The organism is Cohnella fermenti (genome assembly GCF_004801405.1).
Taxonomy (GTDB): domain Bacteria; phylum Bacillota; class Bacilli; order Paenibacillales; family Paenibacillaceae; genus Cohnella; species Cohnella fermenti.
On the sequence record NZ_SSOB01000021.1, the window covers coordinates 1 to 57,671 of the forward strand.

At 58.1% G+C, this 57,671-nt stretch carries 45 protein-coding genes, 1 tRNA gene and 1 pseudogene (1 of these 47 running past the window's edge); 25 read left to right on the plus strand and 22 right to left on the minus strand.

What is annotated here, in order from left to right:
• Positions 1–982 precede the first annotated feature (982 nt).
• The 6 genes from E6C55_RS16970 (at position 983) to E6C55_RS16995 (ending at position 10,655) form a co-directional block, all read left to right on the plus strand.
• Positions 983–5,170 (plus strand): RCC1 domain-containing protein, encoded by a 4,188-nt coding sequence (locus tag E6C55_RS16970; RefSeq protein WP_136371008.1) that lies wholly within the window; start codon positions 983–985, stop codon positions 5,168–5,170.
• A 176-nt stretch (positions 5,171–5,346) separates the two neighbouring features.
• Positions 5,347–7,053, plus strand: coding sequence for a sensor histidine kinase (locus E6C55_RS16975; protein WP_168735701.1), 1,707 nt, complete (start codon positions 5,347–5,349; stop codon positions 7,051–7,053).
• Entirely contained in the window at positions 7,050–8,201 is a 1,152-nt protein-coding gene (locus E6C55_RS16980; RefSeq protein WP_136371010.1) for a response regulator, read from the plus strand. Before E6C55_RS16975 ends, E6C55_RS16980 begins: the two co-directional genes overlap by 4 nt.
• Positions 8,202–8,343: 142 nt before the next feature.
• Positions 8,344–8,916, plus strand: coding sequence for an ImmA/IrrE family metallo-endopeptidase (locus E6C55_RS16985; RefSeq protein WP_136371011.1), 573 nt, complete (start codon positions 8,344–8,346; stop codon positions 8,914–8,916).
• 8 nt (positions 8,917–8,924) lie between these two features.
• Complete coding sequence (locus tag E6C55_RS16990) at positions 8,925–10,250, plus strand: NUDIX hydrolase (RefSeq protein ID WP_136371012.1); 1,326 nt, start codon at positions 8,925–8,927, stop codon at positions 10,248–10,250.
• A 102-nt stretch (positions 10,251–10,352) separates the two neighbouring features.
• Entirely contained in the window at positions 10,353–10,655 is a 303-nt protein-coding gene (locus tag E6C55_RS16995; RefSeq protein ID WP_136371013.1) for a hypothetical protein, read from the plus strand.
• A 109-nt stretch (positions 10,656–10,764) separates the two neighbouring features.
• On the opposite strand, the gene E6C55_RS34705 is transcribed toward E6C55_RS16995, so the two are convergent.
• The 5 genes and pseudogenes from E6C55_RS34705 to E6C55_RS17015 all read right to left on the minus strand — a co-directional run bounded on the left by E6C55_RS34705 (position 10,765) and on the right by E6C55_RS17015 (position 15,802).
• Complete coding sequence (locus tag E6C55_RS34705) at positions 10,765–11,550, minus strand: ABC transporter substrate-binding protein (protein ID WP_230986721.1); 786 nt, start codon at positions 11,548–11,550, stop codon at positions 10,765–10,767.
• 336 nt (positions 11,551–11,886) lie between these two features.
• A pseudogene (locus E6C55_RS35410) lies at positions 11,887–12,645 on the minus strand (helix-turn-helix domain-containing protein); the annotation flags it as partial.
• A gap of 169 nt (positions 12,646–12,814) precedes the next feature.
• Positions 12,815–13,408: a hypothetical protein gene (locus E6C55_RS17005; protein ID WP_136371015.1), complete on the minus strand. Its 594-nt coding sequence runs from the start codon at positions 13,406–13,408 to the stop codon at positions 12,815–12,817.
• 143 nt (positions 13,409–13,551) lie between these two features.
• Positions 13,552–14,394, minus strand: coding sequence for a sulfurtransferase (locus tag E6C55_RS17010; RefSeq protein WP_136371016.1), 843 nt, complete (start codon positions 14,392–14,394; stop codon positions 13,552–13,554).
• A 31-nt stretch (positions 14,395–14,425) separates the two neighbouring features.
• Complete coding sequence (locus E6C55_RS17015) at positions 14,426–15,802, minus strand: MFS transporter (protein ID WP_230986725.1); 1,377 nt, start codon at positions 15,800–15,802, stop codon at positions 14,426–14,428.
• Positions 15,803–15,899: 97 nt separating this feature from the next.
• On the opposite strand from E6C55_RS17015, the gene E6C55_RS17020 reads away from it, so the two are divergent.
• The 3 genes from E6C55_RS17020 to E6C55_RS17030 all read left to right on the plus strand — a co-directional run bounded on the left by E6C55_RS17020 (position 15,900) and on the right by E6C55_RS17030 (position 18,507).
• A complete protein-coding gene (locus E6C55_RS17020; RefSeq protein ID WP_136371101.1) occupies positions 15,900–16,397 on the plus strand; it encodes a GNAT family N-acetyltransferase in 498 nt (165 codons plus the stop codon).
• 471 nt (positions 16,398–16,868) lie between these two features.
• Positions 16,869–17,678, plus strand: coding sequence for a flagellar motor stator protein MotA (gene motA, locus E6C55_RS17025; RefSeq protein ID WP_136371017.1), 810 nt, complete (start codon positions 16,869–16,871; stop codon positions 17,676–17,678).
• Positions 17,656–18,507, plus strand: a complete 852-nt coding sequence (locus E6C55_RS17030; RefSeq protein ID WP_136371018.1) for a flagellar motor protein MotB — start codon at positions 17,656–17,658, stop codon at positions 18,505–18,507. Before motA ends, E6C55_RS17030 begins: the two co-directional genes overlap by 23 nt.
• Before the next feature lie 123 nt (positions 18,508–18,630).
• On the opposite strand, the gene E6C55_RS17035 is transcribed toward E6C55_RS17030, so the two are convergent.
• Positions 18,631–19,257 carry a hypothetical protein gene (locus E6C55_RS17035; protein WP_136371019.1) on the minus strand — a complete coding sequence of 209 codons (627 nt, stop codon included), beginning with the start codon at positions 19,255–19,257 and terminating at the stop codon, positions 18,631–18,633.
• A gap of 360 nt (positions 19,258–19,617) precedes the next feature.
• Between E6C55_RS17035 and tadA the strand changes: the two genes are divergently transcribed.
• Positions 19,618–20,088 carry a tRNA adenosine(34) deaminase TadA gene (gene tadA / locus E6C55_RS17040; protein ID WP_136371020.1) on the plus strand — a complete coding sequence of 157 codons (471 nt, stop codon included), beginning with the start codon at positions 19,618–19,620 and terminating at the stop codon, positions 20,086–20,088.
• Here the strand turns inward: tadA and E6C55_RS17045 are convergent.
• Complete coding sequence (locus E6C55_RS17045; RefSeq protein ID WP_330999632.1) at positions 20,017–20,352, minus strand: aspartyl-phosphate phosphatase Spo0E family protein; 336 nt, start codon at positions 20,350–20,352, stop codon at positions 20,017–20,019. The genes tadA and E6C55_RS17045 overlap by 72 nt on opposite strands.
• 159 nt (positions 20,353–20,511) lie before the next feature.
• On the opposite strand from E6C55_RS17045, the gene E6C55_RS17050 reads away from it, so the two are divergent.
• From E6C55_RS17050 to E6C55_RS17065, 4 genes are all read left to right on the plus strand, one after another.
• Positions 20,512–21,204, plus strand: coding sequence for a response regulator transcription factor (locus E6C55_RS17050; RefSeq protein ID WP_136371022.1), 693 nt, complete (start codon positions 20,512–20,514; stop codon positions 21,202–21,204).
• A complete protein-coding gene (locus E6C55_RS17055; RefSeq protein WP_136371023.1) occupies positions 21,192–22,502 on the plus strand; it encodes a sensor histidine kinase in 1,311 nt (436 codons plus the stop codon). The genes E6C55_RS17050 and E6C55_RS17055 overlap by 13 nt, the downstream gene beginning before the upstream one ends.
• A gap of 76 nt (positions 22,503–22,578) precedes the next feature.
• Positions 22,579–23,271 (plus strand): ABC transporter ATP-binding protein, encoded by a 693-nt coding sequence (locus E6C55_RS17060; RefSeq protein WP_136371024.1) that lies wholly within the window; start codon positions 22,579–22,581, stop codon positions 23,269–23,271.
• On the plus strand, positions 23,268–25,808 hold the full coding sequence (locus E6C55_RS17065) for an ABC transporter permease (RefSeq protein ID WP_136371025.1): 2,541 nt from the start codon (positions 23,268–23,270) through the stop codon (positions 25,806–25,808). Before E6C55_RS17060 ends, E6C55_RS17065 begins: the two co-directional genes overlap by 4 nt.
• Positions 25,809–26,082: 274 nt before the next feature.
• On the opposite strand, the gene E6C55_RS17070 is transcribed toward E6C55_RS17065, so the two are convergent.
• The gene (locus tag E6C55_RS17070) at positions 26,083–27,111 is read right to left on the minus strand and encodes a LacI family DNA-binding transcriptional regulator (RefSeq protein WP_136371026.1); all 1,029 of its coding nucleotides are present in this window, start codon (positions 27,109–27,111) and stop codon (positions 26,083–26,085) included.
• 296 nt (positions 27,112–27,407) lie between these two features.
• Between E6C55_RS17070 and E6C55_RS17075 the strand changes: the two genes are divergently transcribed.
• The 8 genes from E6C55_RS17075 to E6C55_RS17115 all read left to right on the plus strand — a co-directional run bounded on the left by E6C55_RS17075 (position 27,408) and on the right by E6C55_RS17115 (position 36,153).
• Positions 27,408–28,622 carry a S1C family serine protease gene (locus E6C55_RS17075; protein WP_136371027.1) on the plus strand — a complete coding sequence of 405 codons (1,215 nt, stop codon included), beginning with the start codon at positions 27,408–27,410 and terminating at the stop codon, positions 28,620–28,622.
• A gap of 116 nt (positions 28,623–28,738) precedes the next feature.
• Positions 28,739–29,164 carry a PH domain-containing protein gene (locus E6C55_RS17080; protein WP_136371028.1) on the plus strand — a complete coding sequence of 142 codons (426 nt, stop codon included), beginning with the start codon at positions 28,739–28,741 and terminating at the stop codon, positions 29,162–29,164.
• Positions 29,165–29,518: 354 nt separating this feature from the next.
• Positions 29,519–30,562 carry a LacI family DNA-binding transcriptional regulator gene (locus tag E6C55_RS17085; protein WP_136371029.1) on the plus strand — a complete coding sequence of 348 codons (1,044 nt, stop codon included), beginning with the start codon at positions 29,519–29,521 and terminating at the stop codon, positions 30,560–30,562.
• Positions 30,559–31,533 carry an N-acetylglucosamine kinase gene (locus E6C55_RS17090; protein ID WP_136371030.1) on the plus strand — a complete coding sequence of 325 codons (975 nt, stop codon included), beginning with the start codon at positions 30,559–30,561 and terminating at the stop codon, positions 31,531–31,533. The genes E6C55_RS17085 and E6C55_RS17090 overlap by 4 nt, the downstream gene beginning before the upstream one ends.
• Before the next feature lie 43 nt (positions 31,534–31,576).
• Positions 31,577–32,881 (plus strand): 6-phospho-beta-glucosidase, encoded by a 1,305-nt coding sequence (locus E6C55_RS17095; protein ID WP_136371031.1) that lies wholly within the window; start codon positions 31,577–31,579, stop codon positions 32,879–32,881.
• Positions 32,882–33,065: 184 nt separating this feature from the next.
• Positions 33,066–33,263, plus strand: coding sequence for a type II toxin-antitoxin system HicA family toxin (locus E6C55_RS17100; RefSeq protein WP_230986727.1), 198 nt, complete (start codon positions 33,066–33,068; stop codon positions 33,261–33,263).
• An 844-nt stretch (positions 33,264–34,107) separates the two neighbouring features.
• Positions 34,108–34,938: a helix-turn-helix domain-containing protein gene (locus E6C55_RS17110; protein WP_168735703.1), complete on the plus strand. Its 831-nt coding sequence runs from the start codon at positions 34,108–34,110 to the stop codon at positions 34,936–34,938.
• 162 nt (positions 34,939–35,100) lie between these two features.
• Positions 35,101–36,153: an iron-siderophore ABC transporter substrate-binding protein gene (locus E6C55_RS17115; protein WP_136371034.1), complete on the plus strand. Its 1,053-nt coding sequence runs from the start codon at positions 35,101–35,103 to the stop codon at positions 36,151–36,153.
• Between the two features lie 169 nt (positions 36,154–36,322).
• On the opposite strand, the gene E6C55_RS17120 is transcribed toward E6C55_RS17115, so the two are convergent.
• From E6C55_RS17120 to E6C55_RS17150, 7 genes are all read right to left on the minus strand, one after another.
• Positions 36,323–37,159 carry a helix-turn-helix transcriptional regulator gene (locus E6C55_RS17120; protein ID WP_136371035.1) on the minus strand — a complete coding sequence of 279 codons (837 nt, stop codon included), beginning with the start codon at positions 37,157–37,159 and terminating at the stop codon, positions 36,323–36,325.
• A gap of 76 nt (positions 37,160–37,235) precedes the next feature.
• Positions 37,236–38,000, minus strand: a complete 765-nt coding sequence (locus E6C55_RS17125; RefSeq protein ID WP_168735704.1) for a phytanoyl-CoA dioxygenase family protein — start codon at positions 37,998–38,000, stop codon at positions 37,236–37,238.
• Positions 38,001–38,152: 152 nt separating this feature from the next.
• Positions 38,153–39,034, minus strand: a complete 882-nt coding sequence (locus E6C55_RS17130; protein ID WP_136371037.1) for a carbohydrate ABC transporter permease — start codon at positions 39,032–39,034, stop codon at positions 38,153–38,155.
• Between the two features lie 17 nt (positions 39,035–39,051).
• On the minus strand, positions 39,052–39,951 hold the full coding sequence (locus E6C55_RS17135; protein WP_136371038.1) for a carbohydrate ABC transporter permease: 900 nt from the start codon (positions 39,949–39,951) through the stop codon (positions 39,052–39,054).
• A 183-nt stretch (positions 39,952–40,134) separates the two neighbouring features.
• Positions 40,135–41,484 (minus strand): ABC transporter substrate-binding protein, encoded by a 1,350-nt coding sequence (locus tag E6C55_RS17140; RefSeq protein ID WP_136371039.1) that lies wholly within the window; start codon positions 41,482–41,484, stop codon positions 40,135–40,137.
• Between the two features lie 122 nt (positions 41,485–41,606).
• The gene (locus tag E6C55_RS17145) at positions 41,607–43,208 is read right to left on the minus strand and encodes a response regulator (protein ID WP_136371040.1); all 1,602 of its coding nucleotides are present in this window, start codon (positions 43,206–43,208) and stop codon (positions 41,607–41,609) included.
• Entirely contained in the window at positions 43,186–44,970 is a 1,785-nt protein-coding gene (locus E6C55_RS17150; RefSeq protein WP_136371041.1) for a cache domain-containing sensor histidine kinase, read from the minus strand. The genes E6C55_RS17145 and E6C55_RS17150 overlap by 23 nt, the downstream gene beginning before the upstream one ends.
• Before the next feature lie 291 nt (positions 44,971–45,261).
• Between E6C55_RS17150 and E6C55_RS17155 the strand changes: the two genes are divergently transcribed.
• The gene (locus E6C55_RS17155) at positions 45,262–47,511 is read left to right on the plus strand and encodes an FAD-dependent oxidoreductase (protein WP_136371042.1); all 2,250 of its coding nucleotides are present in this window, start codon (positions 45,262–45,264) and stop codon (positions 47,509–47,511) included.
• 164 nt (positions 47,512–47,675) lie between these two features.
• The gene (locus E6C55_RS17160; RefSeq protein ID WP_136371043.1) at positions 47,676–48,554 is read left to right on the plus strand and encodes an AraC family transcriptional regulator; all 879 of its coding nucleotides are present in this window, start codon (positions 47,676–47,678) and stop codon (positions 48,552–48,554) included.
• 54 nt (positions 48,555–48,608) lie between these two features.
• Here E6C55_RS17160 and E6C55_RS17165 read toward each other — a convergent pair whose 3' ends face one another.
• From E6C55_RS17165 to E6C55_RS17190, 6 genes are all read right to left on the minus strand, one after another.
• Positions 48,609–49,442, minus strand: coding sequence for an NAD-dependent epimerase/dehydratase family protein (locus E6C55_RS17165; protein ID WP_136371044.1), 834 nt, complete (start codon positions 49,440–49,442; stop codon positions 48,609–48,611).
• A 24-nt stretch (positions 49,443–49,466) separates the two neighbouring features.
• On the minus strand, positions 49,467–50,432 hold the full coding sequence (locus E6C55_RS17170; protein WP_136371045.1) for a zinc-dependent alcohol dehydrogenase: 966 nt from the start codon (positions 50,430–50,432) through the stop codon (positions 49,467–49,469).
• Positions 50,433–50,648: 216 nt separating this feature from the next.
• Positions 50,649–51,412 (minus strand): IS5 family transposase gene (locus E6C55_RS17175; protein ID WP_211093602.1). Its coding sequence is split into 2 segments (ribosomal slippage): positions 50,649–51,076 and positions 51,076–51,412, totalling 765 coding nucleotides; the frame shifts between segments, so codons are not numbered across the junction.
• Positions 51,413–51,856: 444 nt separating this feature from the next.
• On the minus strand, positions 51,857–52,069 hold the full coding sequence (locus E6C55_RS34710) for a hypothetical protein (protein ID WP_230986722.1): 213 nt from the start codon (positions 52,067–52,069) through the stop codon (positions 51,857–51,859).
• 277 nt (positions 52,070–52,346) lie between these two features.
• Positions 52,347–52,628 carry a hypothetical protein gene (locus E6C55_RS17185; RefSeq protein ID WP_136371046.1) on the minus strand — a complete coding sequence of 94 codons (282 nt, stop codon included), beginning with the start codon at positions 52,626–52,628 and terminating at the stop codon, positions 52,347–52,349.
• 383 nt (positions 52,629–53,011) lie between these two features.
• Positions 53,012–53,086 (minus strand) — tRNA-Arg (locus E6C55_RS17190).
• A gap of 279 nt (positions 53,087–53,365) precedes the next feature.
• Between E6C55_RS17190 and E6C55_RS17195 the strand changes: the two genes are divergently transcribed.
• Positions 53,366–54,283, plus strand: a complete 918-nt coding sequence (locus tag E6C55_RS17195; protein WP_136371047.1) for an aldo/keto reductase — start codon at positions 53,366–53,368, stop codon at positions 54,281–54,283.
• 58 nt (positions 54,284–54,341) lie between these two features.
• Here E6C55_RS17195 and E6C55_RS17200 read toward each other — a convergent pair whose 3' ends face one another.
• Positions 54,342–57,671: the 3' portion of a carboxypeptidase regulatory-like domain-containing protein gene (locus E6C55_RS17200; protein WP_136371048.1), read on the minus strand. 2,421 nt of this gene lie beyond the right edge of the window; 3,330 of the gene's 5,751 nt are visible here — the last part of the coding sequence; its start codon lies off the right edge, out of view; it ends in the stop codon at positions 54,342–54,344.

Consider the following 57,671-nt stretch of genomic DNA (forward strand, 5'->3'; position numbering starts at 1 on the left):
AAGAGACCTAATGCCGCCAGAGGGAATAGACGCATGGGGGGCGATACCGGGCGGGATGGCAAGTGGAACGAACAGTCGATAGGCGGGTTTTCCTCTCATCTCCCTCTCCAACCGCCTCTTCGGAGCTTCGTTGTACGGGTTTCTCTACTAACTCCGCTCCTCCTGCCTCTCCGCAGTTGGCTGTTCATCACTGCGGATGGCCGCATACGGCAAATTTTCATGGTAGGGGGTGACAACACTCATGTTGTCATAGTTGTTTTTAGCATACATACGGCAACTCGAGACGGAAATTCCTCCACGAATGTAATTTTTCGCATATAATTGGGCAAAGTGCCCATTACGGGGCCATACCAATGTGGTTTTTCACATAAATTCGGCAGCCATCGAGTTGGGCGGGTTCGGCGGAATGAGCAGATTCGGACGAGTTGGACGAGTTCAGCGAGTTCAATGAATTCGGTGGATTCAGTGAGTTCATTGGGTTCAGCGAGTTCAACGGGTTCATTGGGTTCGGTGGGTTCAACGAGTTCAGCGAATTCCGCGGGTTGGATTCCGCGAGTTGCCGGCATGATCGACAGCCTCCGTCCCCCTTGTCATCGCTCGAATGAGCCAACAGTGGCTGGAATCGCGCCTGCCATGACGTGCCGAGTTGCGCCGAGCCATTATAATCGAAATTTCACTCATAACACGTCCCTTTTGACCATTTCAGGCCTTTCCCCCTTTCCCCCGTTCCCCATCCGCCTCCATCCCCTTCTCCCCATAATCCCGCATCTCCATCCCATCCCATCCAAATCCCATCCCTCCCGCTCCCTCCCTATACGGGTTGCCATCGCTTCTTTCATTAGTCTTTCATTGCTGTTTGATAGAATCCATATCGAGGGAAGTCTATCAAACGATTGGAAGCCCAATTCAGGCAATCTTGGAGTGAAGGAGCGACTACTGCACCGTGTCAGCATTCAACTGGAGAACGAGAATAAGTGTTGTGATGAGCATCGTATTGGCGCTTGGCTGGATGGTTCCTTATGGAACGGATTCCGTCCACGCAGCGGAAAAAGGCACTCGAGGTGCGGAAGGAATTCGAATATCCGCAGGAGCCGACCATTCGCTGTTGATCAAGCCCGACGGCACCGTCGTCGCTTGGGGCAACAATGTTGCCGGACGAACAGAGGTGCCGTCGGGGCTGAAGGATGTTACGGCCGTCGCTGCCGGCTTTGGGCATTCGCTTGCCTTGACAGCGGACGGTGTCGTTGTCGCTTGGGGGAACGGCGGCAATGGCCGAACGGCGGTTCCCGCTGAAGCAACATCGGGCGAGGTGACAGCAATCGCCGCAGGAGGATCTCATTCGCTCGCACTCTTGTCGAACGGGACTGTTATCGGATGGGGCGGCGTTGAAGATTTCCCCGGCGATGGCATCGATCAAGGCCAAGCGAATGTCCCCGCAGGGTTGACGGATGTGATAGCCATCTCGGCCGGCTACGTTCATTCGCTTGCGCTCAAATCGGATGGCACCGTCGTCGCTTGGGGCAACATCTCCTCTACTGTGCCTGGCGGATTGGATAACGTGGTGGCCATCTCCGCAGGTACATGGCATTCGCTTGCTCTGAAGTCGGATGGCACTGTCATCGCCTGGGGCAACAACAACGATGGACAATCGACCATACCGGCGGAATTGGCATTGGGCGGCGTGGTCGCTATCTCGGCCGGCGACCATCACTCCCTTGCGCTTAAATCGGATGGCACCGTCGTTGCTTGGGGGGCCAATACTTATGGTCAGACTACCGTTCCCAGCGGCTTGACCGATGTGGTAGCGATCAGCGCGGGATGGGACTTCTCGCTCGCGCTCAAGTCGGACGGCACCCTCGTCGCTTGGGGAGACAATTCGTATCATCAAACAGATCTGCCGACGGGCCTGTCTGCTCCTATTAAAGGGGAACAGATAGCCTCCTATCAGCAAGGTTTCTCCCCATTGGCACTGAAGTCCAACGGCACCGTGATCGGCTGGGGGAATAATTCCGACGGTCAGATCAACATCCCCAATGGCTTAAGCGGAGTGGTGGGAGTTGCTTCCGGTTATCTCCATTCCCTTGCCCTGAAATCGGATGGAACTGTGGTTGGCTGGGGCAACAATAACAAAGGACAGGCTCAAGCTCCGGCAACTTTAGATGAAGTCGTAGCAATCTCCGGAGGCGGTCTCTTCTCTCTGGCCCTGAAGTCGGATGGCACCGTCGTTGCTTGGGGGGACAATAGCTTCGGTCAGACTGATGTACCGTCAGACTTGGATGGAGTAGCGGCGGTCTCAGCCGGGCATAACTATTCTCTGGCGCTAAAGGCAGACGGCACCGTCGTTGCTTGGGGTTACAATAATTATGGTCAGACTACCGTGCCGACAGGCTTGGACGGAGTGGCGGCGATCTCGGCCGGAGTGTTTCATTCCCTTGCACTTAAGTCCGATGGCACTGTAGTCGCATGGGGGATAGATGAAGGACCCGGAGGCAGGACCGATGTGCCGGCTTCCTTGAATGGGGTAGTTGCAATTGCTGCAGGTTATTATCATTCCCTTGCTTTGAAGTCGGATGGAACTGTAGTCGCATGGGGGAACAATGACAACGGCCAGACTGATGTGCCCGCAGGCTTGAATAAGGTAGTCGCGATTACCGCAGGCCCCACCTATTCGCTTGCCTTGAAGGCAGACGGCAGCGTGGTCGCATGGGGGAGTAATAATGAAGGGGAAAAGAATATACCCGGCAATGCCAATCTGGACGATCTTGAGCTGGAGGAAGGGCCCTTCACGAAATCCTTCGATCCTGACGCCGACCCTGCAACCGATCCTGACGCCAGGTCCTACAAGTATTACTACGACGGATACTCTCCGACTAGCGTACACGTAATGCCGACGCTGACAAACTCGTACCAGACAGACCTGTACGTGAACAACGAACTGCTGCCGGTCGATTCCGACCGCACCGGCACGAAGACGATTAACATCGCCGGAGCGACGTCGGATACAGTCATTCCGGTTCGCGTCGAACCTTATCTGCTGCCAAGCCAGACTTATACGATAACGTTGGAGATCGATTCGACATCCCCTGACGTCCAGTTCGGCACGGATGGAAGCTCTACGCCGGCGACATCCGCATCGAGTACGGTAACGGTAAGCGATACGCAGAGCGGTGTCGACAACGATTCCTTGCAGTATGCATGGACGCAAAGCACATCCGAACCGGAAGCAGGAGAATGGACGGACTTCGACAACGGGGACACGTTAAGCCAGACGAGCGGCGATGGCAACTGGTACTTGCATATTCGAGCGACGGATGCCGTCGGGAATACGACGGCCAATGCCGTATCGCATCGCTTCGTGCTGGATAATACCGCTCCGTCGGCAACCGTATCCAGCTCGGCGAGCGGCACCGTGAATGCCGCCTTCCCGGTTACGATAACCTTCAGCGAAGGGGTAAGCGGAGTCGCCCTGGAAGACTTGACGGTTGCCAATGGCGTTGCGTCCGATCTGGCGTCCGTGAGCTCGGCAACCTACGCAACTACTTACACGGCAACGATCACGCCGACAACAAGCCGCCAGAACGTAACGGTATCGATTGACGCGGATGCAGCCATGGATGCGTTGGGGCACGGCAATACGGCGTCCAACACGCTGACCTTGATGTACGATACGACGAAGCCGGTCGTGGCCTTCGGCGGCTTCACCGACCTTCAGACCTTCGCCGCTCCGCCGACCGAAGTGTCCGTATCCGTCAGCGAAGCCGTCTATTGGATCGCCGACGGGACCGAGCCGGATTCGGCCAATGCGCTGCCTCTGATCGGCATGACGAGGAATGGCGACGCATTCTCCGCCTACACGCCAAGCTATGACGAGACTTCCCATACCTTCACTATAAGCTTCGACGATGTGCTTGCGGACGGCGTTTACGAAGTCAGCGTTGCCGGCGGCGTGGTCGAGAATGACATTCACAATTCGCTGGATGCGGCGAGCGCGAGCTTCACCGTAGCCGTTCCCGTGATTGCGGATCTGACGATCAGCACAGCGCGCCTGCCAAGCGGCGGAGGCGATATCTCCATCACCCTGACGGGAGTTAATCTGACCGGACAGACTGTGCAGGTGTACGTGGATGGAGTTGAAGTCGACACGGCTGCAATCGACAGCGACACGAGTGCAACGGCCACCGTATCTCTTCCCGCCAACACGGCCTATAGCGATAAGGACTATGCGATAACCGTCTACCTTAACGGGGTTGAAGTTGCCGGCCAATCTGCGACGGCTGCTGTCAGTGCGAGGCCGATACCGGTCGCCAGCCTCTCCGGCAATGCGGATCTGACTGACATGACGGTAAGCGCGGCAGGCACGGGGCTGGTTCTGTCCCCTGCATTCGCACCCGAGACGACGCAATATACCGTAGAGTCGGATGCGGAACAGATCGAGCTGCGAGTGACTCCGGCTCACCCGAATGCCATTGTTGCCCTGCAAGGCGAACGTATCGGGGAGAAGACGACCATCCCTCTGACGATGGGAGCCAACGCGCTGACGATTACGGTGCGGGCCGAAGACGGAACCTTGAAGACGTACACCTTGACCGTTACCCGCACGGATGCCTCCGATGCGACAGTTCCGGAGTGCGCATTCACAGATATCAAGAACCACTGGGCGGAAAATCAAATCTGCGAAGCGGCCGAGCTGGGAATCGTGGAGGGAGTAGGTGCCTACACCTTTGTGCCGAACGGATACGTCACCCGGACGGAATTCGCCGTTATGCTGCTTAGGACCCTCGAGCTCCCGCTTGGCAACGAGTCGAACGAATTGGTCTTCAGCGACAAGGCAAGCATCCCCGAATGGGCACGGCTGGCGATGCAGTCTGCGAAAGCCGAAGGAGTGACCGATGGTTATCCCGATGGAACCCTCCGCCCGCTGCAGACGGTCAATCGCTCCGAGATGGCCGCTATGGTCGCCAAGACCATGGGATGGGAAGCGACATCCCAGGATAGCCCTTCCTTCTCCGATGCCGCCGCCATTCCGGGCTGGGCAAGAGGGTATATCGAAGCCGTCCGGGAGCACGGAATTGTAGAAGGACGAGACGGCAACGAGTTCATGCCGGCCGGCTTAACCACGCGAGCCGAGGCTGCGGTCGTTCTTCTGCGGCTCTGGCATACTCTCCACTAACTTTATAGATTCGAAGCAAGCCGCTCAGCCTGGCCCGCATGGTCATTCCCTATGACGATGCGGGTTGGGCTGTTTTGTCGTATACTGGATAGTGGAAAATTCCTTCTTGCCATTCGCCCTTTTACGTCAAACTTACAGGGATCAGCCTCATGAGCGCCACCATGGAACTTGTTTTTATGATTGCTTCTGTGATCATGACGGGCATCATTCTATATTTTGTTTACGGATTCAGAAGAGAGCGCGGAGTCAAGCATCTCATCGGCGTCATCGTGTGCCGGATGATTTACTCGAGCAGCATCATTCTGGAGAGAAACAGCGATCTGTTGGCGGACAAGCTGATCTTCCGCAATATCGAGAGCACGGCGCTTAATCTGATGGTGCCCTTCTTCCTCCTGTTCGTGTATCAGTTGATCGGTCGCGACAAACTAGTGAAGCTCGGGTGGCAGCTCGTACCGTTCGCGTTCGCCGCGCTCTGGTCGCTGATGTCGTGGTTCAATCCCCGGCTTCACTTGGTTTATCGTTCGGTTGAACTCGAGAACGGGCATTTGATGACAACAAGAACCGCCTATTCCATGGGGTTCTCGAGCATTTGCCTCGGTATTCTGGCCGTGTGTCTCTACTTCCTGTTCCAGTATGTGCGGAGCATCCGCAACGACTTCCGCAAGCCGGGAATGTGGGTTCTGTTCCTGAGTACGTTCCCGGTTGTCCTCGAAGCTGCCAAGCTTCTGAAGCCCGATTGGTCGTCCTGGCTGCAGCCGGCATCCGTCTACTGCGGCTTCACGGGAACCATCATGCTGGCGATCATGCTGCGAATCAAGTTTTTCTCCATCGTCCCGATTGCCCGAACTATCGTGCTCGATACGCTTCAGGAGAGCATCTTGATCGCGAATGCCTCCGGCAAGATCATCGACAGCAACAGGCGAGCCGCGGAGTGGTTCTCGGAGGTCGGCTGCGGATCGACTGACGGCCGGAATATCGCGGAGGTGCTGACGGCTTGGCCGGAATGGCTGCATCTGTGCACAACCATGCAACAAGGCCGTGTCGAGATCGACGCGTGGCTGGGCGGAGAGAGGAAGATATACAGCGTGGCCGTCTACCCGTTGCTTGTTCTGCGCAAGCAAGGACAGGGCAGCATCTCTCTTATCGTCGATATAACGGAGAAGCAGCGGCATCTCGAGCAGATTGCGCAGCTCAACCGGCTGAAGGATCAACTGTTCACCATCGTCTCGCACGATATTCGCAGCCCGTTAGCCATGCAGTATCAGCTAGTGGAGCTGCTGGAAGAGGACAGAGACCGCCTCGACCCCGACCATCGGGAGATCGTCGAGACGCTCGGCGGCCACATCCGGAGCACGCTCGGAATGACGAATAATTTGCTGGAGTGGTTCCGCAGCCAACGGGAGGATATGCTTCTTCGTCCGCAGTGGCTGGAGCTGGCGGAGGTGGTGGAGGATTGCCGCCGGATGCTGCTTATTCCAAGCGAGGCCAAGCGCATCGACCTGAACAATCGGATCGCACCGGGCATCCGCGTGTATGCCGACCGGGAAGCGCTCGGCCTGATTGTCCGCAACCTGTTGTCCAACGCCATCAAGTTTACCGAACCCGGAGGGGCTGTCGATGTGTCGGCCGAACGGTCCGGAGATACCGTAACCGTGTCCGTCCGAGACAACGGAATCGGGATGGAAGAGGAACGGCTTCGACAGTTGCTCGACGAGACGCCTCTTAGCCCATCGGCCGGCACCTCGGGAGAGAAGGGGGCCGGGCTTGGCCTGCTCGTCAGCCGGCAGTTCGTACAGCGGAGCGGCGGGAGCTTGTGGGCGGAGAGTCAAGCCGGACAGGGGAGCACCTTTTACTTCACCATGAGAGGCGGTGCAGAGGGATGAGAGTTCTCGTCGTTGACGATGAGCCCGCTATGCTGCTCGCGATGAAGCGGCTGCTGAAGAACGTGGAAGGCGTGGAGCTTGTCGGGAACTTCCGAAGCGCCCAAGAAGCGCTGGAGTTCGTTCGGAACGAAGAGGCCGATCTTGTCTTCCTGGACATTCAGATCGCCGAGGACAACGGGCTGGAGCTGGCCCGCAGCCTGCGAGCGGCTCGAGCGGACCTGGATATCGTCTTTACAACCTCCCATGCCGAATACGCGATCGATGCTTACGATGTGTATCCGTTGGACTTCATGGTGAAGCCGATCTCCCGAACGCGTCTGGTTCAGACGATAGCGCGGGCGGCTGCGGGCGGGCGAACCCTTCCCGGAGGCTCCGGCAGTTCCGTGAGTTTCGCGGGTTCAGGCAATGCTGGCGTTGCCGCCTCCCCTCCTCTGACGGTTCGGGGGCTGGGCTGCTTCGAGGTCGGCAGCAAGCAAGCGGGAACGGTCAAGTGGATCTCCCGGAAAAGCATGGAGCTGTTCGCCTATCTGCTCATGCATCGGGGCCGCAGCGTAAGCAGGCTTCGTATCCTAGAGGACATTTTCCCGGATATGCCGCTTAAGAACGCGGAGCTGTACCTCAATACGGCGGTCTACCAGCTCAGAAAGGCCCTGTCGCTGCATGGCGCCAAAGAGATCGTCGTCACGGCGCAGGAGCAATACCGAGTCGACCTGGATCATGCGGACGTCGACTTCATTCGGCTTGAGACGGACATGGCAGAATTGGCCGAGATCAACCAGGAGAATGCGGCGGCGGCCATCGAATTGGAGCGGCGGTTCGCAGGCGAGCTGTTCGAGGATAAACCGTTCGAATGGGCGGCGATGGAGCGCGAGCGGCTGTCGTTGCTGTACGACTCCGTGGCCAAGCGCCTTGCAGGCTGGCTCTTGGAGGAGAGGCGCTATAGCGAAGCCCTGGTCGTCGCGAGAAGATTGGTGTCCCGCAATGAGTTCGAGGAAGAGTCCAATCTCTTGCTTCTACGAACGCTCGGCGATATGGGAGACCGGCAGGCTCTATCCCACTATTATGAGCATTACACGCAACTGCTGCTCCGCGAGCTCGGCCTTGCTCCTTCTCCGGAATGCGCCCGGCTGTATGAGCAATACTTGTAAGAGGAGTAAGATCGGCTACAGAACTACTTCGCCATGAATCAAACAAGAACCTATGTTCTCTTTCTTCTTGCGCAATCAAACCCATTTGTTGTAAAATGGAAGCGGTCACTCGTAAAATTTCGACTTGGGGAGGTTAAGGAGCATGTACTACTCGAAGGAGACCATTGCGCAGATTGTCGACCGCGTCCATCTTTCATTACATGACTTTGACTCCAGCACTTTTGACTTAAATCCCCCCTTTAATGCCGAAGCTGCAATTATAGCCTTTGGTGGACAGATCACCGCCAAGCACACCGACTTTACCGCTTTGAATTACAGCATTGGCGAGGTCAGACCGCTTCAACCTTATTCCGAGAAGCGTTTTGAAGTCAGTATTCCCTTCGACGAATACCCCCCGAGAAAAAATTTCACTTTGGCGCATGAACTCGGGCATGTCATCCTGCACTATCAATGGGCCGATCAGAATCAATGGGAGAAGAATTGTCGGGAAATCGAAGTGCTCCAGCGGAATTTGAGCCCGAACCGCATCGAATATGAAGCCAATTATTTTTCCGCCTTCTTCTTAATGCCGGAGAACCACATTCGAAGCGATGTCAGTCGTATTCTTGCCGATGCCAGCATGTCGTCCAATCTTCTGATAGAACAATTGGCCGAGAAATATAACGTATCCCTCAAAGCGATGGAAATAAGACTCAGTCAACTGGGCATTTTGTGAGGCCGTCCATGTCCAAACATCCCACTCTCGATTTGCAGCAATATCCGCCCACGGCAGGCCCCAGCGCGCTGGATCGTCTGAAGTTGTTCCTGTCCTTCGACATCGTAGGCTCCACCGAGCACAAGCAGAAGAATCCGGAATCGTGGCAAAGCGACTTCAACTCGTTCTACGTGGAGATCGAGAACAGAATCAGGCTGCTTAATTCAAGAATCAATCGACATGGGAGAGAGATTTATAATATCCGGCCATGGAAGCGGCTCGGAGACGAGGTTATTTTTGAGACGGACATCATCTCCAGCAAGTATTTATTGAAGGCGCTTGACGGGGCATTCGAGGTCCTCCATACGACTGCCCAATTCCTCGAAAACAATGAAAGGGCGAAGCCTTATTTAAGTTTGAAAGCCGCCGCTTGGGTTTGTCCCGTGGACCATAAGAGCAATATTTCCCCGGAAGGCACTCAAGATTTTATTGGCAAACATATCGATGAAGGATTTCGGGTCGCAGGCAATTTCGCGAAGAGAAGACAGCTTGCCGTAAGCTGTGAACTCGCTTATTTGGTTGCTTCGTTTAACGAGCACTCCCCCTTGGAACCGTTTTATTTCCTCGGCTACAGACCGCTTAAGGGAGTGTGGCAAGGCAGCTACTACCCCGTAATCTGGTTCTCCAACAATCTTGAGCAATCCTTAACCCATCTCCCTTTCGACCAACAAGAGAAGTGCGAATTGACCAAGCTATTGGGCGAAGACAGGAAGATGAGCTGTCGCGTTATGAAGTCAACGCTGGAACGCGTAATACGGGAGAAACAACTCGATTCACATGCGGCATCCATGGTTGATTACTTGCAGGCTGAACCCCAAATTATTTACAAGAGAGAGGATTTCCCCGTCAAAGTTGAGGTCCATAACGCTATTATCTGCTACGACGAGGCAAACCAAAAGTTCTTGCTGCACAAGCGCCCCTCCCATCGGGGAGTTGGAGCCCATAAATGGGCGGCACCCGGCGGCCAAATTAACATAAATGAATCTTTGGAAGCCTCCTGCAGAAGAAAGGCGTACGAGGAGCTAAATATCTCGGATATCACCCCCAAGATGGATGTCGTGGTCCCATACTTTATACCATCGAACGAGATCGGCGTGGGGATCAACGGGTTCAGGGTTCTTTGTCTTATTTCTCCGGCAGAGTGCAAACGATTCGTCGAGAAAGACGATCCCGATGAGAAATTCAAGTGGTTCTCGCTCAAGGATCTGTCCACAGTTAACAAAGAGGAGACCGTCCCCAATTTGTACGAAGAGATACTTACATTATTGCAACATTTCAACGTCAGTTCTCAATAAGAATATTACAATAGCAACCCCATTCTTCCGATAAAATAGGAGAATGGAACTAGTCAACGATTCATTCTGTCAGGATTAATATTATAAAGGAGAGGTACAGAGATGCAATATCAGTTCGTCCAACAGGTCAAGATCGTAGATATGAATGAAGAGATCATAGCGGAAGTGCTGTTCGAGCATGGGGAATTCGAGACGGCTGCCTTGTCGATCGGCACCTCCGTCCTGATTCAACAATTGGGCCTGAGAGAATTCACCGTCGTCTATGACAAGAGAGAGGGCAAGATCGCCCGTTACAAAATCGCCGATATCGAGATCGATCTCATCGCACAGCCGACCGTCACCCGGGTTTATCTGGAGCCGGTGACGCTTATTGTCGGCCAGCACGATATCGGAGCCATGGCCTGACAGCCGCACCCGATCCTTCATCGCATAGGGCAACGGGACAAGCCGGCATCCTCCCCCCTCGAAGGGGAATGCCGGCTTGTTGCGGTTCGCTGTGTCTGGTAATTCAATCTCACTTCCCGGTAAGACTGTCGACGACAAACTTTAATTGGGCCTCCAACGACACGGGGTCGCTGTAAACGAATCCTCTGCCGTCGTTCCGGAATACGCGATTATTTTGGACGGCAGGCAAGCCTTCCCATATGGGTCCTTCGAAGACAACCTCCGGATTCTCATTCCCCGTCCATCCGCTGATGAAGATATAATCGCCTGCATATTCGGGCAACAGCTCCAACGACAGTTGTGCCCATCCCTTGCCGCTGTCGATCGCTTCCTTCTGGATAATCGGCGGCGCCTTCAGATGGAATTCCCCATAGATGATATCTCCGCCTCTTCCGAATGCCCCGTACGCATAAAATTCCTTGGCGCTCGACTCGTCGAAGATGGATACCGTTCTATCGCCAACCGCAGCCTCGACCGACGGCTTGTTCTCTGCGATTTGCTTATCCCATGCAGCGATCCAGGCTTCCGCCTGGGCTTCCCTGCCTGTCATCTTCCCGAATTCCAGCAACTGCTCTCTCATCGGCGTACCGTAGTCGATCGCTACTGTCGGCGCAATCTTGGACAGGCTCGAGATCGCTTCTTGATCGTTCCAGATAATAATCAGGTCCGGATTCAGCTCCACAATCTTCTCAAGCGGAACGTCCTCGCCGATATTTTCCACCCCATCCAGCTTGCCTTGCAAGTAGTCATTATCGAACGCCTCTCCCCCGGCGCCCACGGGCTCAATGCCGAGCGCAAGCAAATGGCCGACATAGGCCCCGGCCACCGCAACGATCCGGCGAGGGTTTCTCGGCACTTGAATATCTCCGTTTATTGCGTTATAAGTCATGGTTCCGGAGCCGCTTACTGTCTCTGTTTGTGCGGTTGCCGCGCTTGCTCCGTTACTCGCGGAATGGTTCGCCGAATTTGTATTCGACGCGTTGGAGCACGCACTCAGCAATAAGGCAAGGCATAACAATAGAGTGACTCCCACGGACGCCCCGTTTCTGTACATCGGTAAATTCCCCTCTTTTTCATAATGATAATAGTTCTCATTATAATTTTGAGGTTTATGCGGCACAATGGACGATCCGAGCCAAGCGATTGGACGATTGAACCCCCTCTTCTCTTCCTTCGACCGGTCTTTGAATTGCTTCGGGTTGAGTCCGGCAACCTTCTTGAAGATTCTCGTAAAATAAGACACATCCCCATACCCGACGCTGACTGCCGCCTCCTGTATCGTAATATCCGTTCTGCGCAATAATTCCTTGGCTCTGTCGACTCTTATTCTAATCAAATAATCAATAATGCTGTTCCCCGTATCTCTTCTGAACTGCTTGGACACATAAGGCACACTGTAGTGGAAAATCCGCGCAAGCGATTCTCGAGTAATGGGTTCGCTGTAGTGATCATGCATATATCGAACGACCTGCGCCGTAAGGTTGGGACGGGCTAAGCCAACCTCCTCGTGTTCCAACTGTTGCATCACTGCGTGAACAAATTGGAGAAACAATGTCTTCACGTGGAATTTCTCCAGCCTGCCCGATCTTCGCCATTCCTGCAGCATCCTGTCGGCCAGCGTAAATAAAGAAGCCGGATAGAGTGGAATAAAGCCGTATTGCAGCCGGAACGGGTCCTGCCGGTCCAGAAGACGCAGGATCTCCCGGTCGCAGGGCAATGAGGCCGTTGCTTTATAGAGAATTAAGTAATATTCAAACGTGTCTTCCACCGAAGAGATATCGAGACAAGCGCCTTTGCCGCCATGCAGGACATAGAACCGACTCACCCTATGCTCGGTTCCATCCATTCTCACCTGCGCGCCGCCCCCTGTTGCATATAGAAAGCCGCTTGCGGGTAACCGGTAAGACCGCAATTCCTCCCCCAGGGTCATTGATGTGTGCCGTACATCCATTATCTTCACGGCTGCGGCATTCCATAGGAGAACGTGGTCTTGTATATTCAGGTTGGCACGCAATCGGTGAGCCTCCCAAGTTGAGAATAGTTATCATCATGGAGATTATAATCGATCCGCCCGGCAAGCTCAAACTATGGGTAGTTTAAAGGCAAGGATTGCGTACCGCTTACTCGATAGCTTCGAGCTCTTCACGAATCGACTTCAGCTCTTGCATTCCTTTATTAAGTATTTCTTTGGGCGGCTGGAATCGAATAGATAGCTTTTTCCCCGTTCTGCTAATCCTCCAATCCCGTGATGCTTTATCAAAAAACAAATCGTAAGTTTCATCCAAATGTTGACCGAAGGCTGTTAACTGTTCTTTATTCATTAACGGCAATTTGGATTTGAATTGATTAACAATCTCTTTGTACTCTTGATCGAATTGTTGAATGACTTCTAAATAATCGTCGTAAAGCTCATATTCTGCTTGTACCTCATATGCAAAATCCATAATGATCGACTCTCCGGGCACGGCCAATATCCAATATAGACCGGATTGTTCCTCGCTAACAGGGAGATATGCCCCCTCTTTCGCTGCTAATTCATTAACAAACGCTCTGAAATATCCTAATTCCTTTCCCCTTTCAATATATTCATTCATGATAATTCCTGTTTCCAGTGCAGTTTGATTTGATTTACGGTCAAAATACATTTTCAATAAAAATGCATTTGCTAAAATCGAAAGGAACAGACAGAACGCTATCGCACTATTTTTATTCACTTTTTTCCCTCCCCGATCAATAATATCCTATGATATGCGCGAACACTACCGTTTATGGAACAGCCCAAAGAGGGCTGCAGCAGTCTGCCCAACGGCAATCTGTCGCAGCCCTCAAACCCGCGTCCGACGCGGCCTCTCGGTTCTTACTCTTCTCCCATCGCCACCGGATTCTCGCTGTAAGAGATCCAGTCGCTCCACGATCCGGCATAGAGACGCACCTTCTCGAACCCGGCTTCGCTCAAGGCGAGGACGTTCGGCGTGGCGGTGACGCCGGAGCCGCAATAGACGACGAGCTCCTTGTCGCGCGGGAGATCGGCGAAGTGCGCGGCGAGCGCCTCCGCGTCCTTGAACCGGCCCTGCTCGTCCTGCGTGCCCTTCCAGAACTTGTTGCGTGCGCTGGGAATATGACCGGCCTTCTTGTCGAGCGGCTCGACCTCGCCGCGGTAGCGTTGGGCATCGCGCGAATCGACCAGCACGCGCTCGTCGCCGCCGAGCGATTCGCGCACCTCGTCCGCCTCGACGAGCATGCTGTGCTGCACGGTCGCGAGGAACGCCGAAGGGATAAGCACCTTCTGGTCGGCGTTCACCGGGAAGCCTTCGCGCACCCAGGCGGAGTAGCCTTCGTCCATGACGAAGACATTCTCGTGGCCCAGATAGCGGAGCAGCCACCACAAGCGGGAGGCCATCGCGCCGCCCTGGTCGTCGTATGCGACGACGCGGGAATCGTTGCCGATGCCGATGCGGCTGAGTCGGGAGGCCAGCTCGGCCGCATCGGGGAGCGGATGGCGGCCGCCGTGCCCGTCCGGCTCGACCGGAGCGGACAAGTCCCGCTCCAGGTCAAGGTAGACCGCGCCGGGAATATGCGCTTCCTCGTAAGCGGCGCGCCCCGCATCCGGCTGCCCCATCACGAAGCGGCAATCCACGATAACCAGATCGGATTCGTATAGACGGGCGAGCAGCCATTTTCTAGACACGATGTGCTTCATTAAGGATCTCTTCCTCTCCATCATTAATCGATTATTGAGCCGTTGAAGGCGACGAAGTATGAGAGCGGCTCGTCCTTCGAGCCAGGGCAAGCGCCGCCAGCACGATGGCGATCATCGCGGCGGAGAACGTGAAGAACAGCCATCTCGATGTCGACACCGCGTATTGGTCGAGCGCCCAGCCGATCAGCTTCGGCATGATCGCTCCGCCGAGCAGCCCGCAGGCGATCAGCAGGCTTGTCGTCCGCTCGGTAACGCCGGGCACGGCACGATTCGTGAACACGAGCCCGATGGCGAACAAGCCCGAGAACGCGAATCCGGCGATGAACGAGAAGACGAACATCTCCGTCGTTCCTCCGCTAAGCGCCATCACCAGGAAGCAAGCCGCACCCAGCGCGGAACCGAGCAGCAGGTACATTCCGCCGCCGATCCGGTCCGCCAGTTGGCCGGAGATGAGACGTCCGAGAGTCATCGCAACCCAGAAGGCGCTGATGGAGAGCGCCGCCGACGCGTCCGACAAGCCGTTCTCCTGAACGAGCATGGACGGCAGGTAGTGGACGAAGCTCATCTCCATGCCGACGTAGACGACGAAGAACAGCGCGCAGCAGCCGAGCAGCAGCCCATAGCGTCTTCCTGCCCTGCCGCTCCATCGCCTTCCCGGAGTCGACGAGCCCGGCGCAAGCGACGCATCGCCGCCCCCGTGCCCGGCACCGTCTCCGGCGTGGGCATCGCCCCTCGCCCCGAGAAGCTCGGTCGGCCACAGCGTAAGCCACAGCACGAAGGTGACCGCCGCAAGCGCGCCGACGATCCCGAAGGCGAGCTTCCATTGCCCCGCTTCGATCAGCGCCGCTCCCGCGAACGGGATGATGAGCGCGCCAAGCCCGAAGAACGTCTCCAGTCGGCTCATCGCCACGTTCGCCCGTTCCCCGGTCGCCGAGATGATCAGCGAGCCGATCAGCGCTTCGATGATGCCGAAGCAGAAGCCCGTCAGCGGCGCGACGGCAAGCATCGCTCCCCACTCCGGTTGAGTCATATAGATAAATTCCATCATCGCCATGCCGAGGAACGATGCGAGCAGCAGCCCTCTCCTTCCAATCCTGCCGATCAGCAGCGGAGCCGCCATCGTGCCCGCGAGTCCGCCGAGGAATTGGTTCATAACAAGCTGGCCTCCGTCGCCGTACTGCACGCCATAGGCATGGACCATCGGCTCGAGCACCGACCCCACCACCAGTTGGCCGAGACCGATCGTCAGATAAGCCATGCACCCCAGGAAAATCAACCGAGACATCTTGATGCCGTACTCCTCTCCAGCCCCACCATCCAGCCAACCATGCAGCCGACCATACAGATTCGCCTGCGATTCGATCATGTCGAAGCCGCGCCGCCGGATCGTTTCCTTCGAGTATACCATGAGTCGCACGATCGCCGCTCCTTCTTTATACCGACACGGACTTCATGTTATCTTGATATAGGAGCAATCGGAAGGACGTGAGCAGCAAGTGAGATTCATGAGAACCCGGCAGGCGGTCGCGATTCCGGAATTCCGCATCGGCGCGATGACGGAGGAGGACGGAGCGGACATTGCCGAGTGGCGATACCCGCCTCCTTACCACCTGTATCGTTGGCCTTCCTGGGAACGGATGGTCGACGAGGGGCTGGAATTCGGCGATCCTCACATCCGCGCCCGGCAGTACGTCTCGATCCGGAACGAGGAGGGCGAGTTGATCGGATACGCGCAGTTCTTCCCCATGGTCGGGGTCGTGCGGCTTGGCCTCGGGCTTCGGCCGGACTGCTGCGACCGAGGCTGGGGGACGGCCTTCGCCGAAGCGATCGCGCGCGAAGCGGCGCGGAGATCCCCGAACGCCGAGATCGACCTGGAGGTCGAGACGTGGAACAAGCGGGCGATTCGGACGTATAAGCGAGCGGGATTCAAGATCACCGACAAGTACAAGCGCGAAGCCTCGAACCGGACCGTGACGATCTATTGCATGAAGCTTCAGGCTTAGAGTCCCCCTGGCCCCTGATCCGATGACCTTTGTGATTTTATACGATTTTTCACATTCTTCGGCTTGGATTGGAGAAAATCGCGGCGTTTTATGCGTTTTTTAGCATACATCCAGCGTACCGGGCCGGAATTTTCTGCATTTATGCTATTTTTCACATAGAATCGCCTAAACTTCCGTTATCTCGTCGCGCCAATGCGGTTTTTCGCATAAAATTCGGGGGCCGTCGGGCGGAAGCGGAGACGAGGGCTTTATCGACGGCTCCACATGCGAGCGAGGGACGAATGGGTCAGTCGAACAGGTCTCCGAACAATCGCCGCCCATCCGCCCCATCGTTGCCGCCGCAGGATTTGCGAAAAAAAGCTCATCTCTCTAAATCTTTCGTCGCCAGATGACGATAACACTAGTAACGTGTCAGGTGCGTGCGACAAACCAGCCACGCAACTTAATTCAGAGACAAGCTGGGGTGTACGAATGAAGAACTCAACAATAATCGGGCTTATCCTAGGTTTCTTCGCGCTAATCGTGGGGATGATCCTGAAGGGAGCTCCGATCACGGCTCTTATCTCCAACCCGGCCGCTTACGTTATCATTCTTATCGGGACCGCCGCTTCGGTCGTCATGGCCTTCCCGAGCCGGGAACTGTCCAAGGTGCCGAAGCTGTTCAAGATCATCTTCATCGAGCAGAAGCTGATCTCGAAGCAGGAAGTCATCACGATGTTTATGGAATGGGCTTCGATTACGCGTCGCGAAGGTCTGCTCGCCCTGGAAGCGAGAGTCGACGAGATCGAGGACCAGTTCCTGAAGAACGGCATGCGCATGATCATCGACGGGAATGACCAGGACTTCGTACGCGACGTATTGCTTGAGGATATCTCTGCGACGGAGGATCGGCACAAGGCCGGCGCGCAGATTTTCTCGCAGGCGGGGATGTACGCTCCGACGCTGGGGGTTCTCGGTGCGGTTATCGGCTTGATCGCCGCTCTCGGCAATCTGGAGGAGATGGAGAAGCTGGCCCATGCCGTCGCCGGCGCCTTCGTGGCCACCGTTCTCGGTATCTTCACCGGTTACGTGCTCTGGCACCCGATGTCCAATAAGCTGAAGCGCTTGTCCAAGCGCGAAGTCGAGCTTCGCTTGATGATGGTGGAAGGCTTGCTGTCCATTCAATCCGGCGTCTCCACGACGGCAATCCAGCAGAAGCTGTCCGTCTTCCTGACGCCGACCGAGCGCCAACGCATGGCGGAGAAGGAGGAAGCCGCACGTGAGCAGAAGGAATCGGCATGAGGAACACGAGGAGCACGCGGACGAGTCCTGGCTGCTCCCCTACTCCGACTTGATGACGCTCCTGCTCGCCCTGTTTATCGTCCTGTACGCGGCGAGCTCGATCAATATCTCCAAGCTTGACCAACTAAGCGAAGCGTTCAACAGCGCCTTCTCCGCCGGGCTCGGCGTTCTGGACAAGAGCGCGCTGATCGAGTCCGACGATGAAGCCAGCAAGAGCCAGAAGCAGCGCCATGAAGAGCTTGGCCTCAAGGTCGAGCAAGAGAAGCTGAAGCAGCAAGAGCAGGAGAACCTGGAGAAGCTGAAGAAGGAGCTTGACCAGTACATCAAGAAGAATGGCCTCGTGACCCAGCTTGAGACGCAGCTTAACCAGTCCCAGCTCATGATCACCATTCGGGACAACGCCCTGTTCGCCTCCGGCAGCGCGGCCGTCAAGCCGTCCGCTCAGCAATTGGCAGTCGCGATCGGCGTCATGCTGCAGAAGTATCCCGACTTCGAGATTCTCGTGTCCGGCCATACCGACAACCAGCCGATCAACACGCGCGAATTCGCCAACAACTGGGAGCTCAGCTCGCAGCGGGCGCTTAACTTCATGCAAGTGCTGCTGCAGAACTCGTCGTTCGATCCGAAGAACTTCAGCTTCATCGGCTACGGCGAATATCGCCCGGTCGATACGAACGACACCGAAGCCGGCCGCGCGAAGAATCGCCGGGTCGAAGTGTCGATCCTGCGGAAGTATACCGACAACAGCGCGACCGACACGGTTGTCAGCGCCATCTCGGAGGACCTGAACGCTCCGGCGGCCTCGGCAGCGACAACAACGGCGAATTAGCCAAGAACGCATAACGCAACGGGCAGCTTAACGCATTACTGAGCGCATAATGAATAAATAGACGAAGGGGCCGTTCCGGCAGTCATTGACTGACTCCCGGAACGGCCCCTGTCTCATGCTCCTCTAGATTGTGCCCCGCTCCATACGTTCCATACGCTCCATACGACCTATATGCTCCATACGCTCCCTGCGAATGGTTGCCCACAGCTCGAGATTCCTCCAGATCGCGACCACGTCCTGCCCGTATCGGAAGCCGAACGGGCTCCACTTGCCGTTCAGATCCTCCCAGAACCGCAGTTCCCCCCGATACCCCAGCTCGTCGATCGCCTGCAGTCGGATCGCGGAACGGCCAAGCTCCGGCGTTGCGCGTCCGGGAAGCTCCTCCGCCTTCGCGAAGCGATAGAGCAAGCGAATATGCTCCTCGATGAAGCTCTCCGTCCACCGCTCGTCCCGGCCGGTGCTTCCCCACAGATCCGGCAGCCGATTCGCCGCCCAGGGAACGAGCCGCTTCTCGGACAGCCAGCGCGCTTCGTAGAGCGCCTGGCAGAACGCCACGTCCCCGCGAATGCCGTAGGCGTTCCCGCAGTCCACATACCGCTGCGCTCCTCCCTCGCCGATCCGCAGCCGGCGTCTGGCGGCGAAGTCCTCGAGCTCCGCCGCCGTCAGCCCCGCCTCTCCCGCGATCGGCGTTTTGCCGGAAGGGTCGCCCCCCTGCTCGATCCGATAACGGCGATCTTCGACTAGCCGCATGCCGTTCCCCCCATTCCCTCTCCTTGTCCTTCTCATTGTATTCGGGGCCTGTCGATAACTTGCACTTCAGGCTTACTCTGCTACAATTTAAACCATCAGGCTGAGGATATTTAAAGGATATTCACATATTCACGGGTGGAAGTCCCCTTCATCCCCACAGGGGTGTGGATAACCGAAGCGGCCTAATCCCTTGATCTGATAGGGTTGTCGCCGCACGTCCAAAAGAAATCCACATCTTACCCACAGAAATAAACATGGTGTGCATAAATATGGGGACAACGAGCAGTTATCCACATAATTGTGCACACCATGTTAACAACGAATACACGTTCGCGGTAAAACCGAGAGGAGATAACACGGATGACGGATTACCAGCAAGAAGACGAGAGATGGATGAATGAAGCCATTCGTCAGGCGAAACTAGCAGAGGAGATCGGAGAGGTGCCCATCGGCGCGGTTATCGTCCGGGACGGCGTCATCGTCGGCTCCGGCTACAATGTCCGGGAGACAACGCACGATCCGACCGCACACGCCGAGATGGTCGCCATACGGCGAGCGAGCGAATCACTCGACGCATGGCGACTTCTGGGCTGTACCTTATATGTAACGCTTGAACCTTGCCCGATGTGTGCGGGCGCCATTCTCCAATCCCGCGTAGAGCGGGTTGTGTACGGAACCGCCGATCCGAAGGCTGGATGCGCAGGCACGCTGATGGATCTTCTAAGCGACCAACGCTTCAACCATGTGACCGAGTGGACCTCAGGAGTGCTTCAGGAACAATGCGCCATGCTCTTGACCGACTTCTTCCGACGACTTCGAATTCGCAAATAAAGCAAGGGAATGAACAGGCTGCCTGCTTTTGCAATGATCCATGCGACTCTTCTGTAGCTGAATAATCAATCGATCCGCTTCTTCGCTAACTGCGACAATCTCCGGGTCGGTCAGATTTCCCAGGTCGTTCGCCATGTCGTAGAGCCGATTCTGCAGCATCTCCAGGCGATGGATGAGGATGCTATTATCCATTAGGGCTTCTGGCCGCTCCTTTCGAATTAGATTATTCGTCACACAGCGATACCATCCGTGATCTAAACTCATTATATGATATATTTTCAACCTTTGATGTAGAATCGTGTCGAGCCAATCATTTTAATTTCTCTCATTTTCCGACATTTATGGACACGTCGAACCATGACTCTGGTACGATTCTCTGGTCGAACAGCTCCTTAATTCCAGCCCATAAGGAGGGATTGCCCTATGTCTTCCCGCTTGCTGCTTGTCGAAGATGACGAATCGTTGCACCGGGGAATCGAATTTACTCTCCGCCAGGAAGGCTATGAAGTGACGGGCGCGCGCCGGATTCGGGAGGCCGAAGCCGCCGTGCAGGACGCCCGCTTCGACCTTATTATTCTCGACGTTCAATTGCCCGACGGCAGCGGCTTCGACTTCTGCAGCAGGCTTCGCACGAAGCACGACACCCCCGTGGTATTCCTGACGGCAAGCGACAGCGAGCTCGATATCGTGCGCGGCCTCGACCTCGGAGGCGACGACTACATCACCAAGCCGTTCCGGCTCCGCGAATTCCTCTCCCGCATCCAGGCGGTGCTGCGGCGCCACCGGGGACCGTCCCGCGGCGCTCACGGGGATGGAGCCGTCCAGGCCGGCGATCTCACGCTCTATCCGCAAGAGATGCGGCTCACCAAGCAAGGCAGCGAGATCTCCCTCAGCATGACCGAGTTCCGGCTGCTGTCGCTGCTGATGAATCACCCGCGCGCCGTTCTGTCCAAGGAGCAGATTCTGCAGCAGCTCTGGCAGGACGGCAGCGAATACATGGACGACAATACGATTGCTGTCAATGTCCGCCGCCTGCGCGAGAAGATCGAGGATACACCGAACCATCCGCAGAAAATCATAACGGTAAGGGGGGCAGGCTACAGGTGGAACGGATAAACGGAACGGGGCGAAGCTTCGGACGAAGATGGCGCAACCCCGGAATCCGCCGGCTGGTCGCCCTATGCATGGGCATGGCCGTTCTCCTTATCCTGCTGGCTTGGGCTTACGGGCAGTATGAGGGCGAGCGCCTGAAGCGCGAGTGGCTCGCCAGGGACGAGCGGTTGATCGGCTCGCTGGCCGCCGCCCATCCCGAGTTGGTCTCGGAGCTTCCCCGGCTGCTCGTCCGGGCGGAGCAGGACGACCCCGAGTTCCGCAAGCTCGGACAGCAGATCTCCTCGCGCTACGGCCTGAACGAGGCGACCGACGACGCCATCTTCCCTGTCGTCGAACGGTTCCGCGGAGAGCTCGGCCTTACGCTCGGCATTGGCCTCGGCTTGTTTATGCTTCTGCTGTCGCTGCTGCTTCTCCGGCTGTTCGACAATCCTTACCGGCATATCAATCGCCTGGCCGTCTCGCTGGAGAATTCGATCAAGCAGCATGCGCCCATGGACAAGCCCCTCTACGAAGACGGAGAGCTGGGGCTGCTCTCGCATTCCGTCCAGGAGCTCTCCATCCGGCTTCAGGAGACGATCGCCCAGCTTCGCCGGGAGAAGTCGCTGCTGAAGGACACCGTCGCGGACATCTCCCATCAGCTCAAGACGCCGCTCACCTCGCTCGCCATCTACGTGGAGCTGCTGCAAGACCCCCGCACAAGCGCCGAGGACGGCCGCGAGTTCCTTGAGACGTGCCGACGCGAGCTGGAGCGGATGGAGTGGCTTATTCTGACGCTGCTGAAGATCGCCCGGCTGGAGGCCGAGGCGCTGGAGCTCGCGCCGATTCGGGCGCCGCTGCAGGATACGATCGAGCTGGCGCTGGAACCGCTTCGCGGCATGGCCGAGCTGCGCCGGGTCGAGCTGCAGGTAGAGGAACCGGCGGAGGGAATCTCGCTCGCTCACGACCCCAGGTGGCTGTCGGAGGCGCTCGCGAATCTCATCAAGAACGCAATCGAGCACAGCCCGGTGGACGGTCGCGTCTCCATCCGGACGGAACGGACGCCGATGTTCGCCCATATCTCGGTGAGGGACCAAGGGGCGGGAATCGACGAGCAGCATCTCCCTCACATCTTCAAGAAGTTCTACCAGTCCTCCCCGGCCGGCAGCGGGGTCGGCCTCGGCCTGCCGCTCGCGAAGTCGATCGTGGAGAAGCACGAAGGCCATCTGTCCGCCTCCAGCCGGCCGGGCGAAGGAACCGCCTTCACCGTCACGCTGCCGTTGCACCGCCCAAGCTCCTCCGCCCCCTCCCTTACAGATCTGTAAGGCGGCGCGTCCTTCCGTGTAAGATAAGGCCGTTATACTTGACCTGTAGATTATACAGGGGAAGGATGAACGAACGATGAACAGCATCATCGAGATCGATAAACTAAGCAAGACCTACGGCAAGGACAGCACCAAGGTCGAAGCCCTCCGGGAGGTCGGATTCGACGTCGCCCAGGGGGAATTCGTCGCGATCGTCGGCTCCAGCGGCTCGGGCAAGAGCACCCTCCTGCACATGCTCGGGGGGCTCGACCATCCGACCTCGGGCACGGTGCGCATCGACGGGGAGAACCTCTACGCGCTGAAGGAACGGGAACGGGCGGTGTTCCGACGGCGGAAGATCGGGTTTATTTTCCAATCGTTTAATTTGATTCCCGTCCTGAACGTCGAAGAGAACATCGGACTGCCTCTGCTCCTCGATCACCGCCAGCCGGACAAGGAGTACGTCCGCGATCTGATCCGCACCCTCGGCCTCGAAGAACGCCGCAAGCATCTGCCGTCGGAGCTGTCCGGAGGCCAGCAGCAGCGGGTCGCCATCGGCCGCGCCCTCGCGTACCGACCGGCCATCGTACTCGCCGACGAACCGACCGGCAACCTCGACAGCGCCAACAGCCGCGAGGTGATGGAGCTTCTGAAGCTGGCCGTCCGGCAATACCACCAGACCGTCGTCGTCATCTCCCACGATATGAATATCGCCGCCGAGGCGGATCGCGTGCTGCGCATGCAGGACGGCCGTCTCGTCAGCGACACGCGCGGGGGGAATCGGGAATGAAGGGCTACAGCGCGCTCGCCGGGCGCTACCTGAAGCAGCAGCGCAAGCGTTCGGTTCTGACGGTGATCGGCATCATCCTGTCGGTGGCGCTCATCAGCGCAATCGGAACGATGGCGATGAGCATCAAGGACAATCTGTACAAGGAGGCGGTCTACGACAACGGCTCCTATCACTTCGGTTATGCCGAGACGGACAGCAAGCTGTATGACGAACTGACGAACAATGTGCTGGTCGACAAGGTTGGCGCCATGAAGCAGAGCGCGACGACACAGGTGCAGGATTCCGTCACGCTGACCCTCAAAGAAGTGAATAAAGACGCGCTCGAGCTGGCCCCTCTGCATCTGGCCGCCGGCCGGGCCCCGCAGTCCGAGGGCGAGATCATGCTCGAAGAGTGGATTCTCCCCTACCTTCCGGGAGAGCCCGAGCTCGGCGGAACGACGACGCTGAACGGCCCGGACGGCCAGCCTCGCACGTATACGGTTAGCGGACTGCTGAACAACTCGCGATCGAGCCAATTGAACTTCTCATCGAGCGTCATCGCCCTGCGCGACGATGTCGGCGCCTCCGCCGGGGAGCTGACCCTGCTCGTTACGCTGAGGCCCGGCGTCGACATCAGCGACCATATGCAGCAGTTCTCCAAGCTCGCGGAGGACACGTTCATGGCGAATCTTATGGTGCTCTCCTACATGGGCGAATCGCCGAACGACAACTTCAACCAGGTGATGGCCGTCATCTTCGGCACGCTGATCGGGCTCGTCGTCCTGTCGACCGCAGCCGTCATCTACAACATCTTCCACATCTCCGTGCTGGAGCGGATTCGCCAGTTCGGGCTGCTGCGAACGCTCGGCGCGACGCCGTCGCAGATTCGCGGACTCGTGTTCCGGGAGGCGTCGGTGCTGGCGGCGATCGGCATTCCGCTCGGGCTGCTGTGCGGCTGGGGCGTGCTCTGGCTCATCATCACGCTGATGGTCGAGGCCGGCTTCCGGGTGCTGTCGCTGGAGCAGTTCGAGCTGTCGTGGCGTCCGTGGGTTCTGATTGGCAGCGTGGGCGTCGGGCTTCTCTCGGTCTACCTGGCCGCATGGCTCCCGGCACGCAAGGCGGCCTCCGTCTCGCCGGTCGACGCGGTGCGCGGCGCGGGCAGCATCGTCCGGGAATCGTATCGCCGCTTCCGGCTGCCGTCCCCGCTTCAGGCGTTCGGCGTCGGCGGCAACATGGCCGCGAAGAACATTCGCCGCAACCGGAGCAAGTTCCGCATCACAAGCTTCTCCGTCATCATCAGCGTGACGCTCTTCATCGTGTTCCACTACTTCACGCAGGAGATGTTCACGCTCACCTCGAGCTCGAACGGCGAGGACCGGATTGCCTTCTCCGTGACGCGCTCCTATCAGGTCGAGTCGGAGGACAGGCAGGCGGAGGACTTCCTCACCGAGGCGCAGATCGAAGCGATCAAGGCAGTGCCGGGCGTGCACGGGGTGTACGGCCGATACGGCTCCTTCGGGCTCGAAGCGCTCGTGCCGAAGAAGATGGTCAACCAGGAATTCCTGGACATCTCGCAGATGCAATATGCGGAGATGACGGACGGAGGAGTCGCCTATTCCCGTGTGTACACCAGCCTGCTCAAGTACGATAACGCTCGCCTGAAGGAGGCTGCCTCGTATCTCGTGGACGGGACGGCCGACCCGGAGAAGCTGAAGGCGATGAACGGGGTTCTGCTCGTGCAAGCGGTGAAGCCCGAAGATCCGGACACGGGCAAAAAAACCATTCTGGATCTCACGAGCTACCAAGTCGGAGACAAGCTGCTTCTTGATCTGTCCGGAGGGGCGGAGGGAGACGGCGCTGCGGCCGCGAGCGAAGTGACCGTCGGCGGCATTCTGTCCGAAGCTCCGTTCGGCTACCTGTACGAGGCGAATTCCCTGCGGGTGATGGCCCCGATTGACGTATACGACGGCCTGGTCGGCGGGAACGAAGCGACCCGCCCCATCGATCTGGTTCGGGACGGCATCGACATCGCCATGGAAGACGGAGCGGACAGCGGTCCCGCGCGCGAAGCGCTGCGGAATCTGACGAACGAGACGAAGGGAGCCTATCTGGTCGACACGGCCGCCAGCCAGAAGGAGCAGCGCCAGTTCAACCTGCAGATGAAGATCTTCATCTACGGCTTCCTCGTCGTCATCGGCCTCATCGGAAGCTTGAATATCGTCAACACGGTCCAGACGAACCTGCTGCTCCGCCGCCGCGAGTTCGGGCTGCTGCAAGCGGTCGGAATGACCCTCGGACAGTTGAAAAGAATGGCGACGCTGGAAGGAGTGTGGTTCGGGCTGCTCGGAGCGTTCTGGGGGCTTGTTCTCGGGATCGGCATCAGCTACCTGCTGTTCGTCCAATTGACGAACCTGCAGGGCATGGCCTTCCGGTTCCCGTGGGGAGGCTCGCTCATCTGCTGCGCGGCCGCCTTCGCCGTCGGCCTGTTCTCCGTGCAGGGGCCGCTGCGCAGGCTCGCCAAGACGAACCTGATCGATTCGCTTCGGGAGGAGAACTAGAAGGCAGCTCCAGACCTAACGTTACCGTTCGATTCGTTGGTCCAGCGGGTCAACCCGAGTGCGCTTCGTTACGGAATGTCGGAATAGGACTTCGGAATAGGGAATCTGTCTGTCGCATGTACCCTCTACCATTCTAAAAAAGGGTGCCTTATCCCTGCTATTCAGGCTCGTATTTTCCAACAATTAGGATACTGACTAAAGGGGATAAGGCACCCATTGGCGAGAAGGGATAGGGACAATATCGGTCAGAGCGGCCATTCCTCGCAGGAGCCTCCTACCGGTCGGCCGTCGCCGCGGGACCGCACGAATCGCGCGACACCCACTCCGTCGGCAGGACGATGCGGCGATCCGCCTCGGAGCGGCTCCCCGGCTCCTCGGTAATCAGCCGGTCGAGCAGCGCCACCGCCGCGTAGCCCATTCCCGGCATGTCCTGCCGAATCGTCGTCAGCGCCGGACGGCCCGCCCGGGCGGCCTCGATGTCGTCGAAGCCGACGACGGAGATGTCGCCCGGCACGGACAGCCCCCGTTCGGCGGCCGCTTGCATCGCGCCGAGCGCGCTCAGGTCCGAGCAGCAGACGACCGCCGTCGGGCGCTCCACGAGCGCAAGCAGCCGCTGCATCGCTTCATAGCCGCTCGCCTGCGTGAAGTCGTCGCCGACAACGTATTCCGGACGCTCCGCGAGACCGTGATCCTCAAGCCCTTGGCGGAAGCCCCGCTTCCGCAGCTTCTCGACATAAGTGCCGGCCAGACCGGCGACATAAGCGATCCGCCGATGGCCCAGGGCATGCAGCCGCCCGACCGCCTCGCGGATCGCTTGTGCGTTGTCGCTCGTCACCATTCCGATCCGGCTGCCCTTGATGTCGAGATCGATGAACACCGCAGGCAGCTCCGCCTCCGCCAGCTCGGCGAAGCTCAGGTCGGTATCCTGGAGGCCGAACGCGAGCACGCCCTCCACATTGCGGGTCCGGCAATGGCGGACCAGGCTGTATTCCGGCCCGAGCCGGGCCTGGGAGAGATAGATCAGGTCATAGCCCTTCTCCCGAAGCGCCCGGTCGATCCCGCCGAGCAGGCTTGCGAAGAACGGGTGGGCCAGCCCCGTCGTCAGGAAGACGCCGAGCGTCATCGAACGCTGCCCGACGAGCGCCCGCGCCGCCGCGTTCGGCTCGTAGCGCAGCTCCCTGGCGATGCGGAGCACCTTCTCTCTCGTCTCCGCGTTCACGGAAGGGTATTCGTTAAGCGCCTTGGACACCGTCGACACCGATACCCCGGCCGCCCTCGCAATATCTCGTATGTTCGCCGCCACGTTCTCACCGCCCGACTGCCAGCTGGCCGCTTCGAGGGGTTGGTCCTCTTTGGCCGCGCGCCGACTTCATCATTGATTTAAAAATACCTCTATTGAGGAAGAATGGCAATCGGGAACCGTTAATTCCGTTCGTCGGTCTCCGGGCGGAACAGCCTGATGGATCGAAGGATGGAATAACATCAGGGCCGCGATCGATGCGGCTTTTTTCTTTTTAGCAACCTTTTAGTCTCGTTTAAGCTGATCTTTAGGTTCGGGGTTCATGATAGAGTCATCGCCAGCAAGAGAGGATGATTCGAATGAATGAATATAAAGATAACAGCCATACTACGAATACAACGAATACTTCGACAGACCATGCGACGGACCATGACACGGAATTGGAACAACGCCGGGAGCCCTTCACCGTCTACCGATACGACTCTTCGAACCGGGCGGCCATTCTCCGCTCTTCCTATGAAGAGGAACTGAACGCCTTCGCTCCTGCGGGAGGAACGGGAACAGGTTCCGGCGGCGGCAATGAAGACGGGAATCGAGGCGGCGAAGGCGGAGGCAGAGGCGGACGCCGGGATCGCGGCAAGAAGAGCTCGGTGCGTCCGATTCTCGCCTCCTTCCTGGCCGGTGCGCTCGTCGTTGGCGGGCTGAGCTTCATGTCGGACCGGCTGAACCTGTTCACCGGCGGCGCGAATGCCGTCGAATCGGCCGCATCGGGCAGCTCCTACTCCAGCTCAGCGGGCATCACAACAGCTTCGCTGAATGTCGACGAGAAGATCTCCACCGTCTTCGAGCAAGCCAACCCGGCGGTCGTGGAGATCGAGAATTACGGGATCGAGGACACGACGCAGGACTCGTGGCTGTTCGGCGGGCGCGGCGGCTTCATGGGCGGAGGCTCCAGACAACAGCAGCAGCAACAACAGCAGCAAAATTCCGAGCCGGTGCTGATGGGAACGGGAACCGGCTTCTTCTTCAACGAAGACGGGTACATCCTGACGAACGAACACGTCATCTCGGGCGCGACGGAATTGAAGGTGACGGTGCCCGGCTACGACGAGCCGCTGACGGCGACGGTTGTCGGCTCGGATGAAGACCTCGATCTGGCGGTAATCAAGGTGGAGAGCCCAGACGGCGCCGAGTTCCCGACGCTGGCAATCGGCGACTCCGACCAGACGGCGATCGGCGACTGGGTGATCGCGATCGGCAACCCGTACGGCCTCGACCACACGATGACGGTCGGCGTGCTGAGCGCGAAGGAACGTCCGATCACGATTACGGACGACGACGGCACCGAGCACAACTACGAGCATCTGCTGCAGACCGACGCTTCGATCAACCCCGGCAACTCCGGCGGTCCGCTGCTTAACGCGCAAGGCGAAGTCATCGGCGTGAACACGGCCGTGAATGCGGACGCCCAAGGCATCGGCTTCGCGATTCCGACCTCGACGATCACAAGCGCATTGACGGAACTGATGGCGGGAACCGGAACGAACGGCGCAGCGACAATCAAGTCGATGTAATCGGGCTTGAAGGAATTCCGCCCTTCTCCGGCGAATACAATTGGGTATCGCATTCCGGCCGCCTCTGCTCCACGCGAGGCGGCCGATTCCCATTCGATGGCATTGGAGGAGTTGGCATGGGCTTGCTCAGCGGACTGTTAGGCAATTATTCGGAGGTGGCGCTGCCGGAGCTGCAGCGTCAGTACGGCGTTTATCTCGTGCCGGGAGAAGAGATCAGGCTTGGCTTCAAGCTGATCCGGGACGCCTTCATCCTCACGGACGACCGTCTCATTCTTATCGATCACCAAGGAGTTACGGGGAAGAAAACACGGGTCGCCTCCATCCACCTCAATTCGATCTATGAAGTGACGATGGAGACGGCGGGCATGGGCTTCGAGGACAGCGAGATAACGATCCACTACATCACTTCTCCGTATCATAAGGCGAATTCGGTCAGCACCTCGTCCTACAAGTTCGAGTTCGGCAAGAAATTCAACGTGCAGCCGATCTACACCACGCTGATGGGCATCGCGGCCGAGAATTCCAAGCGTCTGAATTCGTAGAAGAGATGAGGCAGACCGGCCATAATCCACCGGTGCGGGTTCGCGCAGATAAGCCTGCCTGCGAACCCTCTGCCGAGCCCGCAGTTGCCAACGACGCCACTCTCAATTATAATAAGCATAAAGTTTAAGCGCTTTAACTTTTGTGAAACGTCTCGTAGTCGCAGGCGGCGAGGGTTGCACATAACGTTGCGGGCTTTGGACGGATATTTACGTGCATAGCTGACGGGGGCCCGGTGCCTCGCGCAATGGATGTGGTTTTTAGCATAAAAGTGGGAATGTGTCTCGTAAAAATTTTTTTGCAGATAATGTTTAAGCGCTTTAACTTTAGTGACTGATTACCGGGGGGTGTCGTCCATGAAGGCAAGTATTTTCGATGTTGCCAGGAAGTCCGGGTTGTCTGTCGTGACGGTGTCGAGGGTCATCAACAATGCCGCCTCCGTTCGTCCGGCGAACCGCGAGAAGGTGCTGCGGGCGATGCGGGAGCTCGATTATCAACCGAACGCCTCCGCGCGGAGTCTTGCCAAGGGCAGGACCGGCGTGATCGGCCTCACGCTGACGACGCTGCACGATTCGTTCTTCGATGCGGTCGTCAAGGAGGCGAATGAACGGCTGGCGGAGCGCGGCTACTTGCTGTCGCTGTCGATCGCAACCGGCTACAACGATTCGTTCCATCACCCTCTCTTCCAGGAGGACCGCGTGGACGGCATTCTGCTGCTGTCTCCCATCGATGAAGACGAATACGTAACGGAGCTCAGGAGGAAAAACATCCCGTTCGTCCTGATCGACAACTCCGAGAGCCATTCGTCGGTTCCGTCGGTTGTCGTGGACAACTTCAAAGGGGGCTGCGAGGCGACCAGGCATCTGATCGGGCTTGGCCACACGAGCATCGCGCACATCGGCGGCACCGGCAGCTTCCTTAGCAGCCGGGAGCGCGAGCGCGGCTTCCTCTTCGCCATGGAGGAGGCCGGTCTTGCGCCGCATTCGGTCGAGCGGGGCGAGTTCGAGATCTCGTCGGGGTATCGGATCGCGAAGCGCTGGATCGAATCCGGCACCCTTCCGTCCGCGGTGTTCGCGGCGGACGATTACATCGCGCTCGGCGTTCTCGATGCCTGCAAGAACGAGGGCATCCGCGTGCCGCGCGACCTGTCGATCGTCGGCTTCGACGATCAGCATCTCGCGGCCGAGTTCCGTCCGGCGCTGACGACGGTCCGCCAGCCGGCGGGCGAGATTGCCGCAGCCGCGGTCGACCTGCTGCTCGGAATCATGGCCGAGCCGGCGAAGCCCGGCACTGTCGTTCAGATCGAGCCGAAGCTGATCGTTCGGGAATCGACGGCGGCTGTGGAATCGGGCAAGACAATCAAGAAGCGGACAACCAAGGAGCAGGAGGAACGAACATGAACTACTATCTGGGGGTCGACGGCGGCGGCAGCAAGACGTATGCGCTGATCGTCGACGAGGCGGGCAAGGTGGCGGGCAAAGGCCACAGCGGCAATGGCAATCATCAGCTCGGTCTCGAGACTGCGAGACGGAGCATTCGCGAGGCGGTCGAGATGGCTCTCGACCGGGCGAGCCTGACGAAGGAACAAATTACGTTCGCCTACTTCGGCCTGTCCGGGGCGGATCGGGAGGCGGATTACCGCATTCTGCGGCCGATGATCGGGGAGCTCGGCTTCCCCCGCTGCGCAATCAACTGCGACACCGTGACCGCGTTGCGGGCGGGAACGGATCGGCCCTACGGCGTCGTGCTCCTCTGCGGCACGGGCACGAACAGCGCGGGGGTGAATCCCGCCGGTACCTTCTTCCAATGCGGGGGGTTCTCCTATGCCTATGGGGACTTCGGCGGCGGCGGCGAGCTGTGCATCGAGGCGTTCCGCTCGGTCATCCGCTCCTGGGACGGACGCGAGCAGCCGACGGCGCTGACGGAGCTCGTCTTGAACGATCTGGGCTATGACAGCGTCGAGGCGATGTACAACGATTATCTCGATCATGAGAAGGTGCCGCCGCTCCGGCTCACGAAGCTGCTCTTCGAGGCGGCGGAGCAGGGCGATGCCGTCGCGATCAGCATTCTGGAGCGCCAGGGCGTCGAGCTCGGCAAGTCCGCAACGGCCATTATCAAGCGGCTCGGCATGGAGCAAGACGAGTTCGACGTCGTGTTGGCCGGCAGCGTCATCGTACGCGGCAAGGGAGAATATATTCGCTCGAAGGTCGAGCAAGCGGTAAGGGCCGCCGCCCCGAAGGCGCGGCTCGCGAAGCTGACCGTCGAGCCGGTCGTCGGGGCCGTGTGGCTGGCCGTGGAGGCAACCGGAATCCGGCTGCCGAAGCCGATCTACGACGGTCTGCGCTCCGTGTCGGATTATTCTCTATTGTAGGCTTTTGCGTCACAGTCGTTTTTTTCCAAGGAGATGAATGCGCATGACCTCGAATAAGAAGCTCAAAATCGCCATCATCGGCGGGGGATCGTCGTATACGCCGGAGATCGTCGAAGGCTTCATCCGGCACTATGCGGAACTGCCCATCGGCGAGCTGTGGCTGGTGGACATCGAACAGGGCAAGCACAAGCTGGACATTGTCGGCGAGCTGGCGAAGCGGATGGTCGCGAAGTCGGGGCTGCCGATCGACGTTCATCTGACGCTCGACCGCCGGGCGGCGATCAAGGATGCCGACTTCGTCTCGACACAGATGCGCGTCGGCCTGCTCGAAGCCCGCAAGTGGGACGAACACATTCCGAATCTGCACGGCGTCATTGGCCAGGAGACGACGGGGCCGGGGGGCATGATGAAGGCGCTTCGCACGATTCCGGTGCTGCTCGACATCTGCAAGGACATCGAGGAGCTCGCCCCGAACGCGTGGCTGCTCAACTTCACGAACCCCGCAGGCATGGTGACCGAGGCGATCTCGCGCCACTCCAAGGTGAAGAGCGTCGGGCTGTGCAATGCGCCGATCGGGCTGCACAAGTGGCTTATGAACAAGTACCAGGTCGAGAACCGCCGGATTTATACCGAGTTCGTCGGCCTGAATCACCTGCACTGGGTGACGCGCATCGAGATCGACGGCGACGACAAGCTGGCGGAGCTGCTCGACAAGCGCGAGGAGTATTCGGGCAAGAATGTCCCCGCCACCGAGTGGGACCCCGAATTCCTGCGCACGCTGGGTGGCTTCCCCTCCTATTACCTGAAGTACTTCTACATGCCGGACGCGATGCTCGAGGAGCAGCTATCCTCGCTGAAGGCGGGCGGCACCCGCGCGGAGGTTGTGAAGCGGGTCGAGGACGAGCTGTTCGAGCTGTACAAGGACCCGAATCTGGAGGAGAAGCCGAAGCAGCTCGAGCAGCGCGGCGGCGCGTACTATTCCGAAGCGGCCGTCAACCTGATGGTGTCGCTTCATAACGACAAACGCGACATCCAGACGCTGAACGTGCCGAACGGCCGCGTGCTGGACTTCCTCCCGGAGGACGCCGCGATCGAGGTCAACTGCGTGGTCACGGGCCAAGGTCCTCTCCCGCTTCCGGTCACGAAGGTGCCCGAGAACGCGAAGGGGCTGATCGCCGCCGTCAAGACGTACGAACGCCTGACGATCGAAGCCGCGATCACCGGCGACCGCGGCATCGCGCTCCAAGCGCTGGCCGCCCACCCGCTCGTGCCTTCCGTTCGCGTCGCGAAGCTGCTGTTGGAAGAGATGTTGGAGAAGAACCGGCCTTATTTGCCTCGGTTTTTTTGAGGAGTTGGGGATAAGCCCGTGATCGGTGCTTGGCGACAAGCTCAGGTTACGGGCTTATTGGCGCGCTCTGTGTGTCGTCCGTACTTCAATACGCATAAATCCACGCATTAACGATTGACGCGCATAAATCATACGCATTAAAATAAGAATAGAAGGAGGGGAGCAATTGGGGAAACAGCGAACGGTGCGTGAGGTTATCAGGGATCTGAAGAAAGCTGGCTTTATTGAATCACCTCATCATGGACATGGCACGAGTCATAGAAGATATGTCCACCGGACAGACCCTACAAGATATGCTGATATCAGTATACATAGTATGGGAGATGTACTTGCCAAAGGAACACTGAGAAGCATCGAGCGCCAATCCGGGGTTGAGTTGTAACCCCGGTTCCTCGGCCCTCCTCCCCATACGGTTCAATCCACGCTCTCTTATGACGGGAGCGTGGATTGAAACACTCAGCACCGATGCCATATGACCTTTGTAGGAAGTCGCATCCTAACGGGTGCGTGGATTGAAATTTATCGCTCTCCTTGCGGGAGCGTGAGGAGCGTGAGGGAGATTGACAACCCATTATATCTACCCGCTCGTGGTTGAGAAGGCCGACAGCAATCTGAGCATGTATTTTCCCGACTTTCCGGGTACTGCAATAAGTTCAGTTGAACTGATTAATGGACTGACTCGTGCAAAGGAATTGCTGGCCGTCCGTGTTATGGAACTGGAGGAACAGGGAGCCCCCCTCCCCCCCCATCGGAGCCGGACAACATTGAGTTATTTGATATCAACGACCGGATTGTGTTCGTGGAGGTCTTTATGCCTCCTTACAGGGATGCGGCTGCGAACAAGGCTGTCACGAAAAATTGCACCTTGCCTAAGTGGCTTCGGGATGCAGGAGATCAGGCAGGAGTAAACTACTCCTTGATCTTGCAAAACGGCCTGAAAGAAGCGCTGGGGATTACCAGACCCGAGCACAGGGATTCCGTCGAAAACCCGCATTGACGAACAGCCCGCTTAGCTATTGTGCTAAGCGGGCTGTTGCTTTTGATCGTCTCAACCTCATAATCGGGCAGAGCATTCTTGGGAAAGCAAGAACGCTCAAACAGGTTCTTACGCAGTTGATCCCCTATAAAACCATGGAACGATCCTACTATTCTGAAGTATACTAATTGATAAAGATTATCAAAATCAATTAATGTATTCCGACCGCGGAGAAAGGGGGCCATCCGTCTTGGAGACGAATATAAACGAGATAACCGAATGCTTCTACCGAGCGAATGTCTCGTTCGCCGGCGTGTTCATCGAAGACAGCCGTTCCGGGAGAACCCCCATCAACCGCAGAACGAATGCGTTCTGCTGCGGCTTCCTGGTGCCCTTCCACGGCAAGTTCTCTCTGGAGCTGGATGGGGTGCCCTACGAGATGCAGCCTGGCACGATCGTGCACGCCGGTCCCGACATGCGGGTGAAGATCGACAGCGCCGACCCGACGAAGCCGTGGCGGTTCGCGGTTGTTCATTATTGGGTTCCGCCCCATGAGGGGGAAGATTACCCGCTGGCTCACCGCCACTTCCCGATCGCGATGAACGAGAATGCGAAGATTCCGGACCTGATTCATCAGTTGTTCGAATTGCAGTCGGCTCCAGGCGCCGCGGCGCACTTCCGGGGCAAGCTGCTGTTCACCAATCTGCTAGGGGAATTCATCGAATCCGCAGAGCGGCGGCTGCCGAATACCGAGGTGATCTTGATCGAGCAGGTCATGGAGTTCATCCGCCAGAAGCACGCGGAGCCGCTGTCGATCGCGCAGATCGCCGAGCACTTCAAGATGGACCGGCGCAAGCTGGCGGCCTCGTTCGAACGGCATGTGGGCCTAAGCCCGAGCAGCTATATGATCGAATGCCGGCTGCTCAAGGCGAAGGAGCTCCTGCATACGTGCGACTGCTCGATCAAGCAGATCGCCGAATGCGTCGGCTACATGGACAATTTGTACTTCAGCAAGGCCTTCAAGAAGAAGACCGGCTGCTCGCCGTCCGAATTCCGGCAGAGAAGCGGCACGACAGGCTAGCGCGGCGCAGTGTTCGACTGCGGCTCCCGGCTCTCGGACAATATTCCATATCGGGTTCGCTTGATAATCCATTTCCCAACGGAAGAGAGCTTGATACACTGGATAAAACTTAGTTAGTTGCGCGCCTAACTGTCATTCCTACCCTGAAGGAGCCTTAACGATATGTACAGATTATTCCGCCTCACCCTTCCGCTGCTGCTGGCCGCTCTGTTGCTGGCCGCATGCGGGGACAATTCCGCGAACAACAACGCGAACTCCGCAAGCGAGAGTCCGGGCGCCGCAGCCTCGGAAGCAAGCGAATCGGCCTCCCCAGCCTCTTCCCCATCGGATGCCGCAGCCTCGGAAGCCGTATGGCCGCTCGTCTACACCGATTCCCAAGGCAATGAAGCGGTGCTCGAGAAGCAGCCCGAGCGCATCGTGTCGGTTTTCCACGCTATGTACCCGGATTACCTCTACTCGCTCGGCATCTATCCGATCGGCGTCGCCTCTTCCGATGCTCTGCTGAGCCAATGGGATGCCTATGAATCGTTCGTGACCGAACACTCCGTTGTCGATATCGGAGCTCCCAACGACCCGAACCTGGAGAAGATCCTGGAGCTGAAGCCGGACCTCATTCTCGGATATGCCGGCAACGCGGAGCAATACGAATCCTTGTCCAAGATCGCGCCGACGATCCTTCTCGACTACGCGAGCATTAACCAGGACTGGAGGTTCGGCGTGAACGAGTTCGCCAAGATTCTCGGGAAGGAGGACCAAGCGAGCATCGTTATCGACCGGACGGAGCAAGCCGTCAAGGATGCGGCCGCCAAGCTTGCGGACTTCCGGAGCAAGAACGAGACCGTGATGTTCATCTCCGCCGTGGACAAGACGATCTGGCCGTATACCGTCGAACAGCTTCAGACGATCTACAGCAGCGAATCCGGCCTTGGCCTGAAGGCTCCGGAAGGCTATGAGAAGGTCACCGACCGCTCGACGGCGCTTGCTCTGGAGGCATTGGTGGAGTACAACCCGGATCATCTCTTCCTGATGACGGATTACGGCGATGACGCGACCCAGCAATGGCTGGATGGGCTCAAGAACGATAAAGTATGGTCCTCCATCTCCGCCGTCAAGAACGGCAACCTCTATATGACGGACCGCTCCATCTTCGCCTTTAACGCTCCTATCGCGACGCAATACGGCGTTAACCTTGTGGCCGGCCGACTGACCGACTAATCGACTAATCGACTTTTCAACTTTTCAACTGACCAAGCAACAGCCAACACGAATAGCTGCGCCAAACAAGCGGGGATCGCCGAGAGGCTCAGATCCCTGCTTGTTCGCCTTGTTGTCCTCAGGTTTGCCTTGGAGCCTTGAGGCCGAGGCCTGAGAGAATTGCCCGTTATCATAGCCCGGTCGACATCCAGTCGCGGTGCTTGCGGCGATATTCCTGCGGCGTCATGTGGACGGACCTCTTAAACATGCGGGTAAAATAGTTCGGATCGACGTAGCCGAGAGAATCGGCGATCTCCGATATGCGCTCGTCCGAGCCGGCCAGCCGCCGCATGGCGAGCGTTGCCTTCAGCCGGTGGGCGTACTGCAGCGGCGGCATGCCGAACTCGCGCAAGAACAGCTTGCGCAGATGGGACTCGCTCGTTCGAGCCGCTTCGGAGAGCTCCGCCGCCGACAGGAACGCATCCGGTCGGCTTGTCATCCGCGCGATCGCCTCGCGCACGCGGACATCGACGCTTCCGTCGGACGACAGCGATTCGCGGGCTTCGGCCGTGCCGGACGCCATCAGGCCGAGGAGACGCAGCAGCCCGGCCTGCAGCAACAGCGGCTTGCCGGCGGAGTCTTCCGCCGCTTCGTTCGCCAGCAGGTCGCGCAGCACAGTCGCGAGGGGCGCGGTCGCGCCGGCATATCGAAGCGGGAAGCGCAGCGACGCCGGCCAACGGCCGGCGAACGCAGCTTCAAAGTTCAGGCTCACGATGCGCTGCGTCGCCGCGGCTGCCCGGCACGTCAACTTCGTGCCGGGTGCGAGGAACAGCACATCGCCGACAGCGGCGCGAATCGGCGCGGCATCGTTCGCCGACAGCACGATCTCGCCGTCATCCATCTGCCAGACGACGGCATTGTCCATCGTGCGGCCGTCGATATGCCAGGTGTGCGGCAAGTCGTACATCTGAATGTGCAGATAGCGAAGCTGCATCGCTTCGGTGATACGGCCAGTCAGGGGCAGCATGGCGCAAGCCTCCTCGTTCGAACGGCCGCTGACGGGAAGCCGACCGGATCGCAGGCTTCTCTGTCGGCAGCCCTCGTTAGTCTGCCGGAACCGTGCCGATGATCCCGTCGTTCAGATGATACCGGTCGACGCCGCGCACCAGATAGGTCCGGATACGACTCTTGTCGCCGTTCCAGTCGTCCATCTTGAATGTCACCTCGGGCGTGGTGTAGCGAATGGAGAAGGCTACTCTCGGAATCTCGGACAGGTTCGCCTTCGAGCCGTGGAACGTCGCCTCATTAAAGTAGACGACCTGCCCGGGGGTCATCTCCATATCGACCGCCTTCGATTCATCGATCCGCTCCTCGCCGATGCCCTGCTCGAACGCGCTCGATTCGTCGCCGATCCGAACATGCTCGACCCGCTCCAGATGCGTTCCCGGGATCAGCCGCAGACAGCCGTTCTCCGTCAATGAATAGCCGAGCGTTACCCAAGCGGTGGCGTTGACGGCCGGTTCCATTGGCCAATAGTTGATATCCTGATGCCAAGGAATAAACTTCGGGTTGCCCGGCTCCTTATACCAGAAGTGCATCGCCCACAGCACCACATCGTCGCCGAGAATCTGCGCGATCGGATCGACGATCGCCGGATGGGCAGCCAGATCGTACGCCCACCGATAACGCTGATGCCAAGCCGACAGATTCGCTTGGGTCGGTCCCGGCTCGAACGGCGACATGCCAAGCGTCTCGAAGAACAACTGGTTATACTTGTTCGCTTCGGCCAGCGTCAACGCTTGGACCGGACCGCAGAAGCCGTCTTTCTTGAACTGTTCGAGCGAGAAGGGCGAACCTTGCGCAATCATTGTGCCTTCCTCCTTCGGATAACCCGAATAGAATGATCTTGCTATAGGTAGCATAGAACGCCGTCCTCTCGAATCATATGGGGCAAAACGACGTTTATCCGCACAAAACACGCAAGACAGCGCACCTTCTCCTTCTCCTTGCCTCCTTCTCCCTACCCCTTCAAGCCGGAACTGGCAATCCCTTCGACGAACCAGCGCTGGCCGATGACGACGACGATCAGCAGCGGGATAAAGCTTGATACCGACGCCGCCATCGTCATCACATAGTTGGTGCCCATCTCCTCTACATAGGTGGTCAACCCGAGCGGAATCGTGAACAGTTCCCGGCTGCGAAGGAAGATAAGGGGGCCTTCGTACTCGTTCCAGTGCCAGTTGAAGGTAATGATCATGAGCGTAACCAGCGCCGGCTTCGTTAGCGGCAGGGCGATCTGCCAGAACATTCGCCAGAAGCCGGCTCCATCGACACGGGCCGCCTCGAGCAGCTCGTTCGGCAACGTGCTGAAGAACTGGCGCAGCAGGAACGTGCCGAAGACGGTGAACATGCCGGGCAGAATCAACGACCAGTGCGTGTTAATCAGCCTCATATGATCGAACAGGATAAACCGGGGCAGCAGCAGCACCTGCCCTGGAATCATCATCGTGGACAAGTAGAGCAGGAACAGGAACTCCCGCCCCTTGAAGCGAAGCTTGGCGAACGCGAACCCGGCCATCGCGCTGGTCAGCAGATTGCCGATAACGGTGATGCTTGTAATTTTCATAGAGTTCAAGTAGTAGATGCCGAAGGCGTTCGGGCCCGTCCACACCTTCTTGTAATTGTCCCAATGCCACGTCTTGGGAATCCATTCGATGGGATACCTGAACACCTCGGCATTGATCTTGAACGAGGTCGACAGCATCCACAGGAACGGGATCATCATCAGGACGGCGAAAGCCGCGAGAATGACAGTAACGGCGATCTTGACTGCGATCCGAAGTCCGGGTTGCTTGCGAACCGGAATCCGGGTCGTCGGAATGGCCTCTGCGGCTGGTTGCATGATCGGATTCCTCCTGCTTAGAAGTGATTTTGCCAACGTCTCTGTCCCTGCCACTGAACGATCGTCACGACGAAGATAATGGCGAACAGCACCCAGGACATGGCTGCAGCATAGCCCATCTTGTAGAAGCGGAAGGCTTCCAGATAGATGTGATACGAGAGCACCATCGTCGAATCGATCGGCCCGCCTTGAGTCATGATGGCCACAGGCGCGAATACCTGGAACGACCAGATCAACTGCGTGATCAGGATGAGGAACGTCGTCGGCGACAGCATCGGAACCGTAATCTGCAGGAGCTGGCGCAGCTTGGACGCCCCATCGATGTCGGCGGCTTCGTACAGGTCCTTGGAGATGCCCTGCAAGCCGGCCAGGTAGATGATCATCGTATAGCCGATTGTCATCCAGACGGACATGATGATAATCGCATACAGCGCCGATTGCGGACTGGACAGCCAGCCGGGCGGATGCGCGATTCCGATGCTCTTCAAGAAGGCATTGATCGGACCCGAGCTGGCGTTGTACATGATGCTCCAGATAACGGACACTGCGGCAAGACTGGCCATATACGGGAGGAAAATAATTGTTCGAAGAGTATTCCGCATGTACACGTACTTGTTCAACAGAACGGCCAGCAGCAAGCCGATGATCATGGAGGCCGGCACGCTGATCGCGGTGAAGACGACGTTGTTCTTCAGCGAATGGAGGAACTTCGGATCGTTGCCGAGTTCGCGGAAGTTGTCGAGCCCTACCCAGCGAATGCCGGCGAATCCCTTCAAGTACTCCCAATCGACGAACACGAGATAGAGGCTGAACAGGATAGGAGTCAGGACAAAGACGACATAACCCGCAAAATTGGGCAGGATAAACAGATAGCCGGCCGCTTGCTCGCGAACGCGGGAATTGCGCCATCGTTTCATAGGCAGTCTCCTTTGAGGCGGTTTCTATCCTTAATGTAACAAGAGCGGCCCGGTCGGCAGAATGGATGCTTCTTGACGGTTTCTGCATTATTCTTGAGAACTTGAGAACTTGGGAACTTGAGAAATGCGGCAAGCCTCCGGCATTGCCCGCAGGGGCATCGCCGGAGGCTTGCGGTATCCGAGCTATTTCTTGGCGCTGGCGATCGTCTCGTCGCCGCGCTTCTTGAGCGCAGCCGTCGCAGCGTCGATCGATTGGGCACCGAGCAGGTACTTCTCCATCTCTTCCGTGTAGACCTGGTGCAGCTCCGTCGGGGCGGGAACGTTGTAGGAGGTCGGGAATACATAATCGCCGGACAACGCTGCCTGCAGCGAGGCTTGATCGATCAGATCGCCGGCGTCGCCAATGAGCATCTCGGCGATCTTCGCCTGGTCGGCCTGCTTGTTGGTCGGAATCCGGCCGCCGGGCACCATCGCCATATTGCCTTCCTTCAGATACCAGTCCATGAATTGGATGGCGGCATCCTTGTTCGGGCTGTTCTTGTTGATCGACATGAAGTCGCCCATGCCGCCCCCGATGTTGACATTGCCGCCTTCCGTCAACTGCGGAACCGGCGCGAACACGATCTGGAAGTCATGCGGATAGTTCGTCGTATCCTTGATGTAACGGAGCATGTAGATCTGGGAGACGACCATCGCCGCCTTGCCCGTGAGCAGCGCATCCTGGTTGGTCAGCTTGTTCGCCACCGCTTCGGCCCGCGACAACTGTGCGCCGGAGGATTCCAAATCCTTCTGCAATTCGAGCCCTTGCTTCAATGCGGGACTATCGAAGTTGGACGTGCCGTCGTCTTTGATATAGGAATCCAGCGGCTTCTCTTCCGCGAGAAGGTGCTCGCCGTAGTTGTTCAGCGCGGCATCCATCGCCGTCCCCTTCATATCGCCCGTCGTCAGCTTCTTCGCCAGCGCGGCGAATTGATCCCATGTCCACGCTTCCGGCACCTGCTCCCCTGCAGCCTCGAGAGCCGTCTTGTTGATTAACGTGGCGCCGATGTTCCGATTGGCCGGAAGGTAATAGTAGTGGCCGTCCGGGAACTTCTTGATGTTATCGACCCCGATGATGCCGTCCACGTCGAAGCCGACTTGGGCAATCAGGTCGTCAAGCGGCTCGATCATGCCGGCCTCGACTCGTTTGGTCACGTTAAAGTCGCTGTAGGACATGAAGACATCGGGAGCGTCCTGGTTCGACAGCAGCGCCGTCTCCAGCTTCAGATTGCCCGCGTCATCGTTAACGAAGCGCGTATATTGAACTTGAATGTCCGGGTGCAGCTTGTTCCAGTTATCCACCGCTTCTTGCGGGCCGCTCTCCGGAGGCACTCCGCCCCAGAATTGCAGCGTGATCGCCTTGCCCGAGCCGCCCGATGCCGATGGGGCCGATGAGGCCGTTTGGCCGTCTCCATCGTTCGATCCGCCGCAGCCGCCGAGTATCATCGATGCGGCGAGAACGGCGCCGATTGCGGTTGCTGTCGTCCGTTTCATGCATTCATCCCCTTTTATTGATATCCGCAACCCTTCGCAGGTAGCAGCACCTCCATCTTAGGCGGAATCGGAGGGCGATGAGAACGGCGTCATCTTGGCGAAATCTGCATGATTCTTTGCAGTTAAGACTTGCCCAGCACGGACTTGCGGAACTCCGTCGGGTACATGCCTTCCAATTGTTTGAAACTTCTGGAGAAATGATTCGGGTCCGCATAGCCCACCTTCTCGGATACCTCGTAAATCTTGATCTCCGGATTCTTGAGCAGCTCGCGCGCCTTCTTCATCCGCATCCGGGTCAACATGTCAGTGATCGTCTCGCCGGTCTCCTTCTTGAACAGAATGCTGAGGTAGTTCTCCGTAAAACCGACTTCGGCGGCGAGATCCGATACTTTAAGCGGAAGATGCAACCGTTCCGAGATGGCTCGGACGACGGTCCGCACCTCGCTGCGCCACTTCTGCTTGCCGCGTTCGCGTTTATAAGCCAGGAACACCGGAATCCATCCCAGGAACCAGTCGCGAATCTCTGCAAGAGTCTCGGCCTGACGGATGACATTATGCGGATATCGTCCGTCATGCAGCGTTACGGCATAGATGTCGGCGCCTTCGGCCTTGAGCGAACGAGCGAACAGATCGGTCAGGCGGAGCCAGATCCGCCGCACCTCGGAGGGACGCAGATGGCGTCTCGTCGACAGCTCGTCCGTCCACTCTGTCAAGAGCGACCGCATGCCCGGCTCGTCGAAGGCTTCAATAAGCCGTTCCCACTGCTCTTCCTCCCATGGCTCGGACGGCATGTCTTCGTACGCCGGCATGTCGGACCTTGCCGCCCAATGTTCAGTCTCTTCCGCATAGAAAAGATGGTGGAGAGCCGTTCGCGCTTCCTCGTATGCCCCATGCAACGTATATACACTGTGCTGCGGCCGCGAGACGCCGAAGATGAGCGACAGTTGCAGGAAGGTGCCTACCGCATGCCGCATCTCTTCAAGCATGGCAGCGATATTCGGCCGTTCGCTCACGAAGGCGAATCGTCCGTCATCCAACGCGGTCATCTCGCTGCCGCCATACTTCTTCAGCAGCTCCGACAAGACGTTGCTGACGGTAAATTGAAGCAATCGTTCGCTCTGGAACCGATTGCGGGCCAGCAGCCGCTCGTAGTCCCTGATCTGCGCCAGCGCAACAGTGATGCCTGACCGGAACGGCGCGATGCCGAACTCGGTCTGCCATTCCTCCGTCTCCCGCTTCGTCGCCGGACGGAGCAGCAGCTCGCGCAGCCGCTTCTCCTTGACCTCGCTGCCGTAGCGGACAGCCTTCGTCGCCAACTCCGTCGCCTCATGCCGCTTCTGCCGATCGCTCAGCAACTGGTCCCGTACTTGACGCAGCTTGCGAAGCAGCTCGTCCGTCTCGATCTCCAGCTTCACGATGTATTCCACGGCTCCGAGCCGCAGTGCCCGTTGTACGTATGCGAAGTCGCTGTGGTTGGACAAGATGAAGGTCTTCGTGTCCGGCCAGCGGCGATTGATCTGCTCCAGAAGCTCAAGACCGTCCATGTCGGGCATCCGGATGTCGGTGAGCACAATGTCGACTTGCGTCTGCTCCAGAATAGCAAGCGCTTCGAGACCGCTCGCCACTTCTCCGACAACCTCGAATTCGTCGCCGCTCATCGGCAGGATCGTCTTGAGGCCGATGCGAACCAGAATCTCATCATCAACGATCAGCAACCGGATCATCCGGAGCCACCTTCCTTCGATAGGGGATTATCACAGTCACAAGGGTGCCTTGGCCTTCCGTGCTGCGAATGCGGATACCGCTGGAGGCGCCGAACGTGAGCTGAATCCGGTCATTCACGTTCCGCATTCCAATGCCGCTGAACTTGGCATGCGGTTGATTCATCTGCTCGCTGACGAAACGAATCGTCTCCTCGCTCATCCCTTCGCCGTCGTCTTGAACGTCAATATGCAGCATCCCGTTCTTGTCTCTTCTTGCATCGACCGCAATTCGCAACGGGAATTGCTTGCCGTGGATGATGCTATTCTCGATAATCGGCTGCAGCGTGAACTTGACGATCTCGGCATCCATCAGGTCGTCCGGAACGTTGATCGCAATAGAGATGCGGTCGTGATAACGAATCTCCTGCAACGCCATATACACTTGCAAGTAATTCAATTCATCGCGCAGCGTCACGATCTCCTCTTGCTGGCGCATCGTATAGTTGAGCAGCTTGCCAAGCTTGGTCAGCATATCGCTCACATGCTTCGCGCCGGAGAGGATGGCCATCCACTTAATCGAGTTCATCGTATTGAGCAAGAAGTGCGGATTGATCTGAGCCTGCAATGCCTGGAATTGCGCCTTCTGTTTATGCATCTGTTCCTCCGACAGATGGGTGACGAGCTCCTGCAGCCGCTTGGTCATCTTGTTGAAGTTGCGTCCGAGCATCGCCATCTCGTCTCTGCCGCGAATCGTTACTTCCGTCTGCAGCTCGCCCTTGCCGACCAGATTCATCGACTTGACCAATCGCTTGATCGGTCTCGTGAACTGGAAGGTCAGGCCAATGAAGGCAACGGCGAAGAGCGAGAACCAGAACAGAACCCACAACGTCGACTTATTGCGCTCCCGGCTTAGCTGGGAAGCGAACTCGCGTTGATCGACGAATTGGACAAGCGACCAGCCTGTGACCGGCAGAGTAACCGAGTTGACCATGTAGGGCTCGCCGCCGATCGCGGCGTGCACGTTGCCGCGCGCGTCGACTCGGCTGTCGGCAAGCGCGGCATCGCCGTGCTGCAGCATCCCGGCATCGCCCAGCAGGGGCTTCCCGTTGCCGTCTGCCAGCATCATATAGATCCCCTGAGAGGCCTGCTCCTCCAACTCCGCATCGCTGTAGAAGAAGGTGCCGACGGGAAGGCCGATCCACATGGTGCCGTCGCCGTTCTGTCGATAGCCGTTGAGCAGGCGGGTCATCACCAGAAGCGGTTCGTCCGCAGCCTCGGGCAGGCGGACGGGGACCATCCAGTTGGGCAAGCCTTGAAGCTGAATCGTCCGGTCGAACCATTGTTCCTGCCGAAGAGTCGCGTAATCGGTCTTGGTCGTATGCGCCCACGTGGAATGGGTATAGCCTCGGAAGTCGTATAGTGCCACATACGCGCTGCCGCCGGGTAGAATCTGGCTGATATTGTCCAGCTTATTCAACAATAGAGTGTAGTTGTAATAGGACTCGTATTCTTCCGTCCAATTCGTGTTGTCGCGCAGGAACTTCGAGATCTCAATGTCGTTCACGATCCAGTTCGATCCTCTGAGCACACTGGCAAGCAGATCGTTCATCGAGGCCGCCTTGCGTTCAACCGCGGTCTGATTGGACTGATACAACTGGTTCTCCAATATGCTTTGCGTGGAAGAGTAGAACCGGTACACAATGACGACTACAGGCACGATGATGAACAGGATAAGCGAGACGATAATTTTGCCGCGCAGGGAGACGAACCAACTCTTCGGCATCGGACAGCCCCTTTCCGGAAGGCAGCGTGTGGAAGTTGACAAGGCAGACAGGAAGAACAGGAAGGACGGGCGGAATTTGTCCCCTAATAGTAGACGAATAGCGGACGTATCCGCAAGCGTTGTCTATCTGCCCGACACAGCATCGGATGCGGCGGGGGCGGCGAGATTGGGCGTATCAAGGGATGATGAAATAAAGTATATACAAGTCGAAATTATGTGCATTTTATTCATATTCCGGTTGGATTATTATGAAACAGTATCCATGTTAACTCATCCAGGGAGGAAAAGATAATGCGAAGCGAAACGGTGAGTTCCCAGGTAACCGTTGTCGGCGGCGGGTTGTCGGGAGTGTGCGCGGCAATCGCGGCTGCGCGTCTTGGGCAGACGGTAGCGCTTGTCAATAATCGTTCGGTGCTCGGCGGCAACTCGAGCAGCGAAGTGCGCGTGTGGGTGTGCGGCGCCACAGGGCACGGCACGCACCGGTATGCGCGCGAGACGGGCATCATGGGCGAATTGTTCGTCGAGAATCAGTATCGCAACAAGGATGGCAATCCATACTTCTGGGATATGGTCGTCCACGAGGCGGTTCGGGCCGAGCCGAACATTCAGTTGTTCTTGAATACCGATGTGCACGAGGTTGAGGCGGACAGAGAGGAGGACGAGCGGACGATCCGTTCGGTGACAGGCTGGATGATGGGCTCGGAACGACGCATTCGCTTCGAGAGCCAGGTCTACCTGGACTGCACGGGAGACGGCCTGGTCGGCTTCCTCGCCGGTGCGAAGTATCGGCTGGGCCGCGAGGCGCGGGAAGAGTTCAACGAAGATTGGGCGCCGCTCGTCGCCGACGACATCACACTTGGCAGCACGCTGCTGTTCTACACGAAGGATGTTGGCCATCCCGTGAAGTTCACGCCGCCGAGCACGGCCATCGACGTGATGAAGACCACAATTCCCGAGCGGCGCATTATCCGCAGCGGAGACAACGGCTGCGCTTATTGGTGGATCGAGTGGGGCGGCGAGCACGATATCGTTCATGACAACGAACGCATTCGCGACGAACTGTGGTCCGTCATCTACGGCATCTGGGATTATATTAAAAACTCGGGCAAGTTCGATGCCGAGAACATGACGCTGGAATGGGTCGGCTCGGTTCCCGGCAAACGCGAATATCGGCGCTTCGTCGGCGACTATGTGCTGAACCAGAACGATATTCTGGCGCAGCGGGAATTCGAGGACCGCGTCGCGTTCGGCGGCTGGTCGATCGACCTGCACCCGCCGCAAGGCGTGTACGCTTCCGAATCGGGCTCGAAGCATCTGTTCATGGACGGCAATTACCACATTCCGTTCCGCTCGCTGTATTCGGCGAATGTGAACAACCTGCTGATGGCCGGCCGCGACATTAGCGCGTCCCATGTGGCCTTCGGCACAACGCGGGTGATGGCGACCTGCGCCGTCATTGGCGAGGCGGCCGGCACCGGAGCCGCTCTATGCTCCGCCAAGGGCGTAACGCCGCGCGAGCTGCACGCGAACCATCTGCGGGAGCTGCAGCAGACGATGCTCCGCCAGGACGCTTCGATCATCGGCTTGCGCAGCGATGACAAGGACGATCTGGCGCGGCTGGCGGCGGTCGCCGCCTCCAGCGAGCGCAGCCGCTTCGCGGTCGAGCGCTCGGCGGGCGCCATGGCGCTCGAGACCGACATCGGCATCAGCATGCCGGTTGATCCGGTCTTGGACGGCATTGAGGTGCTGGTCGATGCAAGTGCGATGGCGACGCTGACCGTCGAGCTGTGGGATACCGGGCGTCCGGAGAATTATGTGCCGAAGTCGAAGATAACGGAGGTCTCCGTTCCCGTGGCGGCAGGCGGATTGCAGTGGGTGAAGCTCGATCTGGTCTGGCGGCCGGAGTCGGCGCAGAACGCGTTCCTGATCGTCAAGGCGAACGACTCATTGGCGCTGCATATGGACGATCGGCCGACGACAGGCATGCTCGCCTATTGGAAGGGCGACAAGCCGCATGTGTCCCCGGACCTCGAGGAGCACCAGCCCGACCAGCCGGTCGTGCAATGGTCGCGGCGGAAGCTGGATGGCCAGGCGCCGTGCATTCGCCTGTCGACTCCGACGAGCGCCTTCGCTGCGGACAAAGCAACGGACGGCTATCTCCGCCCCTATGGCGGTCCGCACCTGTGGTCGTCCGACCGGATGATCCCCGGCCGTCCCGAATGGCTGGAGCTGGCATGGGAGATGCCCGTTGCGTTCCGTCAGGTCCATCTCGTCTTCAATGACGATGTGAACGTGGACCTGATCAACCTGCACCACCACATCACCCCGCTCGAAGCCATGCCGACGCTTATCAAGGATTACCGTGTCGAGGCCCGCGTCGACGGCAACTGGACGACCATCGCCGAGAACCGCGACAACCATAAACGCAAGCACGTTCACACGCTGGATGCCGCTGTCGCCGCAGATCGCCTGCGCGTCGTCGCCGACTCCAGCAACGGCAGCGACTACGCGGAGATCATCGAAGTTCGCGTCTATGCGTAGGCCGTTCTCTCTCGAATGTGCGGTTTAAGCGAATCCATGAAGCGCGCTTTGCCTGATTGCAGGCAGGGCGCGTTTGTGCGCCGGCATCTCTATCCTCCTCCTTGCCGTTCTGATAAGATCGGAGAGTGAGGATGCTCTTATGAGAATGCCGGGGGTGCGCAAAAATGGACAGAGTGCTGCATGGGGATGCTTTTTTCCGTAAGGATGAGCTGTTCAGTATCGTTCGGTATGCGGAAGCGGAGCGGAACTGCAGGTTGTACCATTCTCACGACTTTCTTGAGATCTGTTATGTGCATGCCGGCTCCGGATTCCATCAGGTTGGCGATACGGAATATCGGACAGGCCGCGGCGATGTGTACATTATTAATGACGGAACGAAGCATTCCTTCTACCGCGGTGAGACCGATGAGGAATTGATTACCTATAATTTGCTCTTTAAGCCGGGGTTCCTTGACGATAGACTGCTGCCGTTCGACGACTTCTCCAGCTTGTCCTTCTCATTCCTGTTCGAGGGAATATGGGAGCAGGATTCGCTGCCGGAGGGAGTACGGCTCTCCATCCGGAACCGGCATGAGATGGATACTCTCCTTGGCGATATGATGCAAGAATACCATCAGGCTCTGCCGGGGCACCAGGCCATCCTTCGCTCGCATCTGATTCGGTTGATCGTCCTCCTGATGCGTACGCTTCACCAGCAGGGGGAGGGGGACCCCGTCCGTCAGCGCAGCGTGGCGATGGTTGAAGCCGCGATCCGGCATCTGCAGGCGAACTACGCCCAGACGATCGACATCGCGGAGCTCGCACGGAAATCCTTCTTCAGCAAAAACTACTTCGCCCGGTTATTCAAAGAGACGACAGGAATAACGGTCTATCAGTATGGGCAACAGGTGCGGATCGAGGAAGCGTGCAGGCTGATCCGGGAGACGGACAAAGCGCTGGGCGAGATTGCGCTGGAGGTAGGATACGCGGATTACAAAACGTTCTTCTCGGCGTTCCGCAAGTTGAAGGGAGCATCTCCGCAGGTCTACCGGGATGAACTCTAGAGGCAAGGAAGGAACCGAAGCAGGATGCTCCCGGTTCCCTGGCTCCTTGCCTTCTTATCCAAACCGTCTGCTCGGCTCGAACCCGAATTCACGCTTCATCCGTTCCATGGAATAAATCGGCTTGCGCCCATGCTCGGGGTTGTCGTAATACGACAGATCGTAAGCCTCGCTGCGGTCTCCGAGCGCCCCGTGCAGCGCATCAAGCGTTGACGCGCGGCAACTGGCTTCCGGGCCGACGACATTGCAGGTGCGGACACCCGCCTTCGGCGGCGATGCCAAGACGCATTGCAGGGCGTCGAGGATGTCGGATACATAGACATGGGCAAGCTGAACGAACGGAATGGACATCGGCGCCTCCGCCGCGGGGAGGGTCCATGAATCGTCTACGACGGCACCGAACCGCAGGTTGACGAAGTCCGCATCCTCATGCGAACGGTAGAAATATCGGGTCAAGTCTTCGACAGCCGCCTTGCTGAACCCATACGCATCCACGGCAAGGCACGGGTGTTCGTCCGGGATCGGCAATACGTTCGGTACGAAATGACGGGATAACCCTCCAACCACTGCAATCGAGCTGGCTGTAATAAATTTTCTGCATCCCCTATCAAGCAAGTACCGGTACAAACGCCTTGTGCCAAGCACGTTGACGGCAAGCCCGTCTTCCTCGCTGCATCCGCCCGTGACCGCGGCCAGATGGACAACGGCGGTGATGTCGTACTGATCCAGTCCCCGCAAATCCTCGAACCGGTCGAAGGAGCCCCTCACGAAGGGTGCCTTCGCCGTTGGCGCCGCTCCCCGGGATAAGCAGACGATGTCTCGCTCCTCATGCAATCGGCGGGCCAGCTCTTGCCCAATAAACCCGCTGGTGCCGGTGATCAATACAGTCATTGGCTTATGTTCTCCTTCGCGTCCTTACGCCCACTTGATCGTAATTCCGTTGTACGAATTCCGTGTCGGGGTAAACAGTTGATTATAGACCGCCTCCGCTTCGCTCCAATGAAGCTCGTGCGAGATGAGGGCCCTCATCTCCAGCTTCCCCTCCTCAATCCAGCGAATGACGCTCTCCCTGACCGGCCGCTCTCCAATAAAACAGGGGAAGACGGCGTTTAATTGCTTGCCATGGGGCGTCTGGAAGTGGAAGCTGGCCCGATCCGGATACCAGCCGAGGAAGACGAAGGTCCCCTTCCCCCTGCAGGCGGCCATCGCATCGTCGAGCAACGCCCCGAATCCGGTCGACTCGGCCACAATATCGACACCGCCGGGGAATCGCTCCAGAATCGCGTCCAATGCGCGTTCTCCGGAAGCATCGATCACCCAATCGGCGCATACGGACCGGGAACGTTCCAGTCGATCCCCGGAGACATCCGAGGCGATCACATAAGCGCCCCGCAGCTTGGCAATCATTGCGGCGCATTGTCCGACGAGTCCTTGCCCGACAACATAGGCGACGTCGCCGGTGTTTAGCCCCGCCAAATTCCAGGCATTCGCGGCCACGCTCGGCTGTACGAACATGGAGCAAGCCTGCATGGAAGCCGGATCGGACAGCTTATGGGCGAGACCGATGCTTGCTTTGACATATTCCGAGTGGGCGCCGGAGCAGAAGACGGCAACCGGGTCTCCTAGCTGAACCGCGCCTTCCGCCCCGGGGCCGATCTCCACGACCGTACCTGTCGCCTGATAGCCGTTCACGAAGGGAACCGGGCCGTAATCGTCCCGTCTCCCCTCTGCGATCCACATCTCGGTACCGATGCTGACGCCCGAGTACGCGGTCTTGATGACGATGGAATCGTTGTCCGCCGTCGGCTTCGGCAAGGAGATCAGCTCCGCCTTCTTCCCAAGACTCGTTACCGCCAGAGCATTCATCATTTGTGCAGCCACAAGATCACTTCCTTGTTTGGGTATCTTCTCGACTTTTATTGTAGAGAGGGTCCCCCTATGATGACGATGGCGAAAATAACGGGCTTGTTGGCGAATAGCAACATGAGATCGGATGCGGATTTTTACGGGAAGTAGCTGTTGGGGGGCAATGGGACGGTCGTGTGGTTTTCCTTATATTTTCTTAGATAAGCTGCACTAGGGCGTGTTTTCAAACCGTTAATTCAACCAAATGATGGAAGAAGCCAGCTTTAAGAAAGCAACAAAGGTACAGGATAATTTATCGTACCGAGTCGCCAGTCGCCTGTTGTGTTTGAGCTTGTTGAAGAGGCATTCAACCAAGTGGCGCTCTTTAAACAGCCACCAGTCAGTTTTCCGTTGAACGATCCGATGCTTGCGGCTAGGGATGACGGCATTCGCCCGCTTGTCGGCTAACAGGTCAAGAATTTTGTCCGTGTCGTAGCCGCGGTCGGCCAAGACATTCTTACCCTCCAGCTCAAGCGAATTCAAGATCTCATAGCCCGCCACACAATCGTTCAGGTTGCCGGCCGTCACTTCAAACCGCAGCGGATTGCCCAGAGCGTCTACAACCGCGTGGATCTTGGTGGTGATACCTCCTCGCGATCGTCCGATGGCTTGGAATTGCTGCCCCCTTTTGCCCCGGCTCCATGCTGGTGAACACGGACAAGGGAGGCATCGATCATGACGCTTTCGGAATCGGGTTCGGCGGACAGGACTTCCAACATCTGATCGAAAACGCCCGCTTTTTCCCACCGGCGGAAGCGAGTGTAGACGCTGTTCCAGGAACCATAGTATTCCGGCAAGTCACGCCACGGCGCTCCGGAGCGAATCACCCAGAGCATGGCGTTGAGCATCTTTCGGTTGTCAATTGCCGGGCGTCCGCCCTGTGGCTTTCGTTCTGGCGGCAGGAGCTCTTTCACTTTTTCCCATTGATCATCACGTATCTCGTATCGTCTTCTCATACGAATAGTTTACCAAGTTATAGGAGCATTTAATAGTTTGAAAACACGCTCTAGGGAACTTAACGGACTCCCCTGTTTTGATGCCCCGCGCAATGTGGAGATGACGCAGGTCACGAAATATAGTCGGAATTGCTCGCTTATTCGCTCAACCTGGACACGTTCTATGGCTACTTCATCCCATACTTTGAACTTCTATATATATTTCCGGACCCTGTTGTCCATCGCCATTCCAATCCTGAGGCAGCCCCAATTGACTGATTGCATCTTTGATTTCCCTCTTGGTGCAGACCTGCTTCCGATAGGGTTTGCCGTCACCAAATCGCATGGTGGAGAATAGATCCCCATATGTGAAACTAACTGATGCTGGACGGAACTCTTCACATGGGATTACGATCACCCCTGGATTCTTGTACCACGATGAGATCCATTCACAGGCTTCTACTGTCATGTAAAGGGGAAATGTATGATGAGGGTGCGAACTTTAGATTCCAACTCTCTCCTGACATCCATGTAATCATTGGAACGCTGACTTGCAAACGTCTTCCCATCTGCTTTAATTTGATTGGATACTTCCTCAGCAGCTTCAATTGAGAGTTTGGGCAAGTTTTTAAATGGCCCTATGTTTTTATCATAATAATGATACATATTGAAGGTCATATGAATTGTTCTCTTTAGTTTGATTTATGATATGTGCGCCGCCCCCCACTTCTCTGCCAATCCCCTTCGGATGGACCAGGGGAGACGTCAGAACTCGAAGCGCATATGGTTTGTTACATGATGTCGACATCCTCTTTAAAGCACCCTCAAACTCTGCCTCTTCTCTTTACCGTATTTACTTCGTCAGAATTCTGGGGTCTTTATGTCCGAGCAAGTTTTCGTCATCCTTTCAGCCGTATTAGCTGTTCAAAGTCTATATTAATACCGCCAATCGGAATTAATTCCGGTTCGATAACTGCCGCTCGATATCGAAGATGCGTATCTTCAACGAGTCAAGCTCTCGGCGGACTTCTTCCTCCGGAGCATACAGACTAAATGTCTTACGCGATGCCTCGGAATCAGATTTAAGTTCAGCCGCCGCCCATTCGACCTTGCTGTCGATTCGGTCGAAGCCAGCGTCGACTTTGCGCTCTAGCTGCTCTTGCCCCTGCGCGATCTTGTTAATATCACCGCGCATCTCAGCGAGTTGTTGCAGGATCTGTTTAAGTGCTTCGTCCATGCGTCTAACCTCCCCCATTGTGCCTTAATGATATCACATTGGAGTGGACAGCCGCAGTAGATTAATTCCCGGCGGGCAATTACCCGCCATAATTGCCTCGCTCCCACATATTGATATAAGCTGAACTAGGGCACGTAACGGACACTCCCCAGTTTCGATGCCCCGCGCAATGTGGAGATGACGCAGGTCACGAAATACAGTCGGAATTGCTTGCTTATTCGCTCGCCCCGGACAGCAGGTCAAGAGCTTCCGGTCCGCAACGATACGCGGTTTTAACTTACCGGGTTAGCTTCATTCGTTCAGCTTATATAGATTCATTCGTTCCGCTTATCTACAAATTAAAAAGAACCGCGCCGCTGCACGATTCTGAACTATTATGAGAATGGCGGCCCCGGCCAGAATCGAACTGACATCTACCCTTTAGGAGAGGGTTGCTCTATCCGTTGAGCTACGGAGCCAAAAATAGTAAAGATCACTGAGTGGGAGTCTGAACGATTGCGTTCATGCTCTATCCGCTATCCTGCTGAGCTACGAGCGCGCAGCGAAGATTATTATAACACAAATGAGCGCCAAACGAAAAGCGACCGAAGAGCGTTATCATCCTGACCGTTGCCGTCCAACATTCATCCAACCTCTATCCATCATCCAGCCTCCAACGAATTTGTCCCCCGCGAACCGCCCGTGCTATATTGGGGAGAATAGCCCCGCGCAGGCAGGGACGAGGAGGACGAGACGGAATGAAGAAGAATCGGCTGGGGAAGTCGGAGCTGTTCGTCGGCGAGATCGGGCTCGGGTGCATGTCTCTGGGAACGGAGGCGGGCAAGGCCGCGGCGATCCTGCACGAAGCGTTGGAGCGAGGCGTCACCCTGCTGGATACGGCGGACCTGTACGACGACGGACGGAACGAAGAGATTGTCGGTCAGGCGATCAAGGGGCGGCGCAGCGAGGTCGTCCTTGCCACGAAGGTCGGCAATCGCCGGATTCCCGGGCAGGACGGATGGACATGGGACCCGTCCAAGGCATACATCCTGTCGGCGGTCAAGGATAGCTTGCGCCGTCTCGGGACGGACTACATCGACCTGTACCAGCTTCATGGCGGAACGATTGACGATCCGATCGGGGAGACGATCGAGGCGTTCGAGCAACTGAAGCGCGAAGGCGTCATTCGGGAATACGGAATTTCTTCGATTCGCCCTAACGTCATACGGGAGTATGCCTCCCGCTCCTCCATCGTCAGCGTCATGAACCCCTACAGCATCGTGGACCGCCGGGCGGAGGAGAGCGTCCTCCCCTTGCTTCAGGAGCGCAGCATCAGCGTGATCGCGAGAGGTCCGCTGGCGAGCGGGGCGTTGGCGGCGGGGCGTCAGCCGGCCAAGGGCGTGACGGATTACGACTTAAGCGAACTCGAGACGCTCCGCGAAGGGCTGACGAGGCTCGCCGAGAATGCGGACGCGGGCGGCGGACGGACCCTGACGCAGCTTGCCCTGCGTTATTCGCTGGCCCACCCGACGGTAGCGGCGATCGTTCCCGGAGCGAGCTCGCGCGAACAGTTGCTTCAGAATCTGGCGGCGGCCGAGACTCCGGCACTCACCGACGACGAACTCCTTGCGATTCGCAGCTTGAGCAAGGCCAATACGTACCTCCAACATCGATAGTCCCCGCTGCGCTCGAAGAGCCCTTTTCCACACGGGGAAGGGCTCTTCGCCTGCTCATCTACTCCTCATCCTCATCCTCGAGAATAACATCCAGCACGGTGACCTGATCCGCGATAATGACCGGGTCTCGCAGCGCCGAACGTTTCCCTGGAAAAGAAAACAGAGCGCGGAGAATGCCGGGGGGCAGGTTGGAGACGGTGTAACGACCGCTTGCGTTGCTGATCATGGAACGCATGAAGATATCGTCCATCGGCGGCATCGGAGCCCTGCGCCGCGCGGCGCTGATCTTCGCCATCCTCTCTTCCATCCGGGTCAGGAAGATCTCCGCCAACGCCGGCTCCAGCGGCTGCCCCTCCGCATCGCGGACCGTGCCGGTCAACGTCCCGAACTCGACCTGCAAGTTGAAGACCAGATTCAAGGCACCGCTGCCCGTGACGGTTGCGCGCTGGGCGGTTGAAGCGTAAGTCTGGGCAACCGCCGAGAAAATGTAGGTGCCGGGGGCCAGCGACTTGAACGAGAACCGGCCTTCGCCATCGCTGGCGATCGATTCGATGACGACGTGCTGCAGGGTGAGAGCGGACAGCACAACGCCGGAGATCGGAGCGCCGGTCGCCGCATTGCGGGTAATGCCGCTGACGACGACGGGCTGGGGAGCGACCCCGACGTCCAGCCTGGCCCCCTGGCCCAGAGTCAGCACGGAATCCGCCTCGCCGAACTGCAGCCCTTCGGCGACCGCGACGATCCGCACGCTGCCTTCCGTACCGGTCCCCGCCAGATAATGGCCGGCGGTGTCGGTGACCGACTGGCCAATAATGACGCCATTGTCGTCGATAACGGTGACGAGAGCATCCGGGACAGGGCTGCCCGTATTGTCCTCCGTGACGGTTCCTTCGATGAAGCCCGGCACCGCCCGCAGCGCAAGGTTCGCCTCCACGCGCTCTCCCCTTCCTGCGTACAGGGAAGTCTGCTTCGCTTCGAAGAAGGCCGCCGCAACGTTCATGACGTAATTGCCGGCCGGCAGATCGCGAATCGAGTAGAAGCCCGAGCTGTCCGTCGAGGTCAGGCTCAGCGGCGCGGCGAAGTTATTGTACGGCCTCAGAACCACGACGGCCCCGCGGATGGGATGGCCGCCGCTCTGGTCGGTAATCAGGCCGAACACCCTGGCCGGCAATGGCTGCAGGGCGAAGCTGATTTTGGTCGCTTGGCCGGGGACGATCGTGAATCCCCCCTGGCTCGCGGCGAAGCCGGGAGTAGACGCGATCACCAGATAATCTCCCCGGGACAACTGGTCGAAGCTGTACTGTCCGCTATTGTCCGTAAGCACCGTAGTCAGCAGCACCTGATTGCGGTCGAACAGACGAATCTCGGCGCCGGCGAGCGCAGTCCCGTCGTCAAGCGAGGTCACGAAGCCGTAGACATCTCCCGTCAGCGAGTCCAAGACGAACCGCAGCCCGATGGATTCTCCCGGAAGCGCGTTGATCGCCGCATTCGCCGATCCGAATCCGACGGCCGAGACGGACAGCGTCAGTCGCCCGACCGGCGTGGAGCGGAAGCCGAAGTCGCCGTTAGGGTCCGTGTAGGTCGTCAGAATTCCGAAGCCGGTACGGCCGAGCAAGCTGACGAGCGCTCCGGCAATCGGCGACTGATTGGCCGCATCGACCACGTTGCCCGTGATGAGGATCTTCTCCGGAACCAAGGCGAAGGAGACAACGGTCGTTCTGCCGGCGGTCAAGTACACGGTTTGATTGTCGGTGATGAAGCCGGGCACGGTGACGCTGATGACGTAGGCATCCGGGTATAAATTCGTAATCTCGAAGCTGCCGCTCGTATCCGCGAACAGACTCGTGACGAGGGCGCTCGTCACCGTGAACAGCTTGATCGAGATGCCGTTCGACGAGACCGGCAGCCCGCCGGGGGCCGTCACCGTGCCGGCAATCGAGCCCGTAAGACGCGTTAAAGCGGTCGACGCGCTCGTCACGACGTCGCTCTGAACGATAGCCCCGATGCCGCCTGCCGCATAGCCTTCCGCGAAGAAGATCACCGTGTACGTGGCGGGACGGAGATCCAAGACGAGGAAGTCCCCGAACGCGCTTGTCGTCGTTGCCGCGACCGTCAGCCCGGAGGCTCCGAGCAAGCGGACGGACACCTCGGCCCCGGCAATCGGCAGGCCGGAGGTCTCATCCGTCACAAGGCCGCTGATGCCGCCGGAGTTCGCGATCAGCGTGAAGTTGATTCCCGACAGGTTCCCGCCCGGAGGGAGCTGGACCGCCCCGATCGCATTCGAGAAGCCCGCAGCGGACACGCTGATGCTCAGAGTGCCGGCAGGCAAGTTGCCGACGGAGTAGCGACCGAACTGGTCCGGATGGCCGGTGCCCCGAACCGTCTCGTTCTCATCCAGCACGAGTACGGTTCCGTTCGAGATCGGTTGGTCCTGGTCGTCGGCCAGCCTGCCGGCTATCATGCCCGGATTCGCGCGAAGACGGATGATCGCTTCCGTCGTCTGCCCCGGTGCGATCCGGACGCCGACCGGGTCGGAGGAGTAATGGGTCGCGTTGGCCGTCAGCACGTACGATTCGGCTCTCAGAGTCGTGAAGGAGAAGGCTCCCGCCGCATCGGTGTACGTATTGTCGATCAGCACGTTGCGAAGGGTCAAGAGCTGAATCAGTACGCTGCCGATCGCCGGCTCCACCGCTCCCGCGATGCTCCCGGTCAACTGGCTCAGTGGAAAATCGGTCTGGGTAACCGTATCGGCCATAACGACCGCCCCGATGATCGAATATTCGTACGTCGGCGCCGCGGCAATAATGGAGTACCCTCCGGGCCGGAGTCCGCCCAATCGGTAGAAGCCCGCATTGTCCGAGATCACGACATCCAATGCGACACCATTCTGGCTTACCGCCTTGACCGTCGCCCCGACGATCGGCGCACCGGTCCGGACGTCGCTTACCGTCCCTTGAACCGCGCCCGGAAGCGGAACAAGCACCATATTCGCATTCGTCGTCTCGTCCGCAACGACCTCCCGGGTTGCCAGATCGGATCGGTAGCCCGATGCGAAGGCGAAGAGACCGTAGAAGCCGGGAGCCAGCTCTCCGCTTCGATAAGAGCCGTCGATGCCCGCGAACACCGCGGAGACGACGGCTCCTGTCGAGCTCGTCACCTCGATGGACACGGAGACATTGTCGATAGGCAGGCCTTGATCGTCGAGAACTCTCCCTTCGATGTAGCCGGGGCTGGGAGAGAGCCGGAACGATTCGATCGCCTCCCGGCCGCCGAGAATCGCTGCGGTTCCGATCGCGTTCTGGAAGTGCAGCAGCGAGACGACCAGGACATACGTACCGGGAGGCAGGCCTTCGATCGTGTAGAACCCCTTCTCGTCGGTCAGCGCCTG

Bases quoted from the DNA above. Each gene is read 5' to 3' on its own strand.
- E6C55_RS16970 (WP_136371008.1), top strand. From the start codon at position 983: ATGAGCATCGTATTGGCGCTTGGCTGGATGGTTCCTTATGGAACGGAT.
- E6C55_RS16975 (WP_168735701.1), top strand. From the start codon at position 5,347: ATGATTGCTTCTGTGATCATGACGGGCATCATTCTATATTTTGTTTAC.
- E6C55_RS16980 (WP_136371010.1), top strand. From the start codon at position 7,050: ATGAGAGTTCTCGTCGTTGACGATGAGCCCGCTATGCTGCTCGCGATG.
- E6C55_RS16985 (WP_136371011.1), top strand. From the start codon at position 8,344: ATGTACTACTCGAAGGAGACCATTGCGCAGATTGTCGACCGCGTCCAT.
- E6C55_RS16990 (WP_136371012.1), top strand. From the start codon at position 8,925: ATGTCCAAACATCCCACTCTCGATTTGCAGCAATATCCGCCCACGGCA.
- E6C55_RS16995 (WP_136371013.1), top strand. From the start codon at position 10,353: ATGCAATATCAGTTCGTCCAACAGGTCAAGATCGTAGATATGAATGAA.
- E6C55_RS17010 (WP_136371016.1), bottom strand. From the start codon at position 14,394: ATGAAGCACATCGTGTCTAGAAAATGGCTGCTCGCCCGTCTATACGAA.
- E6C55_RS17015 (WP_230986725.1), bottom strand. From the start codon at position 15,802: ATGGTATACTCGAAGGAAACGATCCGGCGGCGCGGCTTCGACATGATC.
- E6C55_RS17020 (WP_136371101.1), top strand. From the start codon at position 15,900: ATGAGAACCCGGCAGGCGGTCGCGATTCCGGAATTCCGCATCGGCGCG.
- motA (WP_136371017.1), top strand. From the start codon at position 16,869: ATGAAGAACTCAACAATAATCGGGCTTATCCTAGGTTTCTTCGCGCTA.
- E6C55_RS17035 (WP_136371019.1), bottom strand. From the start codon at position 19,257: ATGCGGCTAGTCGAAGATCGCCGTTATCGGATCGAGCAGGGGGGCGAC.
- tadA (WP_136371020.1), top strand. From the start codon at position 19,618: ATGACGGATTACCAGCAAGAAGACGAGAGATGGATGAATGAAGCCATT.
- E6C55_RS17045 (WP_330999632.1), bottom strand. From the start codon at position 20,352: ATGAGTTTAGATCACGGATGGTATCGCTGTGTGACGAATAATCTAATT.
- E6C55_RS17050 (WP_136371022.1), top strand. From the start codon at position 20,512: ATGTCTTCCCGCTTGCTGCTTGTCGAAGATGACGAATCGTTGCACCGG.
- E6C55_RS17060 (WP_136371024.1), top strand. From the start codon at position 22,579: ATGAACAGCATCATCGAGATCGATAAACTAAGCAAGACCTACGGCAAG.
- E6C55_RS17065 (WP_136371025.1), top strand. From the start codon at position 23,268: ATGAAGGGCTACAGCGCGCTCGCCGGGCGCTACCTGAAGCAGCAGCGC.
- E6C55_RS17075 (WP_136371027.1), top strand. From the start codon at position 27,408: ATGAATGAATATAAAGATAACAGCCATACTACGAATACAACGAATACT.
- E6C55_RS17080 (WP_136371028.1), top strand. From the start codon at position 28,739: ATGGGCTTGCTCAGCGGACTGTTAGGCAATTATTCGGAGGTGGCGCTG.
- E6C55_RS17085 (WP_136371029.1), top strand. From the start codon at position 29,519: ATGAAGGCAAGTATTTTCGATGTTGCCAGGAAGTCCGGGTTGTCTGTC.
- E6C55_RS17090 (WP_136371030.1), top strand. From the start codon at position 30,559: ATGAACTACTATCTGGGGGTCGACGGCGGCGGCAGCAAGACGTATGCG.
- E6C55_RS17095 (WP_136371031.1), top strand. From the start codon at position 31,577: ATGACCTCGAATAAGAAGCTCAAAATCGCCATCATCGGCGGGGGATCG.
- E6C55_RS17115 (WP_136371034.1), top strand. From the start codon at position 35,101: ATGTACAGATTATTCCGCCTCACCCTTCCGCTGCTGCTGGCCGCTCTG.
- E6C55_RS17120 (WP_136371035.1), bottom strand. From the start codon at position 37,159: ATGCTGCCCCTGACTGGCCGTATCACCGAAGCGATGCAGCTTCGCTAT.
- E6C55_RS17125 (WP_168735704.1), bottom strand. From the start codon at position 38,000: ATGATTGCGCAAGGTTCGCCCTTCTCGCTCGAACAGTTCAAGAAAGAC.
- E6C55_RS17130 (WP_136371037.1), bottom strand. From the start codon at position 39,034: ATGCAACCAGCCGCAGAGGCCATTCCGACGACCCGGATTCCGGTTCGC.
- E6C55_RS17135 (WP_136371038.1), bottom strand. From the start codon at position 39,951: ATGAAACGATGGCGCAATTCCCGCGTTCGCGAGCAAGCGGCCGGCTAT.
- E6C55_RS17140 (WP_136371039.1), bottom strand. From the start codon at position 41,484: ATGAAACGGACGACAGCAACCGCAATCGGCGCCGTTCTCGCCGCATCG.
- E6C55_RS17145 (WP_136371040.1), bottom strand. From the start codon at position 43,208: ATGATCCGGTTGCTGATCGTTGATGATGAGATTCTGGTTCGCATCGGC.
- E6C55_RS17150 (WP_136371041.1), bottom strand. From the start codon at position 44,970: ATGCCGAAGAGTTGGTTCGTCTCCCTGCGCGGCAAAATTATCGTCTCG.
- E6C55_RS17155 (WP_136371042.1), top strand. From the start codon at position 45,262: ATGCGAAGCGAAACGGTGAGTTCCCAGGTAACCGTTGTCGGCGGCGGG.
- E6C55_RS17160 (WP_136371043.1), top strand. From the start codon at position 47,676: ATGGACAGAGTGCTGCATGGGGATGCTTTTTTCCGTAAGGATGAGCTG.
- E6C55_RS17165 (WP_136371044.1), bottom strand. From the start codon at position 49,442: ATGACTGTATTGATCACCGGCACCAGCGGGTTTATTGGGCAAGAGCTG.
- E6C55_RS34710 (WP_230986722.1), bottom strand. From the start codon at position 52,069: ATGACCTTCAATATGTATCATTATTATGATAAAAACATAGGGCCATTT.
- E6C55_RS17185 (WP_136371046.1), bottom strand. From the start codon at position 52,628: ATGGACGAAGCACTTAAACAGATCCTGCAACAACTCGCTGAGATGCGC.
- E6C55_RS17195 (WP_136371047.1), top strand. From the start codon at position 53,366: ATGAAGAAGAATCGGCTGGGGAAGTCGGAGCTGTTCGTCGGCGAGATC.